Raw genomic sequence first — 46,872 nt, 5'->3', positions numbered from 1 at the left:
GTCCCATTCCGAACCCGGAAGCTAAGCCCTCCAGCGCCGATGGTACTGCACCCGAGAGAGTGTGGGAGAGTAGGACGCCGCCGGACAAAATTTCGCAGTAGCCCCCGACCTCACGGTCGGGGGCTACTGCCCTTTCAGCGGAAGAATGCGGAAGAATGCGGTTCGGCAAGAAGAACCGCGACAAGCTCAGCGCTGCTCGACCGCGGCGCGCAGCTCCAGGAATGCCTTCTCCGCGTCGGTGACCTGCCGGCCCGGGAAGAGCGCCACTCCGAGCGAGCCGTTGTCGGCCCACCCGCACACAGCCATAGCGCCGTCCTTGTCCTCGATCTCGCCGCACCGGGCCACCCCGCCCAGGTCGCCGGCGTCGATGTCGTGGACGTTGCCGATCCCGGCGGCGTCCCCGCCCGCGACCGCCTTGAACGCGCCCTCCAGGGAGCGCTCCGGCTTCCAGATCTTGCCGGTGCCGGCGACGAGGATGACCGTGCGGACCTCCGACGGGCCGTTCTGGTCCCGGTAGATCGCGCCGACGCTCTTGTCGAGGCTCACCTCGGTGACGACGGCGTCCCGCACGTACTCGGCGGTGTTCTGCGCGTCGTCGGTGGAGAACAGCGTGAAGGAGCCGATCTGCGGGGGCGTCGAGACCTTCGTGTCGCTCTGCTGGGTCACGCGCAGGACCGTCGGGCCGTAGACGACCGCGGACCCGAGCAGCGCGACGCCCGCCAGGGCACCGCAGACGATCGCGACCTTCTTCACGTTGACGGAGGAGCGGGGCTCCTCATCGAAATCGTCCTCGTCGGGTGAGGCGGAGGAGGAGATCCCCGGAAGATCGACCATCGGCGCAGCCTAGCAAGCCCCACTACGCGCGGCGGGGCCGGACCAGAACGGCCCGGCCCCACCGGTACACCTGCGGAAACGAGCGGCGATCAGCGGTGCTCGACCTCGTCGCGGATCTGCAGGAACAGGTCCGAGGACTCCTGGAGCTCCCGCTCGATGAAGATCGCGATGCCGACGCTGCCGTGGTCGGCCCAGACGCACAGGGTCATCGACAGTTCGTCCTCGGTGCCGTTCGCGCACTTCACCGTGCCGCCCAGGTCGCCGGCCGGGTAGCTGGTCTGCCCGGCGACCCCGCCGCCGGCGCCGGTCGCGTTGAAGCCGCTGAACGCGTTGTCGACCTCGTCGTCGGGGAAGACCACCGTCGACGTGGCCGCGACGAGCACGACCAGCTTGCTGTCGTCGCCGTCGCTGTAGATGCCGGCCGCGACCTGCTTGACGTCGCCGACGTCGGCGCGCAGGTCACGCTCCATCTCGTCGACGATCTTCTGCATGGTGTCGTCGGTCTTCTTCTTCAGCCCGCCGGGCAGCGTCGCCGGCGCGGTCACCGTGGTGCCGCTCGCCGAGAGGATCGGATACAGGAAGACGCCGCAGCCCACCCCGCAGACCAGCAGCACCGCGGCCAGGATGCCCAGGGTGATCTTCAACCCCTTGCCGCGGCGCGGCGGCGGAGGCGGTGGCGGGGTGAAGGCGGGCCCGGGCGCCGGGAACGGCTGCTGCGGCTGATACGGCGGCGCCGAGGCCTGGTACGGGTCCTGGTAGGCCGGCTGCTGGTACTGCGGCTGCTGGTACGCCGGCTGCTGGTAGGACTGCGGCGGGCCGTACGGTCCGGGCTGCTGCTGATAGGACCCGTCACTCGGAGCCTGTTGCGTGCCGAACTCCGGCGCCAGGTCATACGACTGCGGCTGGAACGGCTGCGAGCGAGGCTCGTCGTCGTCGGACGGGCGGGGCGGGTAAGTCACCGTCGATCAGTCTCCTGAGTGAGGGGGCAATGGCGAGCGTAGACCCCGCACGCGAAGTTCTAGACTCGCTATGTGACGGAGACTCAACGCACGCCCGGCCCCGGTGACACGCCGGCCGAGCCGACCGCCCCCACTGCCTCGATGCTCTCGGCCCAGTATGCGCCCGGCGAGGTAGAACAGCGGCGGTATGAGCAATGGGTCGCCGACGGTCTGTTCAAGGCGGACGCGGCCAGCGACAAGCCCGGGTTCGCCATCGTGCTGCCGCCACCGAACGTGACCGGATCGCTGCACATCGGTCACGCCCTCGACCACACCGTCCAGGACGCCATCACCCGCCGCAAGCGGATGCAGGGCTTCGAGGCGCTGTGGCTGCCCGGCATGGACCACGCCGGCATCGCCACCCAGAACGTCGTGGAGCGGCAGCTCGCCGCGTCCGGGCAGTCCCGGCACGACCTGGGCCGCGAGGCGTTCGTGGAGAAGGTCTGGGAGTGGAAGGCCGAGTCCGGCGGCAAGATCCTCGGGCAGATGACCCGCCTCGGCGACTCCGTCGACTGGAGCCGCGAGCGCTTCACCATGGACGAGGGCCTGTCCCGCGCAGTCCTCACCATCTTCAAGCGGCTCTTCGACGACGGCCTCATCTACCGCGCCGAGCGCATCATCAACTGGTGCCCGCGCTGCCTGACCGCGCTGAGCGACATCGAGGTCGAGCACTCCGACGACGACGGTGAGCTCGTCTCCATCCGCTACGGCGACGGCGCCGACGCGATCGTCGTCGCGACCACCCGGGCCGAGACCATGCTCGGTGACACCGCGGTGGCCGTGCACCCGGACGACGAGCGCTACAAGCACCTGGTGGGGACCGAGGTCGAGCTGCCGCTCACCGGCCGGCGGATTCCGATCGTCGCCGACGCGCACGTCGACCCGGCGTTCGGCACCGGCGCGGTCAAGGTGACCCCCGCGCACGACCCCAACGACTTCGAGATCGGCCAGCGGCACGACCTGCCGAGCCTCACGATCATGGACGAGCACGGCGTCATCACGGTCCACGGCCCGTTCCTCGGCCTGGACCGCTTCGAGGCGCGTCCCGCCGTCGTCGCCGCGCTGCGCGCCGAGGGGCGCATCGTCGCGGAGAAGCGGCCCTATGTGCACGCCGTCGGGCACTGCCAGCGGTGCGGCACCACGGTCGAGCCGCGGCTGTCGCTGCAGTGGTTCGTGAAGACCGAGCCCCTGGCCAAGGCCGCCGGCGACGCCGTCCGCGACGGCCGGGTCCGGGTCGAGCCGCCGGAGCTCACCAAGCGCTACTTCGGCTGGGTCGACAACATGCACGACTGGTGCATCTCCCGGCAGCTGTGGTGGGGGCACCGCATCCCCGTCTGGTACGGGCCGGGTGGCGAGGTCGTGTGCGTCGGCCCCGACGAGCAGCCGCCCGCCGGCGACGGCTGGACGCAGGACCAGGACGTGCTCGACACCTGGTTCTCCTCGGCGCTGTGGCCGTTCTCCACGCTCGGCTGGCCCGACGAGACCCCCGACCTGGCGAAGTTCTACCCGACCAGCGTCCTGGTCACCGGCTACGACATCCTGTTCTTCTGGGTCGCCCGGATGATGATGTTCGGGCTGTATGCGATGGACGGCCGCCAGCCGTTCGACGTCGTCATGCTCCACGGCATGGTCCGTGACCAGCACGGCAAGAAGATGTCGAAGTCGTTCGGCAACGTCGTCGACCCGCTCGACTGGATCGACCGGTTCGGCGCCGACGCGACCCGCTTCACCCTCGCCCGCGGCGCCAACCCCGGCGCGGACGTGCCCGTCAGCGAGGAGTGGGTGCAGGGCGCCCGCAACTTCTGCAACAAGCTGTGGAATGCGACCAGGTTCGGCCTGTCCAACGGCGCGACCGTCGAGGGTGACCTGCCCACCGAGGACCTGTCGACCGTCGACCGGTGGATCCTGTCCCGGCTGCAGCACGTCGTCGCCGAGGTCGACGAGCAGTTCGAGGCGTTCGAGCTGGCGAAGGTCTGCGACACGCTCTATCACTTCGCGTGGGACGACGTGTGCGACTGGTATCTGGAGCTGTCGAAGGGGGCCATGACCCCGCAGCGGCAGCGGGTCCTCGGCCACGTGCTCGACCAGCTGCTGCGGCTGCTGCACCCGATCACGCCGTTCGTGACCGAGGAGCTGTGGACGACGCTGACCGGGGCGCCGACCCTGGTGCGGGCCGCCTGGCCGGCCGCCGACCAGCGGCTGGTGGACGACGCGGCCGAGCGGGAGGTCGCCGACCTGCAGCGGGTCGTCACCGAGGTCCGCCGGTTCCGCGCCGACCAGGGCGTCAAGCCCGCCCAGAAGGTCGTCGCCCGCCTGGAAGGCCTCGACGCGGCCGGCCTGTCCGCGCACGAGGGGCTCATCCGGTCCCTCGCCCGGCTCGACGCGCCCGGCGCGGAGTTCGCCGCGACCGCGAAGCTCAGCGTCGGCGTCGGGGTCACCGTCGAGCTCGACACCCGCGGCACGATCGACGTCGCCGCGGAGCGGGCCCGGCTCGGCAAGGACAAGGCCGCCGCGGAGAAGGAAGCCGCGCAGTGCCGGGCGAAGCTCGACAACCCGGCGTTCACCGACAAGGCACCCGAGCCGGTCGTGGAGAAGATCCGCCAGCGCCTCGCCGCCGCCGAGGCCGACCTGGCCCGGATCACGGGACAACTGGACGCGTTGGCATGAGCGGTCCCGGGCGGTTCAACGAGGTCGAGCAGGAGCTCAACGGCCGGGGCTTCACCCGCATGGTGTTCGACCTCGGCCGCATCGAGGGGCTGCTCGACCTCATGGGCAGCCCCCAGCGGGCGTATCCGGCGATCCACATCACCGGCACCAACGGCAAGACGTCGACGGCCCGGATGATCGACTCGTTGCTGCGCGCGCACGGGCTGCGGACCGGGCGGTACACCAGCCCGCACCTGCAGACGATCCGGGAGCGGATCAGCATCGAGGACGAGCCGATCAGCGAGGACCGGTTCGTCGAGATCTACGACGAGGTCCAGCCGCTCGCCGAATACCTCGACACGCGCGCCGACGCGCCGCTGACGTACTTCGACATGACGACGGCGATGGCGTTCGCCGCGTTCGCCGACGCGCCCGTCGACGTCGCCGTGGTCGAGGTCGGCCTCGGCGGCGCCGACGACTCCACCAACGTGCTCCAGGCGCAGACGACCGTCATCACGCCGATCGGCCTCGACCACACCGAATGGCTCGGCGACACCATCGAGGACATCGCCCTCGCCAAGGCCGGGATCGTGCACAAGGGATCCACGCTGATCTGCGCGGCGCAGCCCGACGAGGCGATGGGCCCGATCCTGGAGCGCTGCGCCGAGGTTGGCGCGACGATCGCCAGGGAGGGCCGCGAGTTCGCCGTCGTGCGGCGCGACCTCGCCGTCGGCGGGCAGGTCCTCACCCTGCAGGGCCTCTCCGGCACGTATGAGGGCATCTTCCTGCCGCTGCACGGCGAGCACCAGGCGCAGAACGCGGCGATCGCCCTGGCCGCGGTCGAGGCCTTCCTCGGCGCGGGCAACGAACGCGCCCTCAACGCCGAGTCCGTCCGCGACGGGTTCGCCGGCGCCACGTCGCCCGGCCGGCTCGAACGGGTCCGCAAGTCACCGCCGATCCTCGTCGACGCCGCCCACAACGCGGCCGGCATGCAGGCGACCGTCCGGGCGCTCAACGAGGAGTTCGCGTTCAGCGGGCTCGTCGCCGTCGTCGCCGCCCTCGCCGACAAGGACGTCGAAGGCATGCTGGAGCTCCTCGAGCCGATAACCGAGAGCATCGTCTGCACCCGCAACAGCTCCCCGCGGGCCATGTCCGCCGCGCAGCTCGGTGCCATCGCCGAGGAGCTGTACGGGCCCGAACGGGTCCACGTGGTGCCGGACTTCCCCGACGCGATCGACACCGCGGTGACCCTCGCCGAGTCCGACAACGCGATCCCCGGCTCCATCGGCATCCTCGTCACCGGCTCGGTCGTCACCGTCGCCGACGCGCGCGGGCTGCTGAAGCGATGAGGAAGGTGGCGGCGTGAGCACTACCGGACTGAAGAACCCCGGCGGCGCCGTCCGCGGCGTCGGCGCGTCCGCGCTCGTCGTGTTCGGGATCGTCCTGCTGATGGCGCTGCTGCCCCTGGCGAAGCTCGGCCAGTCGACGGCGGCCATCTGGCTCTGTGTCGGCCTGGCCGTGCTCAGCTTCGTCCTCTGCGGGATGTTGAAGTACGACTGGGCGTGGTTCGCGGGGCTGGTCGTGCCCGTCGGGTTGCTGGCCGGCGGGTTCCTGCACTGGTCGCTGCTGGCGCTCGGCATCGTCTTCGGCCTGACCTGGGGATACGTCCTGTACGTGCGACGATCCGTCTACGCGAACAAACCCTGAGCCGTGCGGGCGAGCCGGCTGCTGTCCACGCTCCTGCTGCTGCAGACCCGCGGCCGGCTCACCGCGCAGCAGATCGCCGACGAGCTCGAGGTGTCGGTCCGCACCGTCTACCGCGACATCGAGGCCCTCTCCGCCTCAGGGGTCCCCGTGTACGCCGACCGCGGCCCCGCCGGCGGCTACCAGCTCGTCGACGGGTACCGCACGACGCTCACCGGGCTCACCACGGACGAGGCGGCCGCCCTGTTCCTCGCCGGCAGCGGCGCCACCGCCGGGCACCTCGGGCTCGGGCCGACCCTCGACGCGGCGCAGCTGAAGCTCCTCGCCGCGATGCCCCTCGAGCAGCGCACCCAGGCCGCCCGCATCCAGGAACGCGTCCACGTCGACGCGCCCGGATGGTTCCGCGACCCGGAGGCCCCGCCGCACCTGGACACCGTCGCCGGCGCCGTGTGGGAGCAGCGCCGGTTGCTGCTGCTGTACCGCAAATGGGACGGCACCCAGGTCGAGCGCACCGTCGACCCGCTCGGCCTGGTCCTCAAGGGCACCGCCTGGTATGTCGTCGCCCGCGGCAGGGAACGCGTCAACGCCTACCGGATCTCCCGCATCGACACCGCCACCGTCCTGGACGGGCGCTTCGACCGGCCCGAGGGCTTCGACCTGCGCGACTACTGGACCGAGTGGTCCGATCGTCTGCAGCGCACGCTGTACCGCGGCGGCGACGCCACCGTCCTCGTCGGCCCCAGAGCGGCGAGCATGTGGTGGATGCTCGGCCCCGTCGCCGAGCGGGCGCTGCGCGACACCGCCGGCCCGCCCGACGCCGACGGCTGGGTCCGGGTCGTCCTGCCGATCGAGTCGCTCGAACACGCCCGCGTCGACCTGGGCCGCTTCGGCCCGGACGTCGAGGTGCTCGCCCCGGCGGAACTGCGCGACCTGATGCGCCGCTCCGCCGAGGAGACCCTCCGCCGCTACGGGCTCTAACGCCGCAGCTCCCACTTGGTCAGGGCGATGGCGTGGCCGTCCGGGTCGCGGAACGTCGCCGAGCACAACTCCAGCTGCTCGCCCTGCGGGACGACCCGCGGCCGGTGGACGAAGTCGACGCCCTGCTCACGGAGGCGTTCGTACGCCTCGTACACGTCGGGGACCTCGAGATTCAGGTGCACCACCCGGCGGTCGACCGGCGGCATGTCGGCGACCCGGCGCAGGACGACCCTGGCGTCGCCGGTGGCGAGGACCGCCGAGGAGTCGCCGCTGTCGAGCTCGGTGAGGCCGAGGGTGTCGCGGTAGAAACGCCGGGACCGCTCCAGGTCCGACACGATCAGCGTGATGCTCACGCCGTTGACGCCGTCGAGCGGCAGCGACTGCTGGCGCTGCTCGGTCGCCAGGAACTGCCCGACCGCCCCCTCGGACGGCGGCTGCTCCTCCAGCTGGTCCTCGGGCGACTCACCGACGTAGTGCTCGGTGGCGTACGGATTCGGGGCGGCGTGCTCCTCGTCCTCGTCGTCGCCGGCGTCGGTCGTGGCGGCGCCGCCCGGCTTCGGCCAGCCGGACGTCGTCCCGTTGGGCGCGGCGTCCCGGGAGTGCCCGTTGCTCGACCACGCCGACGTCGTGCGCCCACCGGCGTCCACCGACCCCCACGGCCGGACCGTGGACGTGCCGTCGCCGGCCGCCGCCTCGGTGGCGGACCGCAGCGGCGGCACCGCGGCGCTGTCCGCCACCGTGGTGTCCTGACCGCGGCTGTCGGCCGGCTCGGCGACCGGCTCGGCCTCGCTGACGGGTGCGGGTCCAACGTCCGGCCCGGCGTCGGTGATGCCGGCGTGCTCCGCGCGTCTGGTCGGCAGCTGCTCGGTCTCGCGGTCGGGCCACCAGGTGATGCCCGAGGGCAGGACGGCGGTGCCTGCCGGCTCCCCGCCGGGACGGTCGACACCGCCCTCTACCGCCGTCTCGGGCTCGGGCCCTGACGGTGCCCCGGCCTTGGTCAGCGGCACGACCGCGGGAGGTCCGACCGGCTCCGGGCCGGGGAGGTCCGAGCCGTGCAGGTCTGAGCCGTGCAGGTCTGAGCCGTGCAGGTCTGAGCCGTGCAGGTCCGAGGCGGGCAGGTCGGGCGGCGGGGAGAGTGGCGATCCGGCTTCCGGGATCGTGTACGCCGGGTTCGCGTGCGTCCCGATCTCCGTCTCCGCCCCGGGCGTTTCCGTCGTCGCAGCGTGCGCGGGCGTCGCGGCGTCGGCGGACGGTGCAGTGGGTGCGGGCGGTGCGGCGGATTCCGTCACGACCGCTGGTTCCGTCGCCGCGGCCGATCCTGTCGCCGCAGCTGGTCCTGCCGCCGAGGCCGGATTCGTCGCCGCCGTCGGTTTCGTCATGACGATCGGTCTCGTGACGGCGGCCGGTGCCTTCGCCGCGGGCGGGGTTTCCTCCGGGGTGGGGCCAACGGGCGTGTCGGTGGTCCGGGCGGGGGCGCGGTCGTGCGTCCCGGGGCGGGGGCGCGGGCTCGGCCGGCGACGGCCGGCGCCGCCACGGACCGGGGTGGACGGCAGGCGGACCACCATCGGGGTGTCGTCGGTGGCGACACCCGCGTGGGCGCCCCTGACGTCGGCGGTCCCGGCGAGCGCCGTCCCACCGGCGGCGCCCGCGGTCATCGCGTGCCCACCGGTCGCCACGCGGTCGCCGGTGGTCGTGCGGTCGCCGGTCAAGGCGTGGTCACCGGTTGCCGCGCGCTCGCCCGTCGTCGTGGAAGCACCCGTCGTGGAAGCGCCCGTCGTGGAAGCGCCCGTCGTGGAAGCGCCCGTCGTCCCGGACGGCGTCTTGGACGGGCCGGTCGTCGAGGGCGTGCCGGGGTCGGCGAAGACGGCGGGCGCCGGGCCGGGTGTGCCCGGGGCCAGACCCGGTGCCGGGGCGGGATAGGTCGGGCGTGGGGCGGGCCTGGTCTGGCCGGGGTGGTCGCCGCCGGACAGCCGGACCGGCTCGATGACCGGGGCCGAGATTGGGGGCAGGTCGGTGAGCGTCGGCCGGTTGTCCGGCGGCAGGTCCTCGCCCGGCCGTTCGTACGGCGAACCGCCGCCGAATCCGCCAGCGAGACCGTCGCCGGGACCGCCGCCAAATCCGCCGCTGGGACCGCTGCCGAAACCGACACCGGGACCACCGCCGAGACCGGGGCCGCCGCCGAGGCCAGGGCCGCCGCCGAGACCGGTGCTGCCCGGGCCGGCGCCGGTCGCCGCGGTGGCGCGCTGGGCGCGTTCGCGTTCGCGCTCGTAGTCGTCGGTGGGGGAGTCGACGACGTCGAGCTCGTCGCCGTCCAAGGAGTAGCGCGGGGTGCCGGCGGCCGAGCGGCGCTCCGACGCCTGGGCGTCCTGGTGCGACTGGACCTTGTCCCACACGACGGCGAGCTTGCGCGGGTTGCCCTTGAGGACCTGGACGGGCAGGGTCGCGCCGGCGTCGGGCCACTTGTCGAGCGGGATCGCCGGGTCGACGGTCGAGACCGTGACACCGTTGACGCCGGTCGCTCTCACGACGAGCTTGAGGCGCCCGCGCGCGGTCCGGCCGTCGGTCGTCGGGCGGGGCGAGATATCGGCGACTCTCGCTGTGCCGTAGACGTATTGCCGCACCTTGTTGCGCGAGTTCAGGACAAGGATCAGCACCGGACCGGCCGCGGCCAGGATGATGCCCAACGCGACCACCAAGGCGTTGGTCATACCCAATCCGCAGAATGCCAGGAAACCGCCGACCACGATGAGCAGTGCGATCACGAGTTTCCTGCTGCCGGTGTCCTGTGCACGATTGCTGGACGGCAAGTCGACCTCCCCAGACGACTGACATCAGGCTATGCCTGATCATCGCCGGAAAGGAAGTCTTCGGCACCCGGGCGGGTCGGGGGCGGTGACGCTCGGTAGGCTCGGTGGCAGTACAGGACCCATCTTGGAGGCATGTCGTGGCCGAGCGTTCGCTCGTTTTGATCAAGCCTGATGCCGTGCGTCGTGGACTCGTCGGCGAGATCGTCGGCCGCCTGGAGCGCAAGGGCCTCGCGATCGACGCGATGCGGCTGCGCACCATGGATCGGGCCCTCGCCGACCAGCACTACGCCGAGCACGTGGAGCGCGACTTCTACCCGCCGCTGCGCGACTTCATGACCAGCGGAAACCTGGTCGCGCTGGTCGTGTCGGGCGACGAGGCGATCGGCGTCATCCGCACGCTCATCGGCTCCACCGACGGCCGCAAGGCCGTGCCGGGCAGCATCCGCGGCGATTTCTCGCTGTCCAACCGGGAGAATCTCGTGCACGCCTCCGACTCCGTCGACAGCGCGAAGCGTGAGATCGCGTTGTGGTTCCCGGAGCTGGCGGAATAGAAAAACCACCCTGAACGGGCGAGGAGGGCGGGTGCTGGGACACCCGCCCTCCTCACTGTGTTGGGGAAGAAAGCGTTAGGGCAGCGTCGCCAGGTGCGGCTTGACCGTCTTGGCGAAGTTGTTGCCGTTGGTGACGTCCCAGTTGATCGACCAGGTCATCGCGCCGCGGATACCGGGGTAGGTGTGCGGCGGCTTGAACGTGCCGCAGCTGGTGCCGAAGGCGAGGCAGGACAGCGCCTGGTTGACCAGGGCCGGGGCCACCACGCCGCCGCCGGCCGCGCCGGGACCGGCGGGCAGGCCCAGGGCGACCTGGTCGGGTCGCAGCCCGTTCTCCAGCTGGATGCAGGCCAGGGCGGTCATGAAGTTGACGGTGCCCTGCGAGTACGCCGCCATCTGGTCGCACCCGAGCATGCTGCCGGAGTTGTAGAACTGGGTGTAGACGACCGTCAGGATGTCCTTGATGGACAGTGCCAGGGCGAAGTAGCTGCCGCCGGTGGACTGCATGTCGATCGTCTGCGGCGCCATCGTGATGATGAGGTTGGCGCCGGCCTTGGCCCGCAGCGAGCGCAGCGCCTGCGCCATGTAGGTCGGGTTGAGGCCGTTCTCCAGGTCGATGTCGATGCCGTCGAAGCCGTACTGCTGCATCAGCGACCACGCGCTGTTGGCGAAGTTGGTCGCGGCGGTCGAGTCGCCGACGCTGACCCGGCCGGCCTCGCCGCCGACGGACAGGATGACCTTCTTGCCGCGGCTGTGCAGGGTGGCGATGTCGGACTTGAACTCCGCGTCGGTGTAGCCGCCGAGCGCCGAGGCGAGCCCCGGGTCGACCGCGAAGGTCAGCTGGCCCGGCTGCGAACCGGTCTCGGCGAACGCGACGTCGATCAGGTCGTACTCGCTGGGCACGTCACGCAGCTTCAGCTTCGCCGCGCCGTTGACGAAGTCCTGCCAGTAGCCGGTCAGGAAGTGCTTCGGCAGCGGGCTCGGCGGGGTCGAGGTGGACGGCGACGGTGAGGTCGACGGCGACTTCGAGGGCGACACGGACGGCGACGGTGACGTCGAGCGCGACGGCGACGCCGAGGGCGTGGTCGGCTCGAGCGTCGTCGGCGGGGTGCCGCCGGGGCCGTTGAGGGAGAAGTCGTCCGCGGTGTACGCCGGCTGCCCGTACCAGCCGTGGACGTAGACGACCGCGGTGCGCTGCGCGGCGCCGGTCGTGAACGTCACCGACAGCTGCTGGTAGCCGCTGGTGCCGGGGGTCCAGGTGCTGGCGTCGACGCCGCCGGTGGCGCCGATGAAGACGTAGGAGCCGTTGACCCAGCCGGAGAAGGTGTACTTCGTGTTCGGCTGGACCGACACCGTCTGCTGGCACCGGGCGGTGGCGCCGCCGGGGGTACCGGTGAGCTTGTAGCTGCCGGTCCGGGCGCCGCCGGAGGTGACGGCCGCGCCGGCCTCGCAGCTCCAGCTGTTGGCGTTGCCGGTCTCGAAGCCTGGGTTGGTGAGCAGCTCGGCGGCGGATGCGGGCATCGCGATGACGACCCCGGCGAGGGTCAGCGCGGCCGCTCCGGTGCCCGAGAGCAGGGCGATAGTGCGTGGACGCATCTTGGCTCCAGGTGGGGGTGACGTCGATGGGCGTCGACGTTTGGTGTCACCAAACCCCAGCGGAAAATTAATGTCAAGGTTTCTTTACTATTCTTTATGGGAGCCGGGGAAACCCGGGTGCGCGGCACGGTACCCTGGAGTCACAGGCGTCGACCCGGCCATCACCGGCGAGCCTCCGGAAGAAAGGACCGTCAGGTCCGAGTAGAACCGGACGGGCACCGGCCCGTGACAGCCGGCCAACGAGCGGCCACCGCCAGGTGGCAAGCGGGGTGGTACCGCGGACCTGGTTCCCAGGGTTCGTCCCCGCGTGGAGTGCAGGAAACTGACCACGCGAGGAGTGCGACCACCGATGGCCTACCCGATGCACAACGCGGGCAGAGGCGTGCCCGCCAGCCCGGACCTGCCCGCGGTCGAGCGGGGCGTCCTGGACTACTGGGCCGCCGACAAGACCTTCGAGGCCTCCGTCGACCAGCGTGACGCCGGCGTCGACGGGGACAACGAGTTCGTCTTCTACGACGGCCCGCCGTTCGCCAACGGCCTGCCGCACTACGGCCACCTGCTGACCGGCTACGCGAAGGACGTCGTCCCGCGGTACAAGACGATGCGCGGCCATCGCGTCGAGCGGCGCTTCGGGTGGGACTGTCACGGGCTGCCCGCCGAGGTCGAGGCGGAGAAGCAGCTGGGCATCACCACCAAGGCGGAGATCCTCCAGCTCGGCGTCGACAAGTTCAACGCGGCCACCAAGGAGTCGGTGCTGCGGTACACCGCGGAATGGGAGCGGTACGTCACGCGCCAGGCACGTTGGGTCGACTTCACCAACGACTACAAGACGCTCGACCTGGACTACATGGAAAGTGTCATGTGGGCCTTCAAGACCCTGCACGAGAAGGGCCTGGTCTACGAGGGTTTCCGGGTGCTGGCGTACTGCTGGCGCTGCGAGACGCCGCTGTCCAACACCGAGCTGCGGATGGACGACGACGTCTACCGCGACCGGCAGGACCCGGCGCTGACCGTGGCCTTCCAGCTGGAGACCGGCGAGAAGATCCTCGCCTGGACGACCACGCCGTGGACGCTGCCCTCGAACCTGGCCCTGGCCGTCGGCCCGGACATCGACTACTCGGTGTTCGAGGAGGACGGACAGGAGTTCGTCCTGGCCACGTCCCGCGTCGCCGCCTACGAGAAGGAGCTGGCGGGAGCGGCGTTCAAGCGCGAGGTCAAGGGATCGACGCTGGTCGGGCGCCGGTACACGCCGCTGTTCGACTTCCTCGCCGACACCCCGAACGCGTTCCAGGTGATCGGCGCGGACTTCGTCACCACCGAGGACGGCACCGGCGTCGTGCACATGGCGCCCGCCTTCGGCGAGGACGACCAGACCGCCTGCGCGTCGGTGGGCATCCCCACCGTCGTCACCGTCGACGAGCACACCCGCTTCACCTCGATCGTCCCCACGTACCAGGGGATGCAGGTCTTCGAGGCCAACAAGCCGGTGATCCGCGACCTCAAGGCCGCGGGTGTCGTCGTGCGCCACGACTCCTACACGCACTCCTACCCGCACTGCTGGCGGTGCGACTCGCCGCTGGTCTACAAGGCGGTCTCGTCGTGGTTCGTGGCGGTGTCCACGTTCCGTGACCGGATGGTGGAGCTCAACCAGCAGATCACCTGGACGCCGGAGCACATCAAGGAGGGCTCGTTCGGCAAGTGGCTGGCCAACGCCCGCGACTGGTCGATCAGCCGCAACCGGTTCTGGGGCTCGCCGATCCCCGTGTGGAAGTCCGACGACCCGCAGTATCCGCGCGTCGACGTGTACGGCTCGCTCGACGAGCTCGAGCGGGACTTCGGCGTGCGCGTCGGCGACCTGCACCGCCCCGAGATCGACAGCCTGACCCGGCCCAACCCGGACGACCCGACCGGGCAGTCCGTCATGCGCCGGGTCCCGGAGGTCCTGGACTGCTGGTTCGAGTCCGGGTCGATGCCGTTCGCCCAGGTGCACTACCCGTTCGAGAACCGGGACTGGTTCGAGCACCACTACCCGGGCGACTTCATCGTCGAGTACATCGGCCAGACCCGCGGCTGGTTCTACACCATGCACGTGCTGGCCACCGCGCTCTTCGACCGGCCGGCGTTCAACAACTGCGTCAGCCACGGCATCCTGCTCGGCGAGGACGGCCGCAAGATGTCCAAGAGCCTGCGCAACTACCCGGACGTCTACCGGGTGTTCGACGAGTACGGGTCCGACGCGATGCGCTGGTTCCTGGTGTCGTCGCCGGTACTGCGCGGCGGCGACATGCCCGTCACCGAGGTCGGCATCCGCGACGCCGTCCGGCAGGTGCTGCTGCCGCTGTGGAACGTCTACTACTTCTTCGGCCTGTACGCCAACGCCGCCGGGTACACCGCCCGCCGCGACACCGGCAGCACGCACCTGCTCGACCGGTACGTGCTGGCCAAGACCGGCGAGCTGGTCGCGACCGTGCAGCAGCAGCTGGACGCCTACGACCTGTCCGGCGCCTGCGGGACCGTCCGGTCGTACCTCGACGCGCTGACCAACTGGTACGTGCGCCGCTCCCGCGACCGTTTCTGGTCCGGGGACCAGGACGCGTTCGACACGCTGTACACGGTGCTGACGACGCTCACGCAGGTCGTCGCGCCGCTCGCGCCGCTGACCGCGGAGGAGATCTTCCGCGGCCTGACCGGCGACCGGTCGGTGCACCTGACGGACTGGCCGTCGGCGGCGGACTTCCCGGCGGACCACGCGCTGGTCGCGGACATGGACGCGGTCCGTGACGTGTGCTCGGCGGCGCTGTCCCTGCGCAAGGCGCGCGGCCTGCGGGTACGGCTGCCGCTGCGGACCCTGACCGTGGCGACCCCGCGGGCGGAGGCGCTGCGACCGTTCGCCGCGCTCGTCGCCGACGAGGTCAACGTCAAGGAGGTCGTCTTCACCGGCGACGTCGCCGCGCACTGCACGCCGGTGCTGACGCTGGTGCCGCGGGCGCTCGGCCCCCGCCTCGGCAAGGACGTCCAGCAGGTGATCAAGGCGGTCAAGGCCGGTGACTGGCAGCACGCCGCCGACGGCACGGTCGTGGCCGGCGGGGTGACGCTGCAGGACGGCGAATACGACCTGAAGCTCGTCGCGGCCGACCCGACCCAGTCGGCGCCGCTGCCGGGCGGCGAGGGCGTGGTCGTGCTCGACAGCACGGTCACCCCGGACCTGGCGGCCGAGGGTGTGGCGCGGGACCTGGTGCGGGTCGTGCAGCAGGCCCGCCGCGACGCGGACCTCGACGTGTCCGACCGGATCACCGTCGTGGTCTCCGGGGCCGGGCTGGACGAGGTGCTCGCCGTGCACGGCGCGTTCGTGGCCGGCGAGGTCCTGGCGGACGACGTCCGGCTGGGCGGCGATGTCGAAGGCGGCTTCGCGGGCGAGGTCGGCGACGGTCAGGCGGTCTCGGTCACCGTGACGAAGGTCTAGGGGCGCGCCGGTCGAACTCGCCCTCGGGCATCACGACCACCATCGTGAGGACCGCCTCCACGTCCGCCGCGTTGCGGTAGGCGTGGGGGCGGTCGGCCCGGAAGTCGATCGTCGCGCCGGGCCCGACGGTGTGCTCGACGCCGTCGACGGTCACCGTCAGGGTGCCCTCGCGGAGGTGGAGCAGCTCGCGCGTGCCGGACGAGTGGTCGGCGGAATCGTGCGACTCGCCCGGCGGCATCCGCCACTCCCAGAGCTCGACGAACGCGGGGTCGTTGACGCCGCGCAGCAGCCGCCCGGTCCCGCCGGCGTCGCCGCGCCACAGCACCGGCGGCTCGTCCGCGCCGACGATCCTCACGACCGGCTCCGGCTCCGACTCCAGCAGCCGCCCGATGCTCACCCCGAAGGACTCCGCGATCCGGCACAGCGTGCCGATGCTCGGGTTGGTCTTCGCGCCCTCGATCTGCACGAGCATGCCCTTGCTGACCCCCGACCGGCTCGCCAGCTCGTCGAGGGACCAGCGCCGGCCCTGCCGCAGGACCTTCACGTGCCTGGCGATCGCCGCCTGGGCGATCTGGGCCACATCCTCGGTCAAAATATTTTCCTCCGCAGTCAATATTGTGATACGACTGGGGCATGTTCGCCATCGCCGATGCAACGCTCGACCTGTGCCGGTCCGTGGGCCATGAGGCTACCGTCCGGGCCGTCCGCGCGGCCGCGGTGACGGCATGATCGGGCTGCTGCTCGCCGCGGTGTCCGGACTGGTCTGGGGTGTCGGCGACTTCGCGGGCGGCAAGGCCAGCCAGCGCGCCGACTCGAAGATCGTCGTCGTGGTGTCGAAGGCCGCCAGCATCCCGCTGCTGCTGCTCTTCCTCGTGCTCCTGCCCGCCGCCCCGCACGCCGGTGCCCTGGGGTGGGGCGCCGCCGCCGGTGCGCTCGGCATGGTCGGGATGATGGTGTTCTACCGGGCGATGGCCGGCGGCGCCATGACGATCGTCGCGCCGGTCAGCGCCGTCACCTCCGCGCTGCTGCCGCTCGTCGCCGGGCTGCTCTCCGGCGAGCGGCCCGGCGGGCTCGCCCTCACCGGCGCCGCCTGCGCGATCGTCGCCATCGGCCTGGTCAGCCTGGCGCCCGGGACCGGCGGCGGTTCCAAGATCTCCGCCGGGATGCTCGGCATGGCACTCGGCGCCGGCGTCGCGTTCGGGCTGTTCTTCATCTGCCTGTCCGCCGCCGGCGACGCGGCCGGCGGTGACGCCGGCATGTGGCCGGTCCTCGGCGCGCAGGTCACCGCCGTCGCCCTCGGCGCGCCGGTGCTGCTGCGCCGCGCCGGTCAGGGGCGGCTCGTCCCGGGCGGGGCGACGCTGCGCTGGCTGCTCGCCGCCGGCATGCTCGACATGAGCGCCAACGCCCTCTACATCCTGGCCGTCCAGCGCGGGGACCTGAGCATCATCGCGCCGGTCGCCTCGCTGTATCCGGTGAGCACCGTGCTGCTCGCGATGCTCGTCGACCGGGAGCGGCTGCGCCCGGTGCAGCTGGCCGGGCTCGGGCTCGCCGCGACCGCGCTGGTGCTCGTCGCGTCGTAGGGCGCGGGTGGTGTTGCCCACGGTTGTGCGGTCTGCGGCTGACCTGACGGGCTGCGCCGTCTACAGTGGGCGGCATCGTCTGTTGAGCCTGGTGGAGGGCATTTGTCCGCGCTGTACGCGGTCGGCAAGTTCGCGATCTCACCAGTGTCCCGGCTGCTCTGGCGGCCCAAGATCAGCGGACTGGACAACGTGCCGGCCACCGGCCCGGCGATTCTCGCCAGCAACCACCAGTCGGTCATCGACTCGGTGCTGATGGGCGCGTTCATGCCGCGCAACGTCTACTTCCTGGCCAAGGACGAGTATTTCGTCGGTCCCGGCGTCAGGGGCGCCGTCATGCGCAACGTCATGTACGGGCTGAACCAGATCCCCGTCGACCGCTCGGGCGGCCGGGCCAGCCTCATGGCCCTCGACGCCGCGCTGCCGGTCCTGCGCGCCGGGCACGTCCTGGGGATCTTCCCCGAGGGCACCCGCTCGCCCGACGGCCGGCTGTATCGCGGCCGCCCCGGCGTGGCGAAGCTCGCCCTCGACGCGCCCGCCCCGATCATCCCGATCGGCATCCTCAACACCGAGAAGATCCAGCCGATCGGCACCTCCGTGCCGCGGCTCGGCCCGACGGTCGAGGTCCGCGTCGGCGAGCCCCTCGACCTCAGCCAGTGGCAGGGCGGCGAGGTCGACAGCCGCGGGATGCGCGAGCTCACCCTCAAGCTGATGAACGCGATCCAGCAGCTCACCGGCCAGGAGTATGTCACCCGGTACGCGCCGAAGCGCCCCGACCAGATCGCCGCCGCCGAGAAGGACTGAGGTCAGTCGCGGCGGACGATCGAGCCGCGGATGTTGTGGGTGAGGGTGCCGGCCTGCTCCACGGACCTGCCGGGGAAGACGGCCAGGGCGATGACGCCGTGGTCCGCCCAGCCGCAGACCGTCGCCGATCGGCTGTCGTAACGGGCCGCCGCGCAGCGCTGCTCGCCGCCGAAGGGACCGGGGTCGATGTCGCGCACCGTGCCGACCTGCATCGCCGCGGGCAGCTTGCGGATGCTCGCCTCCAGGTCGCGGCCGGGGTCGGTGATGAAGCGGGTGGCGCCCGCGACGAGGACCCGAAGCGACTTGTTCGAGGCGTCGGTGTAGGTCACGGTGAAGCCGGACTCGTCGAGGTGGTCCGACGTGAGCGCCTTCTGGATGTCGGTGGCCGCCTTTTTCGCGCCCGCGTCGCCGGAACGGGTGAGGCCCGGCACCGTGGCATCCACCTGGACGGATGCCGGGTACTGCACCCAGTACGGGCGGGCCCAGGCGTACGACCCGCCGCAGCAGCCGGCGCACAGGGCGAGCAGCAGCAACATGACCCACGGCCAGCGGCGCTTGCGTCGCCGGTACTGCGGCGGCGGATGCGGAGCGTAGCCGGGCGGCGGCTGGCGGTACCCGGGCGGCGGACGGTATCCGGGCGGCGGCGGACCGTACTGGGGGACCGGCACGTAGCGGATCTCCGGCGGCGGGGGCGCGGGGTCCGGCGGCAACGGCACGGTGCGCGGCGCGGCGGGCAGGTCGAGCGTGTCCTCCCACTGCCGGCGCCGGCGTGACCCGCCCGGCGGCACCGACGCCGAACCCACCCAGGTCGGGTTGGCGGGCTGACGTTCGGTGGGCGACTCGTCCGGGAGTGTCACACCTCGAAGGCTAGCGACCCCGTGCACGGCCCGCCGTTCGGCGACGGCAGGTTTGGTCGACACCTGGCGCGGATACCGTTGCGGTGTGCTGGGGCTACCGGAACGCGTGACCGCCTGCCTGTTCGACCTCGACGGGGTGCTCACCCCGACCGCGGTCATCCACAACAAGGCCTGGACCAGGACGTTCGACGATTTCCTCAAGGGCCGCGACGGTCAGCGGCCGTTCGACCCGGTCGCCGACTACAACGACTACGTCGACGGCAAACCCCGCGAGGCCGGCGTCCGCGACTTCCTCGCCTCCCGCGGGATCACCCTGCCGGAGGGCACCCCCGGCGACCCGCCGGACGCGCAGACCGTCAACGGCCTCGGCAACCGCAAGAACGAGCTGCTGCTCACCCTCATCAAGGAGGGCCTGGAGCCGTACCCGGGATCGGTGCGCTACCTGAAGGCGGCCGCCGCGGCGGGGCTGCGCCGGGCCGTGGTCAGCTCCAGCGCCAACACCCTGCAGGTGGTCACGTCCACCGGCCTCGACGCGTACCTGGAGGCCAGGGTCGACGGGGTCACCATCCGCGAGCGCGGGCTGCACGGCAAGCCCGCCCCCGACACGTTCCTGGCCGCGGCGGAGCAGCTCGGCGTCGCGCCGGAGCACGCCGCCGTCTTCGAGGACGCCCTCGCCGGCGTCGCCGCGGGGAAGGCCGGCGGGTTCGGTTTCGTCGTCGGGCTCGACCGCATCGGTGGCACGCACGCCGACGACCTGCGGGCCGCCGGCGCCGACATCGTCGTACCGGATCTCGACGACTTGCTGGAGGGTTGATGCCGACGTTCCCGGTCGAGCCGTGGGCGGTCCGTGAGACCCGCCTCGACCTCGACGACCTGGCCCAGACCGAGTCGCTGTTCGCGCTGTCCAACGGGCATCTGGGGCTGCGCGGCAACCTCGACGAGGGCGAGCCGTTCGGGCTGCCCGGCACGTACCTCAACTCCTTCTACGAGGAGCGCCCGCTGCCCTACGCGGAGGCCGGGTACGGCTTCCCCGAGGAGGGCCAGTCGATCCTCAACGTCACCAACGGCAAGGTGTTCCGCCTGCTGGTCGACGACGAGCCGTTCGACGTGCGGTACGGCAACCTGCTGAGCCACGACCGGGTCCTCGACCTGCGGGCCGGCACCCTCACCCGCGACGTCGACTGGGTGTCGCCGGCCGAGCAGCGGATCAAGGTCCGCACCACCCGGCTCGTGTCGCTGGAGCAGCGGTCGGTCGCCGCATTCCTGTACGAGGTCGAGCCCGTCGACGGCCCGGCGCGGGTGATCGTGCAGTCGGAGCTGGTGGCCAACGAGGACGTCCCGCAGCCGAGCAAGGACCCGCGGGTCGCGGCCGCGCTCGGGCACGCCCTCGAGCCGGAGGAGCACGCGGCGAGCGGGCTCAACGCGCAGCTGCTGCACCGCACGAAGGCCAGCTGGCTGCGGCTCGGCGCGGAGATGGACCACGAGGTCGACGCGCCGGTGCCGGTCCGCTCGCACACCGAGGCGCGGGAGGACTGGGCCCGCACCACGTTCGCCTGCGAGCTGCAGCCCGGCCAGCGGCTGCGGATCGTCAAGTACATCGCCTACGGGTGGTCGAGCCAGCGGTCCCGGCAGGCGATCCGCGACCAGGTGCACGGCGCGATCGCCGGCGCCCGGCTCGGCGGCTGGGACGGGCTCGTCGTCTCGCAGCGCAAGTTCCTCGACAGCTTCTGGGCGCAGGCCGACGTCGAGGTCGAGGGCGACGCGGAGATCCAGCAGGCGGTGCGCTTCGCGCTGTTCCACCTGATGCAGGCCGGCGCGCGGGCCGAGGCGCGGCCGATCGCGGCGAAGGGGCTCACCGGCCGCGGCTACGACGGGCACGTGTTCTGGGACACCGAGAGCTTCGTGCTGCCGGTGCTGACGTACACGCATCCGCACGCGGCCCGTGACGGGCTGCGCTGGCGGCACGACACGCTCCAGCTCGCGAAGGACCGCGCCGCGCTGCTCGGCCTGGCCGGGGCGGCGTTCCCGTGGCGGACGATCCGCGGGCAGGAGTGCTCCGCCTACTGGCCCGCCGGCACCGCCGGGTTCCACGTCAACGCCGACATCGCCGCCGCCGTCGTCCGCTACGTCCAGGCGACCGGCGACACCGAGTTCGAGGCCGAGGTGGGCCTGGAGCTGCTGGTCGAGACCGCCCGGCTGTGGCGCTCCCTCGGCCACCACGACCGGCACGGCGTCTTCCACATCGACGGGGTCACCGGGCCCGACGAGTACAGCGCCATCGCCGACGACAACGTCTACACCAACCTCATGGCCCAGCAGAACCTGCTGGCCGCGGCGGGAGCCGCCGAACGGCACCCGGACGCGGCGCGGCGGTGCGAGGTCGACGACGAGGAGATCGCGTCGTGGCGGGACGCGGCCGCCAGGATCCACCTGCCCTACAACCCGGAGCTGCGGGTGCACGAGCAGTCCGCCGGCTTCACCCGGCACCAGGAGTGGGACTTCGAGCACACGCCGGCGGAGCACTACCCGCTGCTGCTGCACTACCCGTACTTCGACCTGTACCGCCGCCAGGTCGTCAAGCAGGCCGACCTGGTCCTCGCCATGCACTGGCGGGGCGACGCGTTCACCGCGGAGGAGAAGGCCCGCAACTTCGCCTACTACGACGAGCGCACCGTGCGCGACTCGTCACTGTCGGCGTGCACGCAGGCCGTGATGGCCGCCGAGGTCGGGCACACCGAGCTGGCGTACGACTACCTCGGCGAGGCGGCCTTCGTCGACCTGTACGACCTGCAGCACAACGCCGGCGACGGGCTGCACATGGCCTCGCTCGCCGGGACCTGGCTGGCGCTGGTCGCGGGCTTCGGCGGGATGCGCGACCACGGCGGCGAGCTGTCGTTCATGCCGCGGCTGCCGGACCGGCTCGACCGGCTGTCGTTCGCGATCACCTGCCACGGCAGCATCCTGCGGGTGACCGTCGACCACCAGGAGGCGACCTACCAGCTGGACTCCGGGAAGATGACGCTGCGTCACCACGGCGAGCAGTTCACCGTCACCCCCGACAAGCCCGTCACGCTGCCCGTCCCGCCGCCGCATCCGGGCACGCCACCGCCCCGGCAGCCGGAAGGACGCGGCCCGAGGAGGCGCCAGCGGGCATCATGACGCGACGGGCGCGTACCCTGGGGACCCGTGAGCGTCGCAAGCGTCTTCCCGCAACTCGAGCGTCTGCTGCCCAGGATCAGCAAGCCGATCCAATACGTGGGCGGTGAGCTCGGAGCGGTCATCAAGGACTGGGACTCCGTCACCGTGCGGTGGGCCCTGTCCTATCCCGACGCCTATGAGGTCGGCCTGCCCAACCAGGGCGTCCAGATCCTCTACGAGGTGCTCAACGAGCAGCCCGACGTGCTCGCCGAGCGCACCTACGCGGTCTGGCCCGACCTGGAGGCGCTCATGCGCGCCGAAGGTGTGCCGCAGTTCACCGTGGAGGCGCACCGCCCGGTGACCGCGTTCGACGTGTTCGGCATCTCGTTCGCCACCGAGCTCGGCTACACCAACATGCTCACGATGCTCGACCTGGCCGGCATCCCGCTGGAGTCCCGCGACCGGGACGAGCGGCACCCGGTCGTCGTCGCCGGTGGGCACGCCGCGTTCAACCCGGAGCCGATCGCCGACTTCATCGACGCCGCCGTCCTCGGCGACGGCGAGGAAGCCGTCCTGGAGATCACCGGCATCGTGCGGCAGTGGAAGGCCGACGGCTCGCCCGGCGGCCGCGACGAGCTGCTGCTGCGCCTGGCCAGGACCGAGTCGGTCTACGTGCCGCGGTTCTACGACGTCGACTACCTGCCCGACGGCCGCATCCAGCGGGTCGTGCCCAACCGGGCCGACGTGCCGTTCCGGGTGCACAAGCGCACCACCATGGACCTGGACGCGTGGCCCTACCCGAAGCGCCCGCTGGTGCCCCTGGCCGAGACGGTCCACGAGCGCTACGCGGTCGAGATCTTCCGCGGGTGCACGCGGGGCTGCCGCTTCTGCCAGGCGGGCATGATCACCCGCCCGGTGCGGGAGCGCTCGATCACCACCGTCGGGCAGATGGTCAAGGAGGGGTTGGAGTTCTCCGGCTTCCACGAGGTCGGCCTGCTCTCGCTCTCCTCCGCCGACCACTCCGAGATCGGCGACATGTGCTCCGGGCTGGCCCAGCAGTACGAAGGGACCAACGTGTCCCTGTCGCTGCCCTCGACCCGGGTCGACGCGTTCAACGTGACCCTGGCGCAGGAGCTGGCCCGCAACGGCCGGCGCACCGGCCTGACCTTCGCGCCCGAAGGCGGCTCGGAGCGGATCCGCAAGGTGATCAACAAGATGGTCACCGAGGAGGACCTGATCCGGACCGTCGTCACGGCGTACACCAACGGCTGGCGGGCGGTGAAGCTGTACTTCATGTGCGGCCTGCCGACCGAGACCGACGAGGACGTGCTCCAGATCGCCAAGCTGGCGCACGAGGTCATCCGGGCCGGCCGCGAGGCCACCGGCTCCCGCGACATCCGGTGCACGGTGTCCATCGGCGGGTTCGTGCCGAAGCCGCACACGCCGTTCCAGTGGGCGAAGATGGAGACCCCGGAGGTCATCGACCACCGGCTCCGGGCGTTGAAGAACGCCATCAACAGCGACCGCAACCTCGGCAAGGCGATCGGCTACCGGTATCACGACGGCCAGCCCTCCCTGATCGAGGGCCTGCTCAGCCGGGGCGACCGGCGGGTCGGCGCGGTCATCCGGCGGGTCTGGGAGTCCGGCGGCCGCTTCGACGGCTGGTCCGAGCACTTCTCCTACCAGCGCTGGGTCGACGCCGCCGGTGAGGTCCTGCCGGGCTTCGGCGTGGACCTGGACTGGTTCACCACCCGCGAGCGCGACCAGAACGAGGTCCTGCCGTGGGACCACCTCGACTCCGGCCTGGACAAGGACTGGCTCTGGCAGGACTGGCAGGACTCGGTCACGGGCTTCGAGCAGGACGACTGCCGGTGGACGCCGTGCTTCGACTGCGGCGTGTGCCCGAGCCAGGACACCGAGATCCAGATCGGCCCCACGGGCAAGAAGCTGCTGCCCCTGACCCCGGTGGCCACGGGACTGCGGGTGCCGACCCGTGGCTAAGCGTCAGCCCGAGGGTGGCCAGGACCCCGTCGTGCAGCGGATCCGGCTGCGCTACGCGAAGCGGGGCCCGATGCGCTTCACCTCGCACCGCGACTTCGCCCGTGCGTTCGAGCGGGCGCTGCTGCGGGCCAATGTGCCCATCGCCTACTCGCAGGGCTTCACCCCGCACCCCAAGGTCTCCTACGCCTCGGCGGCGCCGACCGGGGTGGCGAGCGAGGCGGAATACCTGGAGATCGGCCTGCGGGCGGTGGTGGACCCCGCGGACCTGCGGGCCGCCCTGGACGCGGCGCTGTCTCCCGGCCTCGACGTGCTCGAGGCCGTCCAGTCGCCGCTCAACGGCGGCGGCAGCCTCGCCGACCGGATCGACGCGTCGGCGTGGCACATCGAGCTGCCCGGCATCATGCCGGAGGACGCCGCGAAGGCGGTCCAGACCTTCCTGGACGCCTCCGAGGTGCTCGTGGAGCGGCTCACCAAGCAGGGAAAGCGGGTCTTCGACACCCGGGCGGCCGTCGTCCGCCTCGGTGTGATCGGGGTCCCTTCGGCCCTCGGTGGCGTACCTTCCGAGGTCACCGAGGCACCGTGTGCGATACTCGACCTTGTCGTGCGGCAGGGAACCCCGACCGTGCGACCCGATGATGTGCTGTCCGGTCTGCGTGTTGTAGCCGACCTGGAGCCTCCGGTCCCGCCTCGTGCGACCCGACTGGCTCAGGGCGTGCTGACCGCGCAGGGAGAGTTCGTCGATCCGCTCGCCGCGGATCGGCCGGCGGTCGTCGTCGGGGCTTCGTCACTGGAGTAGTCGGCGAGGTTGGCAGACTTTCGGCGGATCGTCCGTGCGAGCGGATACCTCCGCCGGCACAACATATATGCGGTGCCCCCGTGTGGCTGCGTTTGTACGCGCCCGGGAGCGCCAGAACTGGAGAACGTCCGCATGTTCGACAACGAGTCGGCAAGCGGCGAGGCAACCGGCGACGAGCCGGTTGCAGACGCCGCTACCACCGAAGAGACCACGCCCGTCCGCCGCACGCGGCGCCGGACCACCAAGGCGGCCGCCGCGGCGGCCGACCCGGACACGGCACCGGCCGAGGCCGCACCCGCCCCCGAGGCGGAAGCGGCACCGGCCGAGGAGCCCGCGCCGGTCCGGCGGACCCGCCGCAGGGCGGTGAAAGCGACCACAAGCGACGAAACGGGCGAATTGGGCGAGTCCGGACAGCAGACGCTGCCGCTGGACGCCGAGGAGCCGGCCGCCGCGCCGGTCAAGGCCACCCGCACCCGCCGCCGCGCCGTCAAGGCCGCGCCGGTCGAGGAGCCGGAGCCGCTCCCGGTCGCCGACGCCGAACCCGTCGCCGCCGAGGAGCCGGTCGAGGAGCCCGTCGAGGAGCCCGTCGCCGAGGAGCCCGTCGAGGAACCGGTCGAGGAGCCGGTCGTCGAGGAGCCCGTGGTCGAGGAGCCGCCGGCCCGCCGGGGCCGCCGTGCCGCGCCCATCCAGGTGCTGTTCATGCCGCCGAGCGAGGAGGTCGAGCCGGTCCGCCCGGCCACCGTCACGCCCGCCGCCGCGTCCGGCATCGACCCGTTCGCCGCGCCCGTCGCGCCGGTCGCCGTCGGCTACGACGACGAGGACCTGGGCGAAGAGCCCGTCGAGGAGCCCGTCGGCCGCAGCCGCCGGCGCCGCGGCCGCCGCACCGTCGAGGAGGCGCCCGTCGCCGAGGCCCCGGTGGAGACCGAGGAGCCCGAGGCCGGGGAGCTCGGGGCCGAGGACGACGAGGACGACGACGAGTTCGAGCCCGGCACCCGCCGCCGCCGGCGGCGCGGCCGCCGTGGCCGGGGTCGTGGCCGCGGCACGCTCGGCGAGGACATCGACGACGTCGAGGGCGACGGCGAGAGCGAGGCCGAGGGCGAAGAGGCCGCGGCCGACGAGGACGCCGAGGCCGCTGACGACGGCGACGAGGACGGCGAGGGCCTGACCCGCCGCCGGCGCCGCCGCCGGCGCAAGGGCTCCACCGACACCGAGCCCGCCGACGACCCGCACGTGGTCGTGAAGATCCGTGAGCCGCGTCCGGCCGCCCGCGAGCGCGACCGCGACGAGGTGCAGGGCATCTCCGGCTCGACCCGCCTGGAGGCCAAGCGGCAGCGCCGCCGGGACGGCCGCGAGCAGCGCCGGACCCGCCCGCCGATCCTCTCGGAGGCGGAGTTCCTGGCCCGCCGCGAGGCGGTCGACCGCACGATGGTCATCCGGCAGAAGAACGACCGCACGCAGATCGCGGTCCTGGAGGACAAGGTGCTCGTCGAGCACTACGTCACCCGGGCCTCGTCCAGCTCGATGGTGGGCAACGTCTACCTCGGCCGCGTGCAGAACGTGCTGCCCAGCATGGAGGCGGCGTTCGTCGACATCGGCCGGGGCCGCAACGCGGTGCTCTACGCCGGCGAGGTCAACTGGGACGCCACCGGCCTGGAGGGCCGCACCCGCTCCATCGAGCAGGCCCTCAAGTCGGGCGACTCGGTGCTGGTGCAGGTGACCAAGGACCCGATCGGCACCAAGGGTGCCCGGCTCACCAGCCACATCGCGCTGTCCGGCCGGCACCTGGTCTACGTGCCGCACGGCAACGCCTCCGGCATCAGCCGCAAGCTCTCCGACATCGAGCGCAAGCGCCTGCGCGACGTGCTGAAGAACCTGGTGCCCGACGGCGCCGGGGTCATCGTGCGCACCGCGGCCGAGGGCGCCAGCGAGGACGACCTGGCCCGCGACGTGAAGCGGCTGCAGGCGCAGTGGGAGGCCATCCAGTCCAAGTCCGGCAGCAGCAGCGCGCCGGCCCTGCTCTACGAGGAGCCGGAGCTGGTCGTGCGGGTCGTCCGCGACCTGTTCAACGAGGACTTCCACGAGCTGGTCATCCAGGGCAACGACGCCTACGAGTCGGTCGAGCCGTATCTGTCGCACGTGTCGCCCGACCTGGTCGACCGCGTCAAGCGGTACACCGGCGTCAATGACGTCTTCGCGGACCTGCGCATCGACGAGCAGCTGATCAAGGCCCTCGACCGGCGGGTGTTCCTGCCCTCCGGCGGCAGCCTCGTCATCGACCGCACCGAGGCGATGACCGTCATCGACGTCAACACCGGCAAGTACACCGGCGCCGGCGGCAACCTCGAGGAGACGGTCACCCGCAACAACCTCGAGGCGGCCGAGGAGATCGTCCACCAGCTGCGGCTGCGCGACCTCGGCGGCATCATCGTCATCGACTTCATCGACATGGTCCTGGAGTCCAACCGCGACCTGGTGCTGCGCCGGCTGACCGAGTGCCTGGGCCGGGACCGGACCAAGCACCAGGTCACCGAGATCACATCGCTGGGCCTGGTCCAGATGACCCGCAAGCGGGTCGGTCAGGGCCTGCTCGAGGCGTTCAGCGAGACCTGCGAGGTGTGCAAGGGCCGCGGCTTGATCATCCACACCGAGCCGATCCCGGAGAAGCGCGGCGGCGGCAGCGGTGGCGGCGGCAGCGCCGGCAGCAACGGTCACGCGCCCGCGAAGGCGGCGACCGTCACCAGCGGCGTGGACGAGTCCGACGTGCAGCCGGCCCGCAGCAGCCGGCGGCGTGGGCGCCGGGGCGGCGCGGCGGTCGCAGAGGTCACCGACGAGGAGACCGCGACGGACACCGACACCGTCGACGTGCCGCACACCGTCGAGGACGTCGAGGAGGACTCGGAGTTCACGCCGATCGCCTCCGAGGACGACCCTGACAACATCGACGAGGACGACGAAGAGTCGACGGGGAACGGCGCGCGCCGCCGGACCCGCAGGGGTGGCCTGCGCAGGCGGACCCGCCCCTGATTTGGGGGGTGCGCCACCGATGGCGTACCCTTCTCAAGGCGCACTTTCGTGCGTCGGGTCTTTGCGTGCTTTGTATGGGTGACGCGGATGACCAACCGCCAGTAGCTACGACAGGAGTCCGCGTCCGATGTACGCGATCGTCAAGACCGGCGGCAAGCAGTACAAGGTCGCCGAGGGCGATGTGATCGAGGTCGAGAAGCTCGCGGGCCAGCCTGGCGACTCCCTGTCGCTTGCGGCGGTGCTGCTTGTCGACGGCGAAGATCTCATCACCGACGCGGCGAAGCTTGCCAGCGCTGCGGTGACCGCTGAGGTCGTCGCGCACACCAAGGGTCCGAAGATCCGGATCCACAAGTTCAAGAACAAGACCGGCTACCACAAGCGCCAGGGTCACCGCCAGCCGCTGACCCAGGTGAAGGTCACCGGCATCTCCACCGGGAAGTAGGGGCAGCGCGATGGCACATAAAAAAGGTGCGTCCAGCTCGCGGAACGGGCGCGACTCCGCTGCCCAGCGGCTCGGCGTGAAGCGTTTCGGCGGTCAGCTGGTCAACGCCGGCGAGATCATCATCCGGCAGCGCGGCACCAAGTTCCACCCGGGTGACCTGGTGGGCCGCGGTGGCGACGACACGCTGTTCGCGCTCGCCGCGGGCCACGTGCTCTTCGGCACCAAGCGGGGCCGCAAGACGGTCAGCATCACCCCAGCCGCAGGCTGAAGTTTCTTTTCCGGACGGCGGGCCGGGGGCATATACGCTCCCAGCCCGCCGTTCGTGTTTGTACAGGCTTTTGTACGGGCTTTTTGCAGGGCGCGTGATCCGCGGGCTCGCTTTCGCGGGTCCGGTGTTTCGGGGGCTCGCGACTGCGGGCCTGTTGCCGGCTCGCGGTGTGCGTCCGGTGTTCGGGGTTCGCGGTTTCGTGGGCCCGGGTTCGTGAGTGAGGGGATCGGGTCGTGACCACGTTCGTTGACCGGGCCGTGCTGCACGTGAGGGCCGGTGACGGTGGCCACGGCTGCGTGTCCATCCACCGCGAGAAGTTCAAGCCGTTCGGCGGCCCCGACGGCGGCGACGGCGGTCACGGCGGCAGCGTCAAGCTGGTCGTCGACCCGGGCGTGCACACGCTGCTGGACTTCCACTTCCACCCGCACCAGAAGGGCGGCAACGGCGTCGGCGGCGCGGGCAACGACCGCGACGGCGCCAACGGGCAGACCCTCGTCCTGCGGGTGCCGGACGGCACCGTCGTGCAGAGCACGGACGGTGAGATCATCGCCGACCTGATCGGTGAGGGCACCGAGTTCGAACTGGCCCGTGGCGGGCGTGGCGGGCGCGGCAACGCGTCGCTGGCCAACACCCGCCGCAAGGCGCCCGGCTTCGCGGAGCTCGGCGAGCCCGGCGAAGAGATCGACGTCGTCCTGGAGCTCAAGAGCGTCGCCGACGTCGGCCTGGTCGGCTTCCCGTCGGCCGGCAAGTCGTCGCTGATCTCGGTCATCTCCGCGGCCCGGCCGAAGATCGCCGACTACCCGTTCACCACTCTGGTGCCCAACCTCGGCGTCGTGCAGGCCGGCGACAACACGTTCACCGTCGCCGACGTGCCCGGCCTCATCCCGGGCGCGGCCACCGGCAAGGGCCTCGGCATGCAGTTCCTGCGGCACATCGAGCGCACGGCGGTGCTCGTCCACGTGGTCGACACGGCCGCGCTGGAGACCGAGCGCGACCCGGCGTCCGACATCGACGCGATCGAGGCCGAACTGGCCGCCTACGGTGGCCTGGAGGACCGGCCGCGGATCGTCGTGCTGAACAAGATCGACGTGCCGGACGGCCGCGACCTCGCAGACATCATGCGCGGCGACCTCGAGGAGCGCGGCTACGCCGTGTATGCGGTGAGCGCCGTCACCCACGAGGGGCTGCGCGAGCTCATCTTCGCCATGTCCGAGCTGGTGCTGGCGCAGCGCAAGCAGGCGCCGCCGCCGGAGCGCACCCGCATCGTCATCCGCCCGGTCGCCGTCGACGACAGCGGCTTCACGATCAAGCAGGACGCCGAAGGTGTCTACGTGGTCAGCGGCGGCGCGCCCGAGCGGTGGGTGCGGCAGACCAACTTCGACAACGACGAGGCCGTCGGGTACCTTGCCGACCGGCTCGCCAGACTCGGCGTGGAAGACGCGCTGAAGAAAGCCGGCGCAGTGCCCGGATCGCCGGTTCGTATTGGCGTCCGTGAATTCGACTGGCAGCCCAACACGTATTCGGCGGACGACTACGTCCCCGGTAACCGCGGCACCGACTACCGCCTCGAGGAGCCCAACAAGCGGGTGCGTGCCTCGGAGCGCAAGGCCATGCGGGGGGCTCGTCGCCAGCCGTACGAGACGCTGGAACTTTCAACCGCGGGTGACGACGACGAGGACGACTTTTAACCCGGCGCGCAACAAGAATCGCTGGTCAAAGGAAACATCGGGGAAATCCCGGGTGCGTACCGTCGTTCCATGTTGATCGAGCAACGTCCATCGGACGACTCGGAAGTGATCGCGCTCGTGGTCGATCAGCAGGTCGAGCTGCGGACGCGGGACGGCGGCCGCGACGGCCACGTCTATGCGGTCGACCCAACCGCACGCTATCTCGTCGCGGTCATGGGCGGTGACGCGGTCGCCTGCGGCGCCCTGCTGGCCGCCGACATCGACGTCGCCGAGGTCACCCGGCTCTACGTGCGCCCCAGCTTCCGTGGCCGGGGGGTGGCCCGGCGGGTGCTCGCCGCGCTGGAGGATCTCGCCGCGTCGCGCGGGCACCGGGTGCTGCGGGTCGAGACCGACGTGACCTCACCCGACGCGATCGCCCTGTTCCTCGCCGCCGGGTACCGGCCCATCCCGCGATTCGGCGGCTATGTGCGGTACGAGGGCAGCCGCTGCTTCGAGAAGCGCTTCGACGACACCGCCCGGGAGGTCCGGGTGACGCGCCGGGCGCCGGGTGATCCGACGGTGGTGGAGCTGCTCGCGGCGGCCGCCGACGAGATGGCCGGCCGTTACGGCCGCATGGCGCCCCGTGCCCCGGTCGGCGCGGCGGCCCGGTTCGTGATCGCCACCGTCGACGGCGCCGGTGCGGGCTGCGGCGCGATCCAGCCGCTCGACGACCGGACCGTCGAGCTCAAGCGGATGTACGTGCGACCCGCGCACCGCGGCACCGGCATCGCCCGCCGGGTCCTCGCGGCGCTGGAGGATCTCGCGGTCGGCTCGCACTACCCGCTCATCCGGCTGGAGACGGGTAACCGACAGCCCGAGGCGATCCGTTTGTACGAATCTGCGGGTTACCGACCGATTCCACCCTATGGGCCGTACGTACACAGTCCGCTCAGCCTGTGCTACGAAAAGCTCGTTATTGCCTCCGAGCCCATCGCGTCCGAGCTCGCGTGAGGCTAATGTTCGGTCGGTGGGCATCCTTGAACGGCTGACCCGACCGGCCCGATCGCCACGTGAGCGCTTCGCCGACCAGGTGCTGGCGGAGTTGCGCAGGCTCGGGGTCCGTGACGCCGAATTCCGCCCGTCCCAGTTCGCGATCGTGTGTGAGTGCGGCCAGGACGCGTACAGCTGGCTGTTCCTCGCCAAGGCGTTCAGCCAGTATCAGCGCAGCCCCGGCGACCGGAAACGGTTCGTGCGGGACTTCGTCGCCAGCAGCCTCGCGCCGCCGGCCCAGCCGGAGACGTTCGACGAGGCGCTGCCGAAGCTCCGCCTCGCGCTGCGGCACGCCGCCCGCGGCACCCGTACGCTGCGCCGTCCCGCCCTGCCCCACCTCGACGAGGTCGTGCTCGTCGAGGACGTCCCCGTCGACCTGGACAGCCCCGGCCGCTGGGGGGTGAGCGCCGAGGAGATCTTCGCGGCCGCGCACGACCACACCCTCGCCCGCGCCGAGCTGCCGGCCAGCGCCGCGCTGTTCGGCCCGTCGGTGCTGCACGTGCCCGACTACTCCGGCGAGCATTTGGTGTCGTGGGTGCTCCTGGAGGGGTGGCTGGCCGAGCTCGACGAGCAGGTCGGCGGGCGGGCCGTCGCGTTCCTGCCGAGCACGCTGATGCTGCTCGTCTGCGCTGACGAGCCCCGCCTCGTGGAGCAGCTGTACGACCTGGCCGCCGACGAGTACGCGCGCACCCCGGTGCCGCTGTCGCCCATGGCGTACACCACCGACGACGACGGACGCGTCGTGCCCTTCGACCCGGAGCCGGGTCACCCCGCCTTCCACGCCGCCGCGAAGGCCCGCCGCCGTCTCGCCACCGACGTGGCCGAGCACCAGCGGCGGACCCTCGCCGACCCGCGCCTGTCCGACTGCACCTTGACCGCCCGCCCCGACGGCTCCACGTTCACCACCGCCGTCTGGGCCGTCGGCTCGCCGACGCTGCTGCCCGTCGTCGACTTCGTCGGGGTGGCGCTGCCGGGGGAGCGGGTCTTCTACGTGCCGTGGGCGCTGATGGTCGAGGCGGACCTGCTGATCGAGGAGATCGACTTCCGGCCGGCGCGCTTCACGACGGTCGACCGGCCATCGCCGGCGTCGCTGGGCTACCTGCGGGAGCGCGCCGTCCACCTGTGAGGCCGAGCGCCGCCTTCGTCCTGCGGACCGTCTGGCCGGCCCGCTCGGCGGCCCGCTCGGCGCCCTTCGCGAGGACGGCTTCGATCTCCTCGTCGGTCAGCTCGTGGTAGCGGCGCCGGATCGGCTCCAGGGCGGCGATCACCGCGTCCGCGAGGTGCGTCTTCAGCGCGCCGTATCCGCTGTTCCCGTGCTCCTCGGCGACCGCCCGCGGGTCGCGGTCGGTGAGCGTGCCGAGGATGTCGAGGAGGTTGGCGACGCCGGGCTTGCCCTCCGGGTCGTACACGACCTCCGTGCCCGCGTCGGTGACCGCTCGCATGATCTTGCGGCGCAGCACGTCGGGCTCGTCGAGCAGGAACAGCACGCCCGCGGTCGAGGCGTTGGTCTTGCCCATCTTGCGGGTCGGGTCGGCCAGGTCCGCGATCCGCGCGGCGACCTCCGGGTGGACCGCCTTCGGCACCGTGAACGTGGCGCCGTACCGCTCGTTGAAGCGCTCCGCGAGGTCGCGGGTCAGCTCGACGTGCTGGCGCTGGTCGCGGCCGACCGGTACCTCGTCGATGTCGTGCAGCAGGATGTCGGCCGCCATCAGGACCGGGTAGGTCAGCAGCGACAGCCGTGAGCCGCCACCGCCGCCCTTCTCCTTGAACTGGATCATCCGGTGGACCTCGCCGTAGCCGGCCACGCATTCGAGGAGGTAGTGCAGCTCCAGGTGGGCGGCGACGTCGGACTGGCGGTAGAGCAGGGCGTGGTCCGGGTCGACGCCCGCGGCGAGCAGCAGCCCGGCGACCTCGCGGGACAGGGTCTGCAGCAGGACGGGATCGTGCGGCACGGTCAGGGCGTGCAGGTCGGCGATGAACACGACGGTGGGCTGCTCGTGCTGGCCGCGGACGACGGGTCTGATCGCGCCGACGTAGTTGCCGAGCTGGAGCGGGCCGGTGGGCTTGAACCCTGAGATGCGACGGGACATTCGGGGCCTCCTCGGGTCTTCGGCGGCCGACCCGTCCCAGGACATGCGAAAAAGACCGTCCGGAACGGACGGCCTCGGATGGGGATGTGTCTGCGTGCGTGCAGGTCAGCGGCCGCCCCTAGCGGGCGCGCCAGCTCATCGCACGGTGCAGCATGCGTCGATTCTACCAAGCTTGCAGTGGTCTCAGTGGCCCCCTCTCTGGCCCCTCCCAAACGGCGGATCCAGGTGTTGGCTGGTGCGTGAGCGGAGGTCCGATCGGGGGAGGCACGACATGCACGGGATGACGGGGACGGGCGTCGACGTGGAGAGGGACCGGCACTGGCTGCGCCTGAGCTGCCCGGGGTGCCTGGGATGGCTGGGGGTGCCCGGGGAGGTGCCGCCCGGGGTGGCGGGGCAGCTGGTCGCGCGGCGCATCGACGCGTTCGTGCAGCGGCACGCGCTGTGCGGCCGAGGGCGGTGACGACGATGTTGCGGCAGTTCCGCCTGTACGCGGGATGCCCGCTGGACGACGAGCGGGCCGACCTGTTGTTCGACCGGGCCCACGACCTCAGCGTGGAGGTGGTGCCGGCCGAGGGCCTGGCCTGGGTGGCGTTCGACCGGGTCGCGCCGACGCTGGTCGACGCGGTCGTGTCCGGGGTCCGTGACCTGGACGCGGCGGGGGTGGGCATCGCCGGGGTCGCCGGCGACGATCCGCTGGTGACGCTGGAGGTGATCGCGGCGCGGGCCGGGCGGCCGGTCGAGGTCGTGCGCGGCTGGACGGGCGCCGGGTCCTCGGCGGGCGGTGCTCCTGCGCCGGGTGCGGGGTTCCCGGCGGGTGGTGCTCCTGGGCCGGTCGCGGGGTTCCCGGCGCCGGTGCGGGACCATCCTCGGCGGCCGGTCTTCCACTGGCCGGACGTGGCGGCCTGGCTCGACCGGCACCGGGCCGCGGTGCCGGTCGGCGCGGACGCCGAGGCGACCCTTGAGGCGGTCACGCTCGCGCTGCGGCTGCGCGCGCTGGCGCCGCGGCTGGAGCGGATGCCGCCGATCCGGTCGCTGCTCTACTGACCGCGCTGCCGACCTGGTCCGGGGGAGGCCGTCGTGTTCCTGCGGCGGCCTCCGCCGTCCCTCTGGGGGCCTCGGCTCAGACGTCGAACTCGCCGTCTTTGGCGCCGGCGACGAAGGCGTCCCACTCGTCCTGGGTGAAGACGAGCACCGGGCTGTGCGGGTCGGCGCCGTTGCGCAGGCCGATCAGGTCGTCGACGAACGCGACCTCGACCCTGCTGCCGTGGCTCTCGCCGGGCGCGGAGCGCCACACGGCGCGGGAGCTGTCAAAGGCACCCTTGGGGTGCGACAACGTCATGGCCCTTGAGGCTACACGTCCGGCGCGCGGCGGCGGAACCGGAACACACGTCCGGGCGACGCCAGCTGATCATTACGATGCCAGGATGCGCGTGGGCATCATGGGTGGGACGTTCGATCCGATCCACCACGGTCACCTGGTCGCCGCGAGCGAGGTGGCCGACCGGTTCGGGCTCGACCAGGTGGTGTTCGTGCCCACCGGTGACCCCTGGCAGAAGAGCCGGTCGGCGGTCAGCTCGCCGGAGGACCGCTACCTGATGACGGTCATCGCGACCGCTTCCAACCCGCGGTTCACGGTCAGCCGGGTCGACGTCGACCGGGACGGGCCCACGTACACCGTCGACACGTTGCGTGATCTGCGCGACACCTACGGCCCCGAGGCTGAACTGTTCTTCATCACCGGCGCCGACGCGCTGAACAAGATCTTGTCCTGGAAGGACGCCCGGGACCTGTTCGACCTCGCGCATTTCGTCGGCGTGACCCGGCCTGGATTCGAGCTCGACGCCTCCCACCTGCCGGCGGACTCGGTCTCGCTGGTCCAGGTGCCGGCCATGGCGATCTCCTCCACCGACTGCCGGCGGCGGGTCGAGGAAGGCAAACCGGTCTGGTACCTGGTCCCCGATGGAGTGGTGCAATACATCGCTAAGCGGGGTTTGTACCGAAAAGTCGACAACATCTGAGCGGCAGACTGTCGTACGGGCGTGAGAGGCTAGAACGAGCCCGGCGCAGCAGGCCGGGGCAGACCGACGAAGGGAGCCCGGTGCCCGCGACTGAGCGTGCCATCGAGCTGGCGCTCACCGCTGCACAGGCGGCCGCCGACAAGAAGGCCGAAGACATCGTCATCCTGGACGTCGCCGACCGCATGGCCATCACCGACGCGTTCGTGGTGACCTCTGCGCCCAACGAGCGACAGGTCCTGGCGATCGTCGACGCCATCGAGGAGCGGCTGGCGCAGCTGCCCGAGAAGGCGAAGCCGGTGCGCCGCGAGGGCGAGCGGGGCGGACGCTGGGTGCTGCTGGACTACGTCGACATCGTCGTACACGTGCAGCACACGGAGGAGCGGGAGTTCTACTCGCTCGACCGGCTCTGGAAGGACTGCCCGGTCATCGAGTTCGTCGACCGCGATCTGCCCGCGCCGGCGTGATCCGCCGTCACCGCAGCGTCGTGGAGGTGGCGGCGTGACCCGGCTGGTGCTGTGGCGGCACGGGCAGACCTCCTGGAATGCCGGGGGGCGGGTGCAGGGGCAGATCGACACGCCGCTGTCGGAGACGGGGCTGGCGCAGGCCGCCGCCGCGGCGCCCCGGCTCGCGGCCCTGCAGCCCGCCGTGCTCGTCAGCAGTGACCTGCGGCGGGCCAGCACCACCATGGCCGCCCTCGCCGCGCTCGTCGACGTCCCGGTCACCTATGACCCGCGGCTGCGTGAGCGCAGCTTCGGCGAGTGGGAGGGGCTGACCCACCCCGAGATCGGTGCGACGTGGGCCGACGCGTTCGAGCGGTGGCGGCGGGGCGAGCCCGTCGACGCCGCCGACGTCGAGGAGGTCGACGCGCTGAGCAAGCGCATGACCGACGCCCTGGAGGAGATCGTGTCCGCGGCGCCGGACGGCGCGACGATCATCGTCGCGACCCACGGCGCCGTGGCCCGGCACGGCACGTGCGCGCTGCTCGGGTGGCCGCACTCGCTCGCGCCGACCCTGGGGGCGCTGCAGAACTGTCACTCCACCGAGCTGCGGTTCGACGCGACGCGGGGCTGGCAGCTGGCGGGACACAACCTGCCGTGACCCTGCGGAACCTGGTGGGTGGCGGTAGCGTCGAAGGGGTCATGGCAGTTCGCTCCGTGCTTCTCGCCGCCGCCTGCGCGCTCGCGCTGAGCGGCTGCGGCACATCGCCGTCCACCCCCGCCGAGCCTCCTTCCGCCGGGCCGTCGATGTTCGTCGCGCCTTCCTCCGCCGGGGTGCCGTCTGTCGGGGCGCCGTCCGTGGCCGCGTCCGGTGTCTCCCTCACCGGGGAGGTCGTCGAAGGGGTCGAGGCGGGCTGTCTGCTGCTCAAGACCCCCGGCACGCTGTATCTGCTGATCGGCGGTGACCGGGCCGCGCTGCAGGTCGGCAAGCAGGTCACCGTCACCGGCAGCCCGCAGCCCGGCATGATGAGCACCTGCCAGCAGGGCACCCCGTTCCAGGTGACCTCGGTCCGGAGCGGCTGATCGGCTACGGTGCCGTCATGACCGGCTCTCACCCCGCCGTTGCCGTAGTCACCGACTCGACCGCCTGCCTGCCCGCCGACCTGGCCGACGACCCGTCCAGACGGCTCACCGTCGTCCCACTCGCCGTCGTCGTCAACGGCGTCCCCGGCCTCGAAACCGTCGACGTCGACTCCGCCACGGTCGCCGAGGCGCTCAACGCCCGCCGCGTCGCCGTCACCACCTCGAGGCCCTCCCCGGAGGCGTTCGCCGACGTGTACCGGCGCGAGCTCGCCGCGGGCGCGTCCGCCGTCCTGTCGGTGCACCTGTCGGCGAAGCTGTCCGGAACCTATGACGCGGCGACCCTCGCGGCGGCGGAGTTCGACGGCGCCGTCACCGTCGTCGACACCCAGTCCACCGGGATGGGCCTCGGCTTCCCCGCCCTCGCCGCCGCGGCGGCCGCGTCCTCGGGTGCGGCGCTGCCGGAGGTGCGGCAGGCGGCCCTCGACGCCGTCGGCCGGACGTCGACGTTGTTCTACGTCGACACCCTGGAATTCCTGCGGCGCGGCGGACGGATCGGGGCGGCAGCGGCGCTGCTCGGCACCGCGCTGTCGGTGAAACCGATCCTGCACACCACCGACCAGGGCGTCGTCGTGCGCGAGAAGGTCCGCACGGCGAGCCGCGCCCTGGCCCGGCTCGTCGACATGGCCGAGGAGGCGGCGGGGTCGTCGGTGGTCGACGTCGCGGTGCACCACCTGGCCGCGCCGGACCGCGCCGACGCGCTGCTGACCACGGTGAAGGAGCGATTCGGGGAGCGGCTGCGGGGGGCGTACCTGACTGAGGTCGGCGCGGTCGTCGGCGCGCACGTCGGGCCGGGCATGGTCGCCGTGGTGGTGCACGCGGTGTAGCCGTTGTCCACAAGGGCCGCGTTGTCCACAGCTCGCCGCTCCGATGGCGGCCCGCCGCCCGTGACCGGTCCTAGCGTGACCGGGCATGAGGCGCGCAACCGCAGACGAAGACAACGAGACGGCGGGGCGGCTGGCCAGGGTGGTCGGCCTGCCCCCGGATCCTGACCCTGACCCATATCCGTGGGACTCGCCGTCCACTTCGCGTCCCGCCGCCGCCGGCGGGTCGTGGCTGTCCGCCGTCGATCCCGGCCGGCGGGGCGTGCGGGCCCTGGCGGCCGTCGCCGCCCTGGTCCTCTGCGTCGCGGCGTTCCTCGCGTGGCGCTCCCGGCCGCAGGTCACCCCTGCGCCGCCGACCGCCGCGATCTCCACCGTCCCGTCTGTGGCGGCGGCCTCCAGCGCGCCCTCCCGGCTGGTCGTCTCCGTCAACGGCAAGGTCCAGCGGCCCGGCCTCGTCGAGCTGCCGGCCGGCGCCCGGGTCGCCGACGCCATCGCCGCGGCCGGCGGTGCGCTGCCCGGCGCCGACCTGACCGGCCTCAACCTCGCCCGTAAAGTCGTCGACGGCGAGATGATCCCGGTCGGTGTCCCCGCTCCACCGGGTGCCGCGGGGGCACCCGGACCGGGCGGCGGCAGCGGTGGCGGCGGCCCGGTCAACCTCAACACCGCCACGATCGCCGAGCTCCAGACGCTGCCCGGCATCGGTGAGGTCCTCGCCCAGCGCATCGTCGAGTATCGCGACCGTCACGGCGGCTTCCGCGCCGTCACCGACCTGCGCCAGGTCGAAGGCATCGGCGACGCCAAGTTCGCGCAGCTCAAGGACCGGGTGACGGTGTGAGCACCGACCTGCGCCTGGCCGGTGCCGCGGTCGGCTGCTGGCTGACCGCGCTCGGCTGCCTGTTCTGCCCCGCCCGGGCCGGCTGGTCCGTCGGTCTCGGCGCCGTCGCCCTCGCCGTGTGCTGGGCCCGGGTTCCGGTGCGGGTGCTGCGACCGACCCGCTGGGTGGTCGTCGCGGCGCTGCTCGGCGTCTCCTGCGGCGCGGTCGCCACCGCCGCCCGGGTCGGCGAGCGCGACGCCGAGCCGCTCACCGGTCTCGCCGCCGCGCACCGCACCGTGCAGCTCGGCCTGCGCGTCTCCGACGACCCGCGGCTCGGCCGCCAGACGGCGGGCCGGTCGCCGACGGTCATCGTCCACGCCCGGCTCACCTGGCTGGAGACCGCCGACGGGACCCGGGTCGCGCTCGGCGCCCGCGTCCTGATCCTCGCCGCCGACCGGGGCTGGCTGGGGCTGCTGCCGGGGCAGACGGCCGAGACCACCGGCCGGCTGTCACTGCCCGACGGCGGCGACCTGAGCGCCGCGATCATCTCCGTCACCGGCGCCCCGTCCCGCGTCGACCCGGCGCCGGCGGTGCAGCGGGCCGCCGGCAGGTTGCGGGCCGGCCTCCAGCGGGCCTGCCTGCCGCTGCCCGCCGAGCCGGGAGGCCTGCTGCCGGGGCTCGTCGTCGGCGACACGAGCCGGCTCGACCAGCAGCTCTCCGACGACTTCCGCGCCACCGGCCTGACCCACCTGACCGCCGTCTCCGGCGCGAACCTCGCGATCTTGGTCGGCCTGGTCCTGCTCCTCGCCCGATGGTGCCGGGCGAGCCCGAAGGTCGCCGCGGTCGTCTGCGTGCTGGCCCTCGCCGGGTTCGTCGTGCTGGTTCGGCCGTCGCCGAGCGTCCTGCGGGCCGCCGCGATGTGCGGTCTCGCCCTCGTCGCGCTCGCCCTCGGCCGCCCCAGGGCGGTGCTGCCGTCCCTCGCGACCAGCGTCCTCGTCCTCGTCGTGGTCGATCCGGAGCTGGCGGTCGACGCCGGTTTCGCGCTGTCCGTCCTCGCCACCGGCGGCCTGGTCCTGCTGGCGCCGCGCTGGGCGGAGGCGCTGCGGGCCAGGGGGTGGCCCGCGTTCGCGGCCGAGGCGGTGTGCGTGCCCGCCGCGGCGCAGGCAGCCTGCGCGCCCGTGATCGCCGCCATCTCCGCCGGGGTCAGCCTCACCACCGTGCCGGCCAACCTGCTCGCCGCGCCGGCCGTCGCCCCCGCCACGGTCCTCGGCATCCTCGCCGCGGTGACCTCGCCGGTCCTGCCCGGACTCGCCGAGTTCATCGCCTGGGTGGCCGCCTGGCCGGCCCGCTGGCTCGTCACGATCGCCCACCACGGCGCCGCCGTCCCCGACGGCGTCCTCCCGTGGCCCGGCGGCGTCTGGGGCGGCGTGGCGCTCGGCGTGCTCCTGGCGGTGCTGATCGTCGCGTTCCGCCGGCGGAAGGTCCGCCGGGCCGTCATCGCCGTCATCATCGGCGGCACGCTCGGCGCCGTGCCCGTCCGGGCGTTCACCGGCGGCTGGCCTCCACCCGGCTGGATCGTCGTGGCCTGCGACGTCGGCCAGGGCGACGCGCTCGTCGTGTCAGCCGGCGGCGGAGACGCCGTCGTCATCGACGCCGGCCCCCAGGCCGACCCCGTCGACCGGTGCCTGCGCGACCTCGGCGTGGAGCGGGTCCCGCTGCTGATCGTCAGCCACTTCCACGTCGACCACATCGGCGGCCTCGACGGCGTGCTGCGCCGCCGCCGCGTCGACCGGCTGCTCCTGCCCCCGTTCGCCGAGCCGGTCGCCGGCCGCCGGGCCGTCCTCGACCGGGGCGTCGCCGCCCTCGACGCGCCGGCCGGCACCACCTTCACCGTCGGCGACGTCGGGCTGACCGTCCTCGGGCCCGACCGGCAGGTGACCGGCACCAGATCCGACGTCAACAACAACTCGCTGGTCGTCGCCGTCACCGTCGCGGGGATCCGGGTGCTGTTCACCGGCGACGCCGAGACCGAGGAGCAGCTCAGCCTGCACGGCGCGGCGCTGCGCGCCGACGTGCTCAAGGTCGCCCACCACGGCTCCGCCTATCAGGACCCCGCGTTCCTGGACGCGGTCGCGCCGAGGATCGCCCTGGTCAGCGTCGGCGCCGGCAACGACTACGGCCACCCCAGCCCGGTGGTCCTCGCCCGGCTCGCCCGCGCCGGCACGTATGTCGCCCGCACCGACGAGCAGGGCGACGTCGCGGTCATCAGGGACGGGGACGGCCGGCTCGCGGTCGTGGGACACGGCCCGTCCGGACCGGCCCGCTGACGCGTGGAGAAATTCTTGTCGGGGGGTCGTGACACGATGACTCGCGTGTCTGGTTCTGGTCTGCCCCGCCTCCGCCTGGTGATCGGTGACGAGGAGCTGCTCGTCTCCCGTGCCGTCACCGACACCATCGCCGCCGCCCGCGCCGACGACCCCGACACCGAGGTCCACCGCCGCCCCGGCGGCGACCTGCTGGCCGGTGAGCTGTCCGAGCTGCTGAGCCCGTCGCTGTTCGGCGGGCGGCGGGTGCTGGTCGTCGACAGCGGGCAGGACGCCAAGAAGGACATCATCGCGGCGCTGCTCGCCTATGCCCGCGACCCCGAGGACGACGTCGTCCTCGTCGTCACCCACGCCGGCGGCGCCAAGGGCAAGGCCCTCGCCGACGGGCTCAAGACCGCCGGGGCCGACGTCGTGCCCGCCGCGAAGATCGGCAAGCACCGCGAGCGCGTCGACTTCGTGCGCAACGAGATCCGCCGGCAGGGCGGCAAGATGGGCGAGGACGCCGCGGAGGCCCTGCTGAGCGCCGTCGGCAATGACCTGCGCGAGCTGGTCGCGGCCTGTTCGCAGCTCGTCGCCGACACCGGCGGCAGGATCGACGTGGCCACCGTCGCGCAGTATTACCGCGGCCGCGCCGAGGTCTCCGGATTCACCGTCGCCGATGCAGTCATGGTCGGCGACACGGCCGCGGCCCTCGAAGCGCTGCGCTGGGCGATGCACGTCGGCGTCGACCCCGTCCCGATCGCCGACGCCATCGCCGACGGGGTCCGGACCGTCGCCCGGGTGGCCGCCGCAGGCAAGGGCAGCGCATATCAACTCGCCGGAAATTTGGGAATGCCTCCGTGGAAGGTCGAACGCGCACAGCGCCAAGCCCGTGGCTGGACGGCCGAGGCGCTCGTTGATGCCATGCGAGTGGCGGCAGAGTGCAATGCCGCTGTCAAGGGTGGCTCGGACGACCGCGGCTATGCGCTCGAGCGGGCTGTGTTCGCAGTGATCGCGGCGCGTGCTGGAGGAATAGGACGATGACGACGAGCAACGGGTTCGCCCCACAGGCGCCGCTGTATGTGCGTGCGCTGCGGCTTCGCCACCTGCACATCGGCGGATTCGTCAGTTTCATGCTGTTCGAGTGCATGATCGCGGCCGGCGTGCTGCTCGCACTCGCCGAGCTGGCCAGCTGGTGGGCGGTCCCCGTCCTCCCGGCCGTGGTCGCGATCATGGTCAAGGTCAATGACATGGCCATCGGAGGTTCGAAGCGGGTCCGGGCGCAGGCGCGTTCCGCGGCCCGGGGTTCATCCGAACGGGCGTCATCCACTCGGGTGGATCCCCCCACCGACTCCGACGAGCCGGCCTCCGCCGCTCGGCGGGCCACGACCGCGCTCGACCGCGCCGAGATGGCCAGAGGCGCGGGCAGCTCCACCGGGACCGGCGCCGGCGCCGCCGCCCGCGCCGCGGGCGCCGGCCGCGACCAGTCCGGCATCGGCGTGTCGGCCGCCGGGTCGGGCCGCGCCTCGGCCGGCAGCGTCGCCAGGTCCAGCGTCGCCGGCGCCTCGGCCGCCGCCGGCGCTCCGGGCCGGGCCGGCTCGCCGGGTGGCCCCGGTTCGTCAGGTGCTGGTTCGTCCGGTGACGGCGCTGCGGTCCCGGCCGGCAGCGGCGCCTCCGCCGGCAGCGGCACCGGCAATGCGGTCGGCGTCCGGCAAGGTGGCTCGGGCGGTTCAGGCGGCTCGGGCGGGGCGGGCGCGACGCGCACCGCGACCCGCCAGTCGGCGGGCGAGCCTCCGGCGCAGCGCAAGAAGGTCGGCGTCATCCGGATCTCGGTTCCGGCCCGGGACGGCGGCCCGGGCGGCACCCCCCGCCAGGCCGAGGCTCCGCCCAGCGCCGAATACGGGATCTCGCCCGCCAGCGACGCCCCGCCCACCCAGCCCACCGCCGACACCACGGGCCGCCGCGCCTTCCGCGACGGTGACACGGGTTCGGGCCGCGCCTTCCACGAGGGCGACACGGGCTCCGGCCGCGCGTTCCGCGACGGTGACAACACGGGTTCGGGTCGGGCGTTCCGGGACGATGACTCGGGGCAGCACGCGGCGTTCCGTGATGGGGACACCGGTGTGCATCCCGGGTTCCGGGCAGGGGAGGGCGGCGCGCACTCCGCGTTCCACGACGGTGACGGCCACCCGGAGTCGCAGGAGGGCGACACGGGGGTGCACCCGGCGTATCGTGCCGCGGACACCCGCAGGTCACGCGGCCGCGCCGACGAGGACGGCGGCGAGGGGCGCCACGGCCGGACCGGCGAGCACGAGGCGTGGGACCAGACGACCGGCGACAGCACCTGGCCGGCCCGCACCGGCTGGGACGAGTCGACCCAGCCCGCGGGGGCGGGCCAGCTCTGGGACCGGACCGCTCAGCGCCACGGCTACGACGACCAGACCACAGAGGTGTGGGACAGGACCGGCCAGGCCGGCGACCACGACCCCCGCACGGGCTGGGACCACGAGGCCCGCGTCCAGCAGCGCCGCGACGAGGAAGCATCGGACGGCCGCGGCTGGCACAGCGGCCCGGACGGCTACGACGACCGGCAGGACGCGTCGGACGGCAGCGGCCGCCGGCACGGGCAGGACGCCTCGGACGGTCGTGGTTGGCAGGCTGCGCAGGACGCCTCGGACGGTCGTGGTTGGCAGGCTGCGCAGGACGCCTCGGACGGTCGTGGTTGGCAGGCTGCGCAGGACGCCTCGGACGGTCGTGGTTGGCAGGCTGCGCAGGACGCGTCCGACGGTCGCGGTTGGCAGCACGGGCAGGACGGCTCGGACGGTCGCAGCCGGCAGGGGGCGCAGGACGCGTCCGACGGCCATGGCTGGCGGGTCGGGCAGGACGCCTCGGACGGTCCCGGCTGGCAGAGCGCGCAGGGTGGGCACGGCGCGCCGGAGTGGGACCGCGGCGACGACGGTCAGCGCTGGGACCGGGCGACGCCGGCGGGCTGGGAGCAGGGAGCCGGGCAGGACGCCGGCCGGGCAGAGGCCGGGTATGCGCCGGCCGCGGGCTGGGGTGCCGACGCGTCCGACGGGCACGACCGGAGCTCCGAGGACACGGGCGACGCCCGGCGGGGCGTGCGGCAGAACGACGGATCGTGGAGCGGGCACCCGGGCCGGGTCGAGCACGCGTCCTCCGGTGAAGGCCGGCAGGCGTGGGGCGAGGACACCGTCGCGGGCTGGGGCAGCGAGGCCGCCTGGGCAGGTCAGGCAGGCGCCCACGACAGCCAGGCCAACTGGGGCGACGAGACCGTCTGGGGCGACCGGGTCGCTTGGATCGCCCGCGCCGCGGGACGTCCGGACGCCGGCCGGTCGGGCTACGCGCAGAGCCAGGCAAACGGTCACGGCGACGGCCACGCAAACGGTCACGGCGGCGGCCCGGCGAGCTATGCGGAGGGCCAGGCAACCGGCTACGGCGACGCCCAGGCGGGCTACGCGCAGGGCCAGGCAACCGGCTACGGCGCCGGCCAGGCGGACTACGCCGCTGGTCAGGCTGGCTATGACGACGGCCGGGCAGGGTATGTGGATGGCCGGGCGGGGTACGGCGGTGCCGACGGGCAGACGGGCTACTCCGACGCTCAGGGCGACGCTGCCGGCGGGCAGCCCGGATATGGCGGCGCCGGTGGGCAGGCTGGTTCGGGTGGTGACGGGCAGGCCGCGCATGGTGACGGGCACGGGCACGGGCACGTGACGCACGGTGAGCCGGTCGACCCGTGGGCCGACTGGGACGACGAGACCGGCTGGGCGGACCAGGCGCAGTGGGGCGCCGCGCCGGGCCGGGGTGGTCAGACCGGCTGGGCGGCGGGGCAGGCGGCGTGGAACGGGTACGAGACCGCCGACGAGCCCGACCCGAACGAGCCGACGCGACCCGTCGAGAACGGCAGGTCGGCGGGCAGGGACGCGACCAGCGGCCGGCACGCGCAGCGGCAGCCGGGCGGCCGGCGGCGAGCGGACGACACGGGGCACTTCTCGTCGGGGCAGTTCCAGTCGGGCCGGCACGCCGAGCGGCCGTGGCGGACCGATGAGGATCTGACCAGGCAGCGGACCGGAGGGTTCAACCAGGGCCGCTTCGCCTGACGGACGGTCCGGGGAGGGTCGCGCGGCACAGCCGTTCGAGCAAGCGGGGAGATGCGTCACCTGACCCGGACGGGTCCGGTCCGGCCGGTTCGTCGACGGCCGGGGCGGGCGGGATCCGGGGACATAGATGATGAGCCGGAGGAGCCCAGGGCGAGGAGCCCGGGATCCTCCGGCTCATCGGTGTCCAGGCGTGGAACAGCTGGCCCCGAGACCAGAAAAGGCGAGTTCAGGGAACAGCGAAAGCGCCGCCCTGGCGAGGGCGGCGCTTTTCGCGGAACGGGGTGCTGAGAGGGCCGGTCAGGCGGCCAGCGAGCCCAGCTTCTTGGTGATCGCCGACTTGCGGTTGGCGGCCTGGTTCTTGTGGATGACGCCCTTGCTCGCGGCCTGGTCCAGCTTGCGCGAGGCGGCACGGAGCAGCGTGGTCGCTGCCTCGGTGTCGCCGGCGGCGGTGGCCTCGTGGAACTTGCGGATCGCGGTCTTCAGGGAAGACTTGACCGACTTGTTGCGCAGGCGGCGCTTCTCGTTCTGCCGGTTGCGCTTGATCTGGGACTTGATGTTCGCCACGCGGACAGACCTCGTCTTGTTAGCTCGGGTTGGACGTTCCAGCGCAAGGGAACGCATCACCATGCGCGAAGAATCAGGTTACCAGGTCCCCGACCGGCCAGCCAAAACGACCTCCTTCGGGGCGCTGCCTACAGGGCGCTGCCCTTCTTGTACTCGTCGAAGGAGAGCTCCCAGTCGGTCCAGCCGTCACCATACTTCACGCGCTCCTCGGTGCCCTTGACGATGACGGGGTCGCCGATGTGGGTGACGCCGTACAGCCACTTCGCGAGGTCGAGGGAGATGTTGACGCAGCCGTGGGAGACGTTGCGTCTGCCCTGGTCCTTGACCGACCAGGGGGCGGCGTGGATGTACTGGCCGCTCCAGGTGATCCGCTGCGGGTATTCGACCTTCGTCCGGTAGCCGTCGGGGGAGTCGACCGGGACGCCGTAGGTGGAGGAGTCGAACCACTCCCACTCGTTCTTCACCATGACGATGAAGTTGCCGCTGTCCGAGGGGTTGCTGGGCTTGCCCAGGGAGACGGGCATCGTCTTGAGGACCGTGCCGTCCTCGGTGACGGTCATCTGCTTGGTCGCGTTGTCGACCTCCATGATCAGCTTCTTGCCCACGGTGGCGTCGACGGTGAGGTCCTTCTCACCGTAGGACTTGCCGCCGAAGGAGACCCCGCCGACGGCGGCGCGCAGGGAGAGCTTCGTGCCGGCCTGCCAGTACTCCTTGGGGCGGTAGTGGATCTCCTTGGAGGTGTACCAGTTCCAGCTGCCCTCCTGCGGCGGGTCGGAGGTCATGAAGAGCCGCTTCTCGACGCCGGCGCGCTTGTCCTTCGGGATCTCGGCGCCGAAGGACAGGATCATCATCATGCCGACGCCGACGACCTGGCCGTCGCCGATCTGGCTGGAGGTCCGCACGAGGCCGGACGGCTTGGCCATGGTGGTGAACTTCACCGTGGACTTGGCGCTGCCGGCGGTCACCGTCGCCGTGTATTCGGTGGCGTATTTCAGCTGCTTGGCAGGCATCCACTCGACGGTGCCATCGGCGGAAGGCGAGGCGGTGCCGCCCGCGGAAGGAGCGGCGCCGCCCGCGGAGGGCGAGGCGCCACCAGTGCCACCAGCGGCGGCGGGGGCCGGAGCGCCCTCGACCGCGGCGCCGGAGGCGTCCTGCAGGGTGACCTTGGCATCAGGCGAAGAGGACGAGAACACGACGGACGTGGCCGTCGACACGTCGCGCGCGCCGTCCGCAGGGGTGCTCACCTTGACGGTGCCGGCGGCCGCGCCGCCGCTGGAGCCGGACCCGGGGTCCTTCCAGGACGGAGCGGAGTCGCTACAGCCGGCGAGGACCAGGGCGCTCGCCACGAACAGCAGGGTCAGTCGTC

Annotated in this window: 39 protein-coding genes and 1 rRNA gene (1 of these 40 only partly in view); 30 read left to right on the top strand and 10 right to left on the bottom strand. The window is 72.3% G+C overall.

The features are described 5' to 3' along the window. Window positions 1-86: ribosomal RNA gene (gene rrf / locus ACZ6TV_RS39150) — 5S ribosomal RNA — on the top strand; the annotation flags it as partial. A gap of 100 nt (window positions 87-186) precedes the next feature. Here the strand turns inward: rrf and ACZ6TV_RS39145 are convergent. Both ACZ6TV_RS39145 and ACZ6TV_RS39140 read right to left on the bottom strand, forming a co-directional pair. Beyond that, window positions 187-834, bottom strand: a complete 648-nt coding sequence (locus ACZ6TV_RS39145; RefSeq protein WP_465303655.1) for a hypothetical protein — start codon at window positions 832-834, stop codon at window positions 187-189. 89 nt (window positions 835-923) lie between these two features. After that, a complete protein-coding gene (locus ACZ6TV_RS39140; protein WP_465303653.1) occupies window positions 924-1,793 on the bottom strand; it encodes a hypothetical protein in 870 nt (289 codons plus the stop codon). Window positions 1,794-1,934: 141 nt separating this feature from the next. Here ACZ6TV_RS39140 and ACZ6TV_RS39135 point away from each other — a divergent pair, with 141 nt between their 5' ends. The 4 genes from ACZ6TV_RS39135 to ACZ6TV_RS39120 are packed head-to-tail and all read left to right on the top strand — an operon-like array spanning window position 1,935 to window position 7,160. Further along, the gene (locus ACZ6TV_RS39135) at window positions 1,935-4,499 is read left to right on the top strand and encodes a valine--tRNA ligase (RefSeq protein ID WP_465303671.1); all 2,565 of its coding nucleotides are present in this window, start codon (window positions 1,935-1,937) and stop codon (window positions 4,497-4,499) included. After that, entirely contained in the window at window positions 4,496-5,827 is a 1,332-nt protein-coding gene (locus tag ACZ6TV_RS39130; RefSeq protein ID WP_465303651.1) for a bifunctional folylpolyglutamate synthase/dihydrofolate synthase, read from the top strand. Before ACZ6TV_RS39135 ends, ACZ6TV_RS39130 begins: the two co-directional genes overlap by 4 nt. 13 nt (window positions 5,828-5,840) lie before the next feature. Continuing rightward, window positions 5,841-6,185, top strand: a complete 345-nt coding sequence (locus ACZ6TV_RS39125; RefSeq protein ID WP_465303649.1) for a DUF4233 domain-containing protein — start codon at window positions 5,841-5,843, stop codon at window positions 6,183-6,185. Between the two features lie 3 nt (window positions 6,186-6,188). Continuing rightward, the gene (locus ACZ6TV_RS39120) at window positions 6,189-7,160 is read left to right on the top strand and encodes a helix-turn-helix transcriptional regulator (RefSeq protein ID WP_465303647.1); all 972 of its coding nucleotides are present in this window, start codon (window positions 6,189-6,191) and stop codon (window positions 7,158-7,160) included. Here ACZ6TV_RS39120 and ACZ6TV_RS39115 read toward each other — a convergent pair. Beyond that, a complete protein-coding gene (locus tag ACZ6TV_RS39115) occupies window positions 7,157-9,868 on the bottom strand; it encodes a VOC family protein (protein WP_465303645.1) in 2,712 nt (903 codons plus the stop codon). The genes ACZ6TV_RS39120 and ACZ6TV_RS39115 overlap by 4 nt on opposite strands. Window positions 9,869-10,104: 236 nt before the next feature. On the opposite strand from ACZ6TV_RS39115, the gene ndk reads away from it, so the two are divergent. Next, window positions 10,105-10,518: a nucleoside-diphosphate kinase gene (gene ndk / locus ACZ6TV_RS39110; RefSeq protein WP_465303643.1), complete on the top strand. Its 414-nt coding sequence runs from the start codon at window positions 10,105-10,107 to the stop codon at window positions 10,516-10,518. Between the two features lie 75 nt (window positions 10,519-10,593). Here ndk and ACZ6TV_RS39105 read toward each other — a convergent pair whose 3' ends face one another. Beyond that, complete coding sequence (locus tag ACZ6TV_RS39105; protein WP_465303641.1) at window positions 10,594-12,111, bottom strand: chitinase; 1,518 nt, start codon at window positions 12,109-12,111, stop codon at window positions 10,594-10,596. Window positions 12,112-12,460: 349 nt separating this feature from the next. On the opposite strand from ACZ6TV_RS39105, the gene ileS reads away from it, so the two are divergent. After that, window positions 12,461-15,574, top strand: a complete 3,114-nt coding sequence (ileS, locus tag ACZ6TV_RS39100; protein WP_465303639.1) for an isoleucine--tRNA ligase — start codon at window positions 12,461-12,463, stop codon at window positions 15,572-15,574. On the opposite strand, the gene ACZ6TV_RS39095 is transcribed toward ileS, so the two are convergent. Beyond that, complete coding sequence (locus ACZ6TV_RS39095) at window positions 15,555-16,166, bottom strand: helix-turn-helix domain-containing protein (RefSeq protein WP_465303637.1); 612 nt, start codon at window positions 16,164-16,166, stop codon at window positions 15,555-15,557. The genes ileS and ACZ6TV_RS39095 overlap by 20 nt on opposite strands. Window positions 16,167-16,299: 133 nt before the next feature. Here ACZ6TV_RS39095 and ACZ6TV_RS39090 point away from each other — a divergent pair, with 133 nt between their 5' ends. Both ACZ6TV_RS39090 and ACZ6TV_RS39085 read left to right on the top strand, forming a co-directional pair. Further along, a complete protein-coding gene (locus ACZ6TV_RS39090) occupies window positions 16,300-17,154 on the top strand; it encodes an EamA family transporter (RefSeq protein WP_465303635.1) in 855 nt (284 codons plus the stop codon). Window positions 17,155-17,256: 102 nt separating this feature from the next. Then, window positions 17,257-17,955, top strand: a complete 699-nt coding sequence (locus ACZ6TV_RS39085; RefSeq protein WP_465303634.1) for a lysophospholipid acyltransferase family protein — start codon at window positions 17,257-17,259, stop codon at window positions 17,953-17,955. Between the two features lie 2 nt (window positions 17,956-17,957). Here ACZ6TV_RS39085 and ACZ6TV_RS39080 read toward each other — a convergent pair whose 3' ends face one another. Further along, the gene (locus ACZ6TV_RS39080; protein ID WP_465303632.1) at window positions 17,958-18,812 is read right to left on the bottom strand and encodes a hypothetical protein; all 855 of its coding nucleotides are present in this window, start codon (window positions 18,810-18,812) and stop codon (window positions 17,958-17,960) included. Window positions 18,813-18,897: 85 nt separating this feature from the next. On the opposite strand from ACZ6TV_RS39080, the gene ACZ6TV_RS39075 reads away from it, so the two are divergent. The 10 genes from ACZ6TV_RS39075 to ACZ6TV_RS39030 all read left to right on the top strand — a co-directional run bounded on the left by ACZ6TV_RS39075 (window position 18,898) and on the right by ACZ6TV_RS39030 (window position 32,324). Beyond that, entirely contained in the window at window positions 18,898-19,626 is a 729-nt protein-coding gene (locus ACZ6TV_RS39075; RefSeq protein WP_465303630.1) for a beta-phosphoglucomutase family hydrolase, read from the top strand. Next, a complete protein-coding gene (locus tag ACZ6TV_RS39070) occupies window positions 19,626-21,971 on the top strand; it encodes a glycoside hydrolase family 65 protein (RefSeq protein ID WP_465303628.1) in 2,346 nt (781 codons plus the stop codon). Before ACZ6TV_RS39075 ends, ACZ6TV_RS39070 begins: the two co-directional genes overlap by 1 nt. A gap of 27 nt (window positions 21,972-21,998) precedes the next feature. Then, window positions 21,999-23,951 carry a TIGR03960 family B12-binding radical SAM protein gene (locus ACZ6TV_RS39065; RefSeq protein WP_465303626.1) on the top strand — a complete coding sequence of 651 codons (1,953 nt, stop codon included), beginning with the start codon at window positions 21,999-22,001 and terminating at the stop codon, window positions 23,949-23,951. Window positions 23,952-23,982: 31 nt separating this feature from the next. Beyond that, window positions 23,983-24,747 (top strand): TIGR03936 family radical SAM-associated protein, encoded by a 765-nt coding sequence (locus ACZ6TV_RS39060; RefSeq protein ID WP_465303669.1) that lies wholly within the window; start codon window positions 23,983-23,985, stop codon window positions 24,745-24,747. Window positions 24,748-24,879: 132 nt separating this feature from the next. After that, window positions 24,880-27,771: an Rne/Rng family ribonuclease gene (locus tag ACZ6TV_RS39055; RefSeq protein WP_465303624.1), complete on the top strand. Its 2,892-nt coding sequence runs from the start codon at window positions 24,880-24,882 to the stop codon at window positions 27,769-27,771. A 127-nt stretch (window positions 27,772-27,898) separates the two neighbouring features. After that, entirely contained in the window at window positions 27,899-28,213 is a 315-nt protein-coding gene (gene rplU / locus ACZ6TV_RS39050) for a 50S ribosomal protein L21 (RefSeq protein WP_033365478.1), read from the top strand. A gap of 10 nt (window positions 28,214-28,223) precedes the next feature. Continuing rightward, window positions 28,224-28,481, top strand: coding sequence for a 50S ribosomal protein L27 (rpmA, locus tag ACZ6TV_RS39045; RefSeq protein ID WP_033365480.1), 258 nt, complete (start codon window positions 28,224-28,226; stop codon window positions 28,479-28,481). A 233-nt stretch (window positions 28,482-28,714) separates the two neighbouring features. Then, the gene (obgE, locus tag ACZ6TV_RS39040; protein WP_465303621.1) at window positions 28,715-30,169 is read left to right on the top strand and encodes a GTPase ObgE; all 1,455 of its coding nucleotides are present in this window, start codon (window positions 28,715-28,717) and stop codon (window positions 30,167-30,169) included. Between the two features lie 69 nt (window positions 30,170-30,238). Continuing rightward, window positions 30,239-31,159 carry a GNAT family N-acetyltransferase gene (locus ACZ6TV_RS39035; protein ID WP_465303619.1) on the top strand — a complete coding sequence of 307 codons (921 nt, stop codon included), beginning with the start codon at window positions 30,239-30,241 and terminating at the stop codon, window positions 31,157-31,159. 16 nt (window positions 31,160-31,175) lie between these two features. Further along, window positions 31,176-32,324: a hypothetical protein gene (locus ACZ6TV_RS39030; RefSeq protein WP_465303617.1), complete on the top strand. Its 1,149-nt coding sequence runs from the start codon at window positions 31,176-31,178 to the stop codon at window positions 32,322-32,324. Here the strand turns inward: ACZ6TV_RS39030 and trpS are convergent. Continuing rightward, entirely contained in the window at window positions 32,257-33,288 is a 1,032-nt protein-coding gene (gene trpS / locus ACZ6TV_RS39025) for a tryptophan--tRNA ligase (protein ID WP_465303615.1), read from the bottom strand. The two genes, ACZ6TV_RS39030 and trpS, sit on opposite strands and share 68 nt — an antisense overlap. Before the next feature lie 271 nt (window positions 33,289-33,559). Between trpS and ACZ6TV_RS39020 the strand changes: the two genes are divergently transcribed. Both ACZ6TV_RS39020 and ACZ6TV_RS39015 read left to right on the top strand, forming a co-directional pair. Further along, window positions 33,560-33,748, top strand: a complete 189-nt coding sequence (locus ACZ6TV_RS39020; RefSeq protein ID WP_465303613.1) for a hypothetical protein — start codon at window positions 33,560-33,562, stop codon at window positions 33,746-33,748. Between the two features lie 5 nt (window positions 33,749-33,753). Next, window positions 33,754-34,332, top strand: coding sequence for a hypothetical protein (locus ACZ6TV_RS39015; RefSeq protein ID WP_465303611.1), 579 nt, complete (start codon window positions 33,754-33,756; stop codon window positions 34,330-34,332). 76 nt (window positions 34,333-34,408) lie between these two features. On the opposite strand, the gene ACZ6TV_RS39010 is transcribed toward ACZ6TV_RS39015, so the two are convergent. Beyond that, window positions 34,409-34,627, bottom strand: coding sequence for a DUF397 domain-containing protein (locus tag ACZ6TV_RS39010; RefSeq protein ID WP_033365485.1), 219 nt, complete (start codon window positions 34,625-34,627; stop codon window positions 34,409-34,411). An 85-nt stretch (window positions 34,628-34,712) separates the two neighbouring features. Here ACZ6TV_RS39010 and nadD point away from each other — a divergent pair, with 85 nt between their 5' ends. The 9 genes from nadD (at window position 34,713) to ACZ6TV_RS38965 (ending at window position 44,942) form a co-directional block, all read left to right on the top strand. Beyond that, complete coding sequence (gene nadD, locus ACZ6TV_RS39005) at window positions 34,713-35,306, top strand: nicotinate-nucleotide adenylyltransferase (protein ID WP_354786400.1); 594 nt, start codon at window positions 34,713-34,715, stop codon at window positions 35,304-35,306. A gap of 80 nt (window positions 35,307-35,386) precedes the next feature. After that, window positions 35,387-35,770, top strand: a complete 384-nt coding sequence (gene rsfS / locus ACZ6TV_RS39000) for a ribosome silencing factor (RefSeq protein ID WP_465303608.1) — start codon at window positions 35,387-35,389, stop codon at window positions 35,768-35,770. 34 nt (window positions 35,771-35,804) lie between these two features. Beyond that, window positions 35,805-36,404, top strand: a complete 600-nt coding sequence (locus ACZ6TV_RS38995; protein ID WP_465303606.1) for a histidine phosphatase family protein — start codon at window positions 35,805-35,807, stop codon at window positions 36,402-36,404. A gap of 41 nt (window positions 36,405-36,445) precedes the next feature. Continuing rightward, window positions 36,446-36,826, top strand: coding sequence for a hypothetical protein (locus ACZ6TV_RS38990; RefSeq protein WP_465303604.1), 381 nt, complete (start codon window positions 36,446-36,448; stop codon window positions 36,824-36,826). 17 nt (window positions 36,827-36,843) lie between these two features. Continuing rightward, entirely contained in the window at window positions 36,844-37,710 is an 867-nt protein-coding gene (locus ACZ6TV_RS38985) for a DegV family protein (protein ID WP_465303602.1), read from the top strand. 85 nt (window positions 37,711-37,795) lie between these two features. Beyond that, a complete protein-coding gene (locus ACZ6TV_RS38980) occupies window positions 37,796-38,542 on the top strand; it encodes a ComEA family DNA-binding protein (protein ID WP_465303600.1) in 747 nt (248 codons plus the stop codon). Beyond that, a complete protein-coding gene (locus ACZ6TV_RS38975) occupies window positions 38,539-40,848 on the top strand; it encodes a DNA internalization-related competence protein ComEC/Rec2 (protein WP_465303598.1) in 2,310 nt (769 codons plus the stop codon). The genes ACZ6TV_RS38980 and ACZ6TV_RS38975 overlap by 4 nt, the downstream gene beginning before the upstream one ends. Before the next feature lie 36 nt (window positions 40,849-40,884). Then, complete coding sequence (holA, locus tag ACZ6TV_RS38970; protein WP_465303596.1) at window positions 40,885-41,868, top strand: DNA polymerase III subunit delta; 984 nt, start codon at window positions 40,885-40,887, stop codon at window positions 41,866-41,868. After that, window positions 41,865-44,942, top strand: coding sequence for a hypothetical protein (locus tag ACZ6TV_RS38965; RefSeq protein WP_465303594.1), 3,078 nt, complete (start codon window positions 41,865-41,867; stop codon window positions 44,940-44,942). Before holA ends, ACZ6TV_RS38965 begins: the two co-directional genes overlap by 4 nt. A 297-nt stretch (window positions 44,943-45,239) precedes the next feature. Here the strand turns inward: ACZ6TV_RS38965 and rpsT are convergent, their stop codons facing one another. Together rpsT and ACZ6TV_RS38955 are read right to left on the bottom strand one after the other, a co-directional pair. Continuing rightward, entirely contained in the window at window positions 45,240-45,506 is a 267-nt protein-coding gene (rpsT, locus tag ACZ6TV_RS38960; RefSeq protein WP_033365494.1) for a 30S ribosomal protein S20, read from the bottom strand. 128 nt (window positions 45,507-45,634) lie between these two features. Beyond that, on the bottom strand, window positions 45,635-46,872 hold the 3' portion of the coding sequence (locus ACZ6TV_RS38955) for an Ig-like domain-containing protein (RefSeq protein WP_465303592.1). It continues 10 nt past the right edge of the window; only the last 1,238 of its 1,248 coding nucleotides appear in the window; its start codon lies off the right edge, out of view — the gene reads right to left on this strand; its stop codon occupies window positions 45,635-45,637.

Source organism: Dactylosporangium sp. NPDC051087 (assembly GCF_055586325.1).
The sequence above is the reverse complement of the archived record's forward strand: the minus strand, read 5'-3'. Positions and strand labels throughout refer to the sequence as shown.

Excerpts from the sequence above, each read along its gene's own strand:
- ACZ6TV_RS39145 (WP_465303655.1), bottom strand. The coding sequence starts at position 834 with ATGGTCGATCTTCCGGGGATCTCCTCCTCCGCCTCACCCGACGAGGAC.
- ACZ6TV_RS39135 (WP_465303671.1), top strand. The coding sequence starts at position 1,935 with ATGCTCTCGGCCCAGTATGCGCCCGGCGAGGTAGAACAGCGGCGGTAT.
- ACZ6TV_RS39130 (WP_465303651.1), top strand. The coding sequence starts at position 4,496 with ATGAGCGGTCCCGGGCGGTTCAACGAGGTCGAGCAGGAGCTCAACGGC.
- ACZ6TV_RS39115 (WP_465303645.1), bottom strand. The coding sequence starts at position 9,868 with ATGACCAACGCCTTGGTGGTCGCGTTGGGCATCATCCTGGCCGCGGCC.
- ACZ6TV_RS39105 (WP_465303641.1), bottom strand. The coding sequence starts at position 12,111 with ATGCGTCCACGCACTATCGCCCTGCTCTCGGGCACCGGAGCGGCCGCG.
- ileS (WP_465303639.1), top strand. The coding sequence starts at position 12,461 with ATGGCCTACCCGATGCACAACGCGGGCAGAGGCGTGCCCGCCAGCCCG.
- ACZ6TV_RS39090 (WP_465303635.1), top strand. The coding sequence starts at position 16,300 with ATGATCGGGCTGCTGCTCGCCGCGGTGTCCGGACTGGTCTGGGGTGTC.
- ACZ6TV_RS39070 (WP_465303628.1), top strand. The coding sequence starts at position 19,626 with ATGCCGACGTTCCCGGTCGAGCCGTGGGCGGTCCGTGAGACCCGCCTC.
- ACZ6TV_RS39055 (WP_465303624.1), top strand. The coding sequence starts at position 24,880 with ATGTTCGACAACGAGTCGGCAAGCGGCGAGGCAACCGGCGACGAGCCG.
- rplU (WP_033365478.1), top strand. The coding sequence starts at position 27,899 with ATGTACGCGATCGTCAAGACCGGCGGCAAGCAGTACAAGGTCGCCGAG.
- rpmA (WP_033365480.1), top strand. The coding sequence starts at position 28,224 with ATGGCACATAAAAAAGGTGCGTCCAGCTCGCGGAACGGGCGCGACTCC.
- ACZ6TV_RS39035 (WP_465303619.1), top strand. The coding sequence starts at position 30,239 with ATGTTGATCGAGCAACGTCCATCGGACGACTCGGAAGTGATCGCGCTC.
- trpS (WP_465303615.1), bottom strand. The coding sequence starts at position 33,288 with ATGTCCCGTCGCATCTCAGGGTTCAAGCCCACCGGCCCGCTCCAGCTC.
- ACZ6TV_RS39020 (WP_465303613.1), top strand. The coding sequence starts at position 33,560 with ATGCACGGGATGACGGGGACGGGCGTCGACGTGGAGAGGGACCGGCAC.
- ACZ6TV_RS39015 (WP_465303611.1), top strand. The coding sequence starts at position 33,754 with ATGTTGCGGCAGTTCCGCCTGTACGCGGGATGCCCGCTGGACGACGAG.
- ACZ6TV_RS39010 (WP_033365485.1), bottom strand. The coding sequence starts at position 34,627 with ATGACGTTGTCGCACCCCAAGGGTGCCTTTGACAGCTCCCGCGCCGTG.
- nadD (WP_354786400.1), top strand. The coding sequence starts at position 34,713 with ATGCGCGTGGGCATCATGGGTGGGACGTTCGATCCGATCCACCACGGT.
- ACZ6TV_RS38990 (WP_465303604.1), top strand. The coding sequence starts at position 36,446 with ATGGCAGTTCGCTCCGTGCTTCTCGCCGCCGCCTGCGCGCTCGCGCTG.
- ACZ6TV_RS38985 (WP_465303602.1), top strand. The coding sequence starts at position 36,844 with ATGACCGGCTCTCACCCCGCCGTTGCCGTAGTCACCGACTCGACCGCC.
- ACZ6TV_RS38980 (WP_465303600.1), top strand. The coding sequence starts at position 37,796 with ATGAGGCGCGCAACCGCAGACGAAGACAACGAGACGGCGGGGCGGCTG.
- holA (WP_465303596.1), top strand. The coding sequence starts at position 40,885 with ATGACTCGCGTGTCTGGTTCTGGTCTGCCCCGCCTCCGCCTGGTGATC.
- ACZ6TV_RS38965 (WP_465303594.1), top strand. The coding sequence starts at position 41,865 with ATGACGACGAGCAACGGGTTCGCCCCACAGGCGCCGCTGTATGTGCGT.